The 57,671-nt window shown below is 42.1% G+C and carries 50 protein-coding genes, 2 pseudogenes and 1 riboswitch (1 of these 53 running past the window's edge); of the genes and pseudogenes, 12 read left to right on the top strand and 40 right to left on the bottom strand.

Annotated features, from left to right (window positions below; translation table 11 throughout):
* Both tnpC and BMW43_RS17450 read left to right on the top strand, forming a co-directional pair.
* Nucleotides 1–144 (top strand): annotated as a pseudogene (tnpC, locus tag BMW43_RS17455) (IS66 family transposase) (it extends 722 nt beyond the left edge of the window).
* Between the two features lies 1 nt (nucleotide 145).
* Complete coding sequence (locus BMW43_RS17450; RefSeq protein ID WP_091750681.1) at nucleotides 146–427, top strand: hypothetical protein; 282 nt, start codon at nucleotides 146–148, stop codon at nucleotides 425–427.
* A gap of 143 nt (nucleotides 428–570) precedes the next feature.
* Here the strand turns inward: BMW43_RS17450 and BMW43_RS17445 are convergent, their stop codons facing one another.
* The 4 genes from BMW43_RS17445 to BMW43_RS17430 form a co-directional block, all read right to left on the bottom strand.
* Entirely contained in the window at nucleotides 571–1,236 is a 666-nt protein-coding gene (locus BMW43_RS17445; protein ID WP_091750678.1) for a type III toxin-antitoxin system ToxN/AbiQ family toxin, read from the bottom strand.
* Between the two features lie 673 nt (nucleotides 1,237–1,909).
* Nucleotides 1,910–5,635 (bottom strand): nSTAND3 domain-containing NTPase, encoded by a 3,726-nt coding sequence (locus BMW43_RS17440; protein ID WP_091750675.1) that lies wholly within the window; start codon nucleotides 5,633–5,635, stop codon nucleotides 1,910–1,912.
* Nucleotides 5,636–5,770: 135 nt separating this feature from the next.
* Nucleotides 5,771–5,878 (bottom strand): DUF255 domain-containing protein, encoded by a 108-nt coding sequence (locus tag BMW43_RS17435; RefSeq protein ID WP_091750733.1) that lies wholly within the window; start codon nucleotides 5,876–5,878, stop codon nucleotides 5,771–5,773.
* Nucleotides 5,875–6,912, bottom strand: coding sequence for a hypothetical protein (locus BMW43_RS17430; protein WP_091750672.1), 1,038 nt, complete (start codon nucleotides 6,910–6,912; stop codon nucleotides 5,875–5,877). The genes BMW43_RS17435 and BMW43_RS17430 overlap by 4 nt, the downstream gene beginning before the upstream one ends.
* A gap of 145 nt (nucleotides 6,913–7,057) precedes the next feature.
* On the opposite strand from BMW43_RS17430, the pseudogene BMW43_RS21590 reads away from it, so the two are divergent.
* Nucleotides 7,058–7,210: pseudogene (locus BMW43_RS21590) on the top strand (transposase); the annotation flags it as partial.
* 221 nt (nucleotides 7,211–7,431) lie between these two features.
* Here the strand turns inward: BMW43_RS21590 and BMW43_RS17420 are convergent.
* Nucleotides 7,432–8,460: a hypothetical protein gene (locus BMW43_RS17420; RefSeq protein ID WP_091750670.1), complete on the bottom strand. Its 1,029-nt coding sequence runs from the start codon at nucleotides 8,458–8,460 to the stop codon at nucleotides 7,432–7,434.
* Nucleotides 8,461–8,858: 398 nt separating this feature from the next.
* Here BMW43_RS17420 and BMW43_RS20945 point away from each other — a divergent pair, with 398 nt between their 5' ends.
* Entirely contained in the window at nucleotides 8,859–9,155 is a 297-nt protein-coding gene (locus BMW43_RS20945) for a hypothetical protein (protein ID WP_143050655.1), read from the top strand.
* Here BMW43_RS20945 and BMW43_RS17415 read toward each other — a convergent pair.
* The 9 genes from BMW43_RS17415 to BMW43_RS17375 form a co-directional block, all read right to left on the bottom strand.
* Nucleotides 9,108–9,905, bottom strand: a complete 798-nt coding sequence (locus BMW43_RS17415; RefSeq protein ID WP_091750667.1) for a TIGR02678 family protein — start codon at nucleotides 9,903–9,905, stop codon at nucleotides 9,108–9,110. The two genes, BMW43_RS20945 and BMW43_RS17415, sit on opposite strands and share 48 nt — an antisense overlap.
* Nucleotides 9,902–11,401, bottom strand: a complete 1,500-nt coding sequence (locus tag BMW43_RS17410; RefSeq protein WP_091750664.1) for a TIGR02677 family protein — start codon at nucleotides 11,399–11,401, stop codon at nucleotides 9,902–9,904. Before BMW43_RS17410 ends, BMW43_RS17415 begins: the two co-directional genes overlap by 4 nt.
* Before the next feature lie 320 nt (nucleotides 11,402–11,721).
* Nucleotides 11,722–12,714 (bottom strand): sugar phosphate isomerase/epimerase family protein, encoded by a 993-nt coding sequence (locus BMW43_RS17405; RefSeq protein WP_091750661.1) that lies wholly within the window; start codon nucleotides 12,712–12,714, stop codon nucleotides 11,722–11,724.
* Between the two features lie 17 nt (nucleotides 12,715–12,731).
* Nucleotides 12,732–13,763 carry a Gfo/Idh/MocA family protein gene (locus tag BMW43_RS17400; protein WP_091750658.1) on the bottom strand — a complete coding sequence of 344 codons (1,032 nt, stop codon included), beginning with the start codon at nucleotides 13,761–13,763 and terminating at the stop codon, nucleotides 12,732–12,734.
* Between the two features lie 111 nt (nucleotides 13,764–13,874).
* Complete coding sequence (locus tag BMW43_RS17395) at nucleotides 13,875–14,711, bottom strand: sugar phosphate isomerase/epimerase family protein (RefSeq protein ID WP_091750655.1); 837 nt, start codon at nucleotides 14,709–14,711, stop codon at nucleotides 13,875–13,877.
* A gap of 30 nt (nucleotides 14,712–14,741) precedes the next feature.
* Nucleotides 14,742–15,785, bottom strand: a complete 1,044-nt coding sequence (locus BMW43_RS17390; RefSeq protein ID WP_091750652.1) for an ABC transporter permease — start codon at nucleotides 15,783–15,785, stop codon at nucleotides 14,742–14,744.
* Nucleotides 15,766–17,265 (bottom strand): sugar ABC transporter ATP-binding protein, encoded by a 1,500-nt coding sequence (locus tag BMW43_RS17385; RefSeq protein ID WP_091750649.1) that lies wholly within the window; start codon nucleotides 17,263–17,265, stop codon nucleotides 15,766–15,768. Before BMW43_RS17385 ends, BMW43_RS17390 begins: the two co-directional genes overlap by 20 nt.
* A gap of 78 nt (nucleotides 17,266–17,343) precedes the next feature.
* A complete protein-coding gene (locus tag BMW43_RS17380; protein ID WP_091750646.1) occupies nucleotides 17,344–18,507 on the bottom strand; it encodes a substrate-binding domain-containing protein in 1,164 nt (387 codons plus the stop codon).
* A gap of 33 nt (nucleotides 18,508–18,540) precedes the next feature.
* Entirely contained in the window at nucleotides 18,541–19,563 is a 1,023-nt protein-coding gene (locus BMW43_RS17375) for an alcohol dehydrogenase catalytic domain-containing protein (protein ID WP_091750643.1), read from the bottom strand.
* Between the two features lie 335 nt (nucleotides 19,564–19,898).
* Between BMW43_RS17375 and BMW43_RS17370 the strand changes: the two genes are divergently transcribed.
* Nucleotides 19,899–21,899 (top strand): LacI family DNA-binding transcriptional regulator, encoded by a 2,001-nt coding sequence (locus BMW43_RS17370; protein ID WP_091750640.1) that lies wholly within the window; start codon nucleotides 19,899–19,901, stop codon nucleotides 21,897–21,899.
* Nucleotides 21,900–22,147: 248 nt separating this feature from the next.
* On the opposite strand, the gene BMW43_RS17365 is transcribed toward BMW43_RS17370, so the two are convergent.
* From BMW43_RS17365 to BMW43_RS17315, 12 genes are all read right to left on the bottom strand, one after another.
* A complete protein-coding gene (locus tag BMW43_RS17365) occupies nucleotides 22,148–22,828 on the bottom strand; it encodes a metallophosphoesterase family protein (RefSeq protein WP_091750637.1) in 681 nt (226 codons plus the stop codon).
* A gap of 5 nt (nucleotides 22,829–22,833) precedes the next feature.
* Nucleotides 22,834–22,977 (bottom strand): hypothetical protein, encoded by a 144-nt coding sequence (locus BMW43_RS21240; protein WP_177173658.1) that lies wholly within the window; start codon nucleotides 22,975–22,977, stop codon nucleotides 22,834–22,836.
* A gap of 53 nt (nucleotides 22,978–23,030) precedes the next feature.
* On the bottom strand, nucleotides 23,031–23,216 hold the full coding sequence (locus BMW43_RS17360; RefSeq protein ID WP_218140721.1) for an AAA family ATPase: 186 nt from the start codon (nucleotides 23,214–23,216) through the stop codon (nucleotides 23,031–23,033).
* Nucleotides 23,217–23,758: 542 nt separating this feature from the next.
* A complete protein-coding gene (locus tag BMW43_RS17355; protein ID WP_091750635.1) occupies nucleotides 23,759–24,361 on the bottom strand; it encodes a uracil-DNA glycosylase in 603 nt (200 codons plus the stop codon).
* A gap of 33 nt (nucleotides 24,362–24,394) precedes the next feature.
* Entirely contained in the window at nucleotides 24,395–24,871 is a 477-nt protein-coding gene (locus BMW43_RS17350; protein ID WP_245732572.1) for a uracil-DNA glycosylase family protein, read from the bottom strand.
* A gap of 116 nt (nucleotides 24,872–24,987) precedes the next feature.
* Nucleotides 24,988–26,067: a type I restriction endonuclease gene (locus BMW43_RS17345; RefSeq protein ID WP_091750629.1), complete on the bottom strand. Its 1,080-nt coding sequence runs from the start codon at nucleotides 26,065–26,067 to the stop codon at nucleotides 24,988–24,990.
* Between the two features lie 397 nt (nucleotides 26,068–26,464).
* Entirely contained in the window at nucleotides 26,465–26,929 is a 465-nt protein-coding gene (locus tag BMW43_RS17340) for a hypothetical protein (protein WP_091750626.1), read from the bottom strand.
* 395 nt (nucleotides 26,930–27,324) lie between these two features.
* Nucleotides 27,325–28,068, bottom strand: a complete 744-nt coding sequence (locus tag BMW43_RS17335; RefSeq protein ID WP_218140720.1) for a class I SAM-dependent methyltransferase — start codon at nucleotides 28,066–28,068, stop codon at nucleotides 27,325–27,327.
* A 411-nt stretch (nucleotides 28,069–28,479) separates the two neighbouring features.
* The gene (locus BMW43_RS17330) at nucleotides 28,480–28,911 is read right to left on the bottom strand and encodes a hypothetical protein (protein WP_091750623.1); all 432 of its coding nucleotides are present in this window, start codon (nucleotides 28,909–28,911) and stop codon (nucleotides 28,480–28,482) included.
* Between the two features lie 326 nt (nucleotides 28,912–29,237).
* Complete coding sequence (locus BMW43_RS17325) at nucleotides 29,238–29,708, bottom strand: DUF4879 domain-containing protein (RefSeq protein ID WP_091750620.1); 471 nt, start codon at nucleotides 29,706–29,708, stop codon at nucleotides 29,238–29,240.
* 294 nt (nucleotides 29,709–30,002) lie between these two features.
* Complete coding sequence (locus BMW43_RS17320; protein WP_091750616.1) at nucleotides 30,003–31,124, bottom strand: NADH:flavin oxidoreductase; 1,122 nt, start codon at nucleotides 31,122–31,124, stop codon at nucleotides 30,003–30,005.
* Between the two features lie 297 nt (nucleotides 31,125–31,421).
* Entirely contained in the window at nucleotides 31,422–32,306 is an 885-nt protein-coding gene (locus tag BMW43_RS17315; protein WP_091750613.1) for a LysR family transcriptional regulator, read from the bottom strand.
* Nucleotides 32,307–32,516: 210 nt separating this feature from the next.
* On the opposite strand from BMW43_RS17315, the gene BMW43_RS17310 reads away from it, so the two are divergent.
* The 5 genes from BMW43_RS17310 to BMW43_RS17290 all read left to right on the top strand — a co-directional run bounded on the left by BMW43_RS17310 (nucleotide 32,517) and on the right by BMW43_RS17290 (nucleotide 37,595).
* Nucleotides 32,517–33,464 (top strand): NAD(P)-dependent oxidoreductase, encoded by a 948-nt coding sequence (locus tag BMW43_RS17310; RefSeq protein ID WP_091750610.1) that lies wholly within the window; start codon nucleotides 32,517–32,519, stop codon nucleotides 33,462–33,464.
* A 47-nt stretch (nucleotides 33,465–33,511) separates the two neighbouring features.
* A complete protein-coding gene (locus BMW43_RS17305) occupies nucleotides 33,512–34,372 on the top strand; it encodes an EamA family transporter (protein WP_091750607.1) in 861 nt (286 codons plus the stop codon).
* Nucleotides 34,373–34,648: 276 nt separating this feature from the next.
* Nucleotides 34,649–35,140: a pyridoxamine 5'-phosphate oxidase family protein gene (locus BMW43_RS17300; protein ID WP_091750727.1), complete on the top strand. Its 492-nt coding sequence runs from the start codon at nucleotides 34,649–34,651 to the stop codon at nucleotides 35,138–35,140.
* 207 nt (nucleotides 35,141–35,347) lie between these two features.
* A complete protein-coding gene (locus BMW43_RS17295; protein ID WP_177173656.1) occupies nucleotides 35,348–37,165 on the top strand; it encodes a YcaO-like family protein in 1,818 nt (605 codons plus the stop codon).
* Between the two features lie 133 nt (nucleotides 37,166–37,298).
* The gene (locus BMW43_RS17290) at nucleotides 37,299–37,595 is read left to right on the top strand and encodes a hypothetical protein (protein WP_143050654.1); all 297 of its coding nucleotides are present in this window, start codon (nucleotides 37,299–37,301) and stop codon (nucleotides 37,593–37,595) included.
* 206 nt (nucleotides 37,596–37,801) lie between these two features.
* On the opposite strand, the gene BMW43_RS17285 is transcribed toward BMW43_RS17290, so the two are convergent.
* Together BMW43_RS17285 and BMW43_RS17280 are read right to left on the bottom strand one after the other, a co-directional pair.
* On the bottom strand, nucleotides 37,802–39,523 hold the full coding sequence (locus BMW43_RS17285; RefSeq protein ID WP_091750598.1) for a methyl-accepting chemotaxis protein: 1,722 nt from the start codon (nucleotides 39,521–39,523) through the stop codon (nucleotides 37,802–37,804).
* A 585-nt stretch (nucleotides 39,524–40,108) separates the two neighbouring features.
* Nucleotides 40,109–41,062, bottom strand: a complete 954-nt coding sequence (locus BMW43_RS17280) for an amidohydrolase family protein (protein WP_218140719.1) — start codon at nucleotides 41,060–41,062, stop codon at nucleotides 40,109–40,111.
* Nucleotides 41,063–41,302: 240 nt separating this feature from the next.
* Here BMW43_RS17280 and BMW43_RS17275 point away from each other — a divergent pair, with 240 nt between their 5' ends.
* Nucleotides 41,303–41,686, top strand: a complete 384-nt coding sequence (locus BMW43_RS17275) for a MerR family transcriptional regulator (protein ID WP_091750595.1) — start codon at nucleotides 41,303–41,305, stop codon at nucleotides 41,684–41,686.
* Nucleotides 41,687–41,740: 54 nt separating this feature from the next.
* On the opposite strand, the gene BMW43_RS17270 is transcribed toward BMW43_RS17275, so the two are convergent.
* Entirely contained in the window at nucleotides 41,741–42,502 is a 762-nt protein-coding gene (locus BMW43_RS17270; protein ID WP_091750592.1) for an SDR family oxidoreductase, read from the bottom strand.
* 222 nt (nucleotides 42,503–42,724) lie between these two features.
* Between BMW43_RS17270 and BMW43_RS17265 the strand changes: the two genes are divergently transcribed.
* Nucleotides 42,725–43,288 carry a TetR/AcrR family transcriptional regulator gene (locus tag BMW43_RS17265; protein WP_091750588.1) on the top strand — a complete coding sequence of 188 codons (564 nt, stop codon included), beginning with the start codon at nucleotides 42,725–42,727 and terminating at the stop codon, nucleotides 43,286–43,288.
* A gap of 172 nt (nucleotides 43,289–43,460) precedes the next feature.
* Here the strand turns inward: BMW43_RS17265 and BMW43_RS17260 are convergent, their stop codons facing one another.
* The 11 genes from BMW43_RS17260 to BMW43_RS17210 form a co-directional block, all read right to left on the bottom strand.
* Nucleotides 43,461–44,684, bottom strand: a complete 1,224-nt coding sequence (locus tag BMW43_RS17260) for an acyltransferase family protein (protein ID WP_245732570.1) — start codon at nucleotides 44,682–44,684, stop codon at nucleotides 43,461–43,463.
* 217 nt (nucleotides 44,685–44,901) lie between these two features.
* A complete protein-coding gene (locus BMW43_RS17255; protein WP_091750582.1) occupies nucleotides 44,902–45,216 on the bottom strand; it encodes a hypothetical protein in 315 nt (104 codons plus the stop codon).
* Nucleotides 45,217–45,307: 91 nt separating this feature from the next.
* Nucleotides 45,308–45,404: riboswitch (guanidine-I (ykkC/yxkD leader) on the bottom strand.
* 181 nt (nucleotides 45,405–45,585) lie between these two features.
* The gene (locus tag BMW43_RS17250; RefSeq protein ID WP_091750579.1) at nucleotides 45,586–45,897 is read right to left on the bottom strand and encodes a hypothetical protein; all 312 of its coding nucleotides are present in this window, start codon (nucleotides 45,895–45,897) and stop codon (nucleotides 45,586–45,588) included.
* A gap of 226 nt (nucleotides 45,898–46,123) precedes the next feature.
* The gene (locus BMW43_RS17245; protein WP_091750576.1) at nucleotides 46,124–46,759 is read right to left on the bottom strand and encodes a VOC family protein; all 636 of its coding nucleotides are present in this window, start codon (nucleotides 46,757–46,759) and stop codon (nucleotides 46,124–46,126) included.
* Between the two features lie 301 nt (nucleotides 46,760–47,060).
* On the bottom strand, nucleotides 47,061–47,579 hold the full coding sequence (locus tag BMW43_RS17240; RefSeq protein ID WP_091750575.1) for a ferritin-like domain-containing protein: 519 nt from the start codon (nucleotides 47,577–47,579) through the stop codon (nucleotides 47,061–47,063).
* 242 nt (nucleotides 47,580–47,821) lie between these two features.
* Complete coding sequence (locus BMW43_RS17235; RefSeq protein ID WP_091750572.1) at nucleotides 47,822–48,502, bottom strand: metallophosphoesterase family protein; 681 nt, start codon at nucleotides 48,500–48,502, stop codon at nucleotides 47,822–47,824.
* A 32-nt stretch (nucleotides 48,503–48,534) separates the two neighbouring features.
* A complete protein-coding gene (locus BMW43_RS17230) occupies nucleotides 48,535–49,221 on the bottom strand; it encodes a copper homeostasis protein CutC (RefSeq protein ID WP_091750570.1) in 687 nt (228 codons plus the stop codon).
* A 128-nt stretch (nucleotides 49,222–49,349) separates the two neighbouring features.
* Nucleotides 49,350–50,696 (bottom strand): NADP-specific glutamate dehydrogenase, encoded by a 1,347-nt coding sequence (gene gdhA / locus BMW43_RS17225; RefSeq protein ID WP_091750720.1) that lies wholly within the window; start codon nucleotides 50,694–50,696, stop codon nucleotides 49,350–49,352.
* A gap of 497 nt (nucleotides 50,697–51,193) precedes the next feature.
* A complete protein-coding gene (locus tag BMW43_RS17220) occupies nucleotides 51,194–53,308 on the bottom strand; it encodes a catalase (RefSeq protein WP_245732569.1) in 2,115 nt (704 codons plus the stop codon).
* 390 nt (nucleotides 53,309–53,698) lie between these two features.
* Entirely contained in the window at nucleotides 53,699–55,687 is a 1,989-nt protein-coding gene (locus BMW43_RS17215; protein ID WP_091750568.1) for a methyl-accepting chemotaxis protein, read from the bottom strand.
* Nucleotides 55,688–56,019: 332 nt separating this feature from the next.
* Nucleotides 56,020–57,372, bottom strand: coding sequence for an S-layer homology domain-containing protein (locus BMW43_RS17210; protein ID WP_143050653.1), 1,353 nt, complete (start codon nucleotides 57,370–57,372; stop codon nucleotides 56,020–56,022).
* Between the last annotated feature and the right edge of the window lie 299 nt (nucleotides 57,373–57,671).

Genomic DNA, 57,671 nt, shown 5'->3' with positions numbered 1-57,671 from the left:
AATGATCTTCTGCCCTTTGAGTATTTGAAGTTTCTTCTTGAAACCGTTCCATCCACATCAGCTAGGAAATTAGATGCTCTATTACCGTGGGGTGATGCTGTCCCAGAAAAATGCCGTATGTCAATGAAAAAGGAGCATGTTTGATATGCCAAAGAATGCATCCACTCAATTTATGCTAGACTATGTCCAGTCGTATCTAGACGGTGAACGTAGCCGCATGGATTTCGATCTTGATTTCAGTTATTGTCTGATAAAACATTATTCCAAGATGGAAAAAGCAAATCGCGCTCTGGCGGAATGCTTTAACTTTTACATCGCCGAAGAAGGATTCGATCAGGCGGAAGGTTTATCAGATGCCCAGCACAAGAAGTTGATTCAAAAGCAGTTTAACGAATTCAATGCCGTTTTGCGAGATGGTTTTTTTTGAGATCCAGGGACTAACCTGATCTCTGTAATCCATTCTCGCTTTTTTATTATATTAGCATGTCTGTAATATCGAATGATATGTGATGAAGGGTTTGACGCTTACTTTTTTATTATGCTTAATTATAAGAAAAGAGCCTCTCGGCTCTACTCTTTTTTAGCAATTGTCACTTCAGATTTACTCTCGGCGGCGGCTGCCTCGATTTTACTTGCGGTAATGGTAGCAGCCGCTTGGGTCTTACCTATTTGTACTGTTTTATATTGTGAAAACGCAGTTTCTAATAATTTAAAGTTACAATAACAAGGTTTAATATTATTAGTGTTAATTTGTTTATGATATAATACCTCTGCCTTGTTTAAAATATCGCTTTTAAATAATTTCAAAAAATTGTATTCTTTTTCAAGTAAATCCTTATATTTAGTATCTGCTATCTTTGAGAAATCAATAAAATCATAAAGTGTGTCGTCTACTGGAATCATTTTTCTTATTTCTAAAACCGACAATAGCTTTTTAAACTTATCTGAACCTACTTTTTTATAAACATCATTGCCATGAATTTCAGAAGATGCAATATATTCATGTATTACATAATTATGTTCTGTAATATTTGCCCACCCAATCTGTCTTGGTTTTGCAGAAGTAAGCGGCATACAATATGTAAATCCACCCAGTTGAGTAATCAATCCCAAATAGGGTTTTCTACTATAATCTGGGGTATTATCATAAAAAACTTGAGAATCCTTTGAATGCAAATATTTAACATAATCAATGTTTATTTTGTAAAATCCAAAGTTATCGTATTTGATATCCATTTTACCTTCCAAAGTACAGTAGGGAACTCAAATGAGTTCCCTACCAGATTTAACGCCTCACACTTATACGGCTGTGAAACACCAGATTTAACGTCTCGCATTTATACGGCTGTGAAACACCAGATTTAACGTCTCACACTTATACGGCTGTGAAACACCAGATTTAATACCGCCTATATACCGAATATCAGCTAGCGGTAATATTTAACTTTCTTTGATATTATTATATTCAATATATCTATATATGTCAATAGAACCATAGTATCACAGAACCTATAATAAAGCAAAATCCTTATAATATTATATTCAAATTATGAAAATTATTGAATGGTAATTTTTATTACCTTTCAAACCATTCAAAAAAACCTATGTACAGAATGGCTACGGCTAATGCTCCTGACCAAAATCCCACCAATGATGGGTAAAGGATGGGGTTTGGGAGCAATAGGCCAAGAACCACATAGCGATACTCGTGAAACATTCCGAGCGTCTCAGTTGCAGTCATTAGGTATCCTCTCCCCTCAAAAGTAAGTGATTAATAATAATACTTTCTCCGTGATTTTTAGATTTCCTTTATAAAATTGCAAAAAATTCCATAATAGCCATGCATCGCAGGACACCCGAAAGCTACCCGATTATCATATGAGAATCAAAGAAACATTTTCCGATTCATTTACCATACACAGTCATCGATGAAGTTCCTAATTCGTTCTTCCTCTATGCGTCGACCATAGTAACTTATATGCTCGCTAACAAACTCTTTATGGTAAATGAATTCCCTTGTGTTTAATATAGGGAGAATGGATTTCCAAAATGCCCTTCTAGCTTCATAGGCTGGAATAAACGAGCCGTTCCCTGAAAAGCCCCTCTCTTCAAAGTAAATATTCTTAAAGACCTCAATATTCTTATTATGTTTTAGAAAGATGCTACAAAAGTGCGGAAATTTATCAGTCATATGGTAAACAACAGGTATAAAAATCAAATGCATCTTTCTACTGTCTAAGTATTGCTCTGCTATAAAATCCTCGATATATTTCTTGGCTTTTTCATTTGTTGCAGTATTTTCAAAGAATACTTCAATAAATTCATCTTCCCATAAATTTCCCCTAACGGAAAAATAATCGAAAACACTGTCTACAATCTCTTTGTAGTTCTCCATATCCCAAATGAAACCATATCTTCTTTCCTCGCTAACATTTGAAACATACTTTTCACTACTAAATCTCCAATCTAAATACTTCAGAATAAATGTGGCATCAAGTTCAAGAATTTGTCGGAGAACAGAACCATTATAGTCTTCATTTCTATCGATTGAAAGCTGATATAGATATAACTCTTCAAACAACTCTATATCGTCTTTAAATAGAACTCGTAAACGCTGACCCGCATCGGTCAAGTAATTAAAAAGTAAATCAAAGTTAAATGGGAACTTCTTTGTCTGCCCAAGTAACAAACGTACAACCGTTATATATACGCTCGGGTCAAATGAAGTAAACTTATTTAAAAAGTCGAAATTCAAAATAGTAATATAGCTTCTATTTTCAAGCAACGAGATTAACTCATAATAATAATACCTATTTGTCATTTCTTGCGGTAATGCTTCAAAGAAGGATAATAACCACTCTTCCTTGCACGCATAATCGTGCTCTTTTAGCATAACAAATAAATCTCTATGTTTTTCGGGGTAACAAGCTAAATATTTTGTTATTAAGAATCCACCTCTTAGCTTAATCTTATTCCCAGTCCCCTGAACATACTTCAGGACACATTCAAACATAGCCTGATTATCCTTAACAAGACCTATTAAAATCGTTTCAAATGACCGAGTAATGCTCCACTCGTTATGGTCTATATTACACGTTAGGATGTCTTCAAGTGCATCAACAAGTTGTTCAAACTGTATAGTATCAAAACGAGCAAATCGTTTTAATATCATGCTCTCCTTTATTTTTTCAACCTCTTCCCAGTTGGAGCATTCATCTCGAAGCAGTTTTGTTTCCGCTCTATCAATATTAAGCAAACAATACATTTTGTAGTGTGGGTGATTAAATTTTTGCTTTAATTCGGAGATGATTACACCATATGTAGTATCCAACTTTAGAAGTTTAAAGTAATTATGAGCTAAATGGCATTGACGATAGTTTGCACTATCAAAGTTATTTCTTATGTATGTTACAAGAAACTGGGCATCAAATTGAATTATACGAGATTTATCTTTGCTTTTCATTCCTAGAGTATCGTATCTCATGTCACTAATGTATTGGGCAAGAAACATGCTTATCTCTTTGCTATTTGCGCTAGTTGAGAGAAAAGATAAAATTATTGAACGCAACTTTTCTTGCTCTGTTGTTAACACTAATGAGAACCTAGTAAAATGAACAACCCTTCCCTCCATTAGATTATCGCTCTGTTCGCACTTTAAAAAATGATTGGCTATACTTAATATAATTTCTCTACAGAAACTAAACATATCCGTTTTTGCTAGTAAAGACTCAAATAAGGTTAATTGAACACTATACCCATACGCATGACTATCATGCGTATAACCCATTCTATTCATAAAACAATATATGAGTTGCCCCATTAGTTGTGGTTGTTTTGAAACATAGTATAGCATTGTGTCTATAGCCAATGATACGTTTGCAGTATATTTGTATTGCACTAGGATGTCTAAAACTCTGTCTGAGCAAGATGCCGCCATATTGTAAATTATAGGTTCCTCGCAAATATCTGGATTGATTGAATCAATCAATCTATTAAGTGTCGAAATAACTTCTATCTGTTTGAATATCCAAAATGTCTCAGCAAAGTTTAGGCAAGTATTACTGTCTGAATGCTTTATATTATTCCACGCCACATCAATATCGGAACTAAGTCTTTCCGAGGTTTTATCATACCCAAAAATATCAATAACTGGGTAAAGAGCATCACGCATCAGTTTTGGTTTTGTGTAGAAGAAACAACTTAGTAAATCACTAAATGATATAAGTTTTCTATCCACTACAACTTTGTAAAAGAAAAAAGTAGATTGAATTTGGTCAGAAATTTTAACCACTTGGTTATCATATAGGTCAACAAGCTCTAGTTTGTCCAACACTACTAGGCTTTCCCAGAAATCATGCTTATCAATTTCAAACACCTTGTAGATGTCCTCACAGATTGGAAAATCAATTCCCAGAACCCTAAAGTAAGAAAGTAATCCTAACGTTTTGAGAACCTTCAGGTCATTAAGTGCATCAACTTCATTCAGAAGATTTTTGAAAAATAATTCATAGATAATTCCCACGTTCCACAGGTCACTAAAACTATTATTCTCAATCGCAACTTTTGCCGCCATAAGAGCTAATCGAGGATTTCCTTTAGCGATATTGCAGATTCTTTCAACCCAAAGGCTATTATTTATCCCATAACTGCTATCCAAAATCCCTGCAATCTGAGTTCTATCAAAGCCTCCTACCGTAATTGGGCTATATTTTAAATGGGATACGAATTTTTCAAGATGATTAAGTGCATAATCTCTAACTGTTAAAATAATCTTTGTTCTCCCATTGGTTCTTGGTAGTAAGAGTTCAAGGCAGATATTAAGCTGGTTACATCTATTTGCATCGTCAATAAGCACCACTGAATTTTGCTGTTGTAGATAGGTATGCAGGTCACTATGAAGAGGTTGGTTCTTATCTACTATTATAAAATCTTTATAATCAGGATTACTCTTACAAAACTCCCTTATTGCCTGCAAAGCTAATTTAGTTTTACCCGAACCCGCTCTACCTGAGATAACTACCAAATCCGATATACTTAGCTGTTCGATGACCTGTGCTAACTCAGTTTCACGGAACAGAAACGGGTTAGTTAGCGGGACAGCATGACTGTTTTGCTTACTTAAAAAATCCTGAACAGTTAATATCTGCCCAGTATCCATGTCTACCCCTAAATAGTCCTTTGCAATAAGTGGATACTTATCATAAATATCAAAAGCTAAATTATCTATAGAAATATGAATTAATTTGCTTCCATGGCTTAAACAAAATTCGTCTAGCTGAGTTCTTTTTTCCGCAGACAACTTCGAATTGTAACAGAGAATAACTGTATCTATTTTATTCTTCGGTATACCAGTTTTTTTCTCGTCAAAGCATTTTTCTAAGTCATTCTTGAACTTGTCGAAAATTTTCTTCTCACTGCCCTGTTCGGTGGTATATTCTATAAACACAAAATTACCGTTTTCTAGTTTTATATAGGCATCAGGAGTCCCTTTTTTTGTCTTTTCGCTTCCCGATACTCCCCCCCAAGATGTCGGGGTTCCGTATCCCTCTTTGTATAGATAAATATTACATAAGTTTTGAAACTTACCACCCTCGGTAATTTGAATTTCACGTTCGATTTGTTTGAATTTAGACATAGCTAAAATCACTCCGCCCTTGCAAGATATTAACTATTCTATTACCCCTAACTGTTTATTTACATTTGCCAAATAGTAAAATTATCCTGCAAGTAAAAACCAGCATCGTCAAAATGCTGGTTTTTGCCCATATAGCTATGAATAAATCAGTTCCATCAACTTAGACGTACTATAGTCACAACTAAAAAATATCGGCTTGTCTTCTTCTCTCGCTTTCGCAAACGCTTCTTCACACCAGGTTATGGGGTGTTGTAATAGGTAGGGACTATTGTTTCATCCTTATTTTCTGGATATAAACTACCGAGTACTTTCTTCAGTTGTTCTTCAATAGCAATAATTTTTCCAAGCATAATTTTATTAATATCTGTTTCTCCATTAGTATCTTCTAAAGAATATTTACCTGGCTCAACTTTACAATTTTTTATTCTGCAATGACCCCATTCTATTTTTACATCGTTAACAATTTTTGCTATGTCAAATTTGTTTTTGTTAGAAGTATCTTGATTATACATTTCGACTATTTTAATGAATAACTCGTTATGTTTTTTCCATGCACTCATCAATTTTTTGTTTTCATCCATATCAAATCCATTGGGGGCAATTGTCCCTTTTACTGCCAGCGGTGATAACATCTTAAAAAAAGCTTGACTATGCCATTTCGTCAATTGTGGCAATTGATGAGAATATATAACAAAAGGCGAAAATCTAAATTCTTGAATTACTTCACAAAGTTCTGCTTCTAAGAATTGACCATACACTATCAAAACTTCATTCAAAAGATATTGCGCAAGTCGTTTGTTGTAATCCAATATTATTTGATAGTTGCGTGGAATAAAGCTATAGTCTTCAACTATATCTTGTTTTTCATTGTTCTTATCCAAGTATGGAGACCTATTTAAATCAAGATATTCAACTTCGTTGAAATATTCATCTGAAACCAAGTAATCTAAAGATGTAATTTGCCTTTCGGTTAAAGACGCAGAACGAAACATTCCATAGATAATGTGCCGATAATGGTCATCCAATATTTTATACAGACTATCCAAAGCAATTCTTTTTTTTAGCGTCTTATCTTGCTCATTCTGTTTTAACAAAACTAAATCATAAAAATATATTAATGCTATGCTTGTTAATAATCCCGCTCCTGTATTTAACAATACATTCTGCCACCATTGCTGTGTAGCATTTGTAAGAAAGTCATATGGATTATTACAATATTGCATATACCAAGCAATTATGAGTATTATCCAACCGATAACGAATGCTTTGATTAACACAGCATGTAACTTTTTATTAATATCTATCAGTCCTTTACTATATATTTTAAGATAACAAAATAAAACATTTCCTTACCTCAACTGAGTTTCAAAATTATTGGCAATTTTTTTATAAGGGACATGGGGACTGGTTAATTGTCCCAAATTGTCCGGTCGATTACATTTTTTGATGTTCCTTAACGGCATTCGGACGTCACGAAAACTTGAAAATGAATGCAAAAGAAATATGGAGCTCATGTGGCTGCTTAAAGAGTTAAAACCGGATTATCGCACCATTGCTGATTTTCGCAAAGACAATAAAATGCCTGTCCCCATGTTTTCTCTAGCCGAAAACCGGCTCCACCATGAAAAAATGTGGGCCGGCTTTATAGCTTATTTTTTATGGTTTTCAGAAACAACTAACGGCTGGGGTGGTTAACACACGCACATATTACTCTGGAAAACTAGCTGCTTAATAGCTGATTATCAAATATTAAGCTATTCTAAGGGAAACTGAGTAATCCGTTGTTTAATATCTACTTAATGGGGACGCCGCAAAGAATCTGGAACGAAGATTGTCATATTTGATTCGTGTTTTATAGATGTGTCAAAAAAATCAATAGTTTCAATTTTTGATACTTTTGGTTCAATAAGGGTGGGATGTGCAAGTTGCCTTAAATCATTATCAACCAATTCAAGAACAGGGCTCTCTCTCATCGATTCAAGATATTTCGCAACTTTCCTCTCCACAGGATGATGAAGCTCCCTTTCTTTAGGTAAGTGTGCATCGCTCTGTAGAAACTTAATAACTATTTGCCATGATGAATAGAAATATTCCATAAAACTTTTGTTATACAGTAATGGGCAAACAACCATACCGTCTTTGGAAGAGCATGTAGGTTCATTATTCCAACTTGCCGGAATAATTCCAAGACACAATCCTCTCGAATGTTTTAACAACATACGATTTATTTTAACTGATGCCGCCACCCACATATCCGAATCTGTATTTCCAATGAATAAGTCAGCTTGCCATATACCACGGATTACCGTAGGCAGTGAGCCCCTCAAAGATTGCTTTCGGAACGAGTTTATCATGGCATCTATGTGTTCTTTTATTTTGATAGATTCTCCATGTAGATTAATAATCAACTTGGAGTCTGGTGTCAAATTATTAATTAATTTATTAGAAATTTGCAAGATGCCATCTTTTTCAAAACCTAAAAGGATAGAGGTGGTTCTGTTTCCTTTAATACCACATAATGAAAGCGCATCTTGAATGCGTTCCAAAACCAATGGATTATTATTACGAATGGCAGAATGGACAGCATATTCAAAACAGATTCCACAATCACCAAAACCATATCTGTGAGCTCTTGCCAACTGGCGCAGTAAAATATCATTGATCGTTCCATAGTCTTTTACAACTTCATGTTTCAAATGAACAAGCAAACCAAATAAGATTGGGCGAATCATAGCCAGAAGTATTTTCTCCTGATGTGAATCTAAGTCATTATAATCCTGCTGTGTAAAAAGGTTATCTTTTTGGATCAATTCAAATAGTGCCATTTCTTATCCCCTCGCTTAACACTCTACGCATGTATACCATACATCCCAAGTAAATTTAAGGTAGTGCCTTTTTCATACAGGAAGCAAAGGGACGCTTTTTTGCTTCTTTACTCATATCCTAAAAGGAATATAATATTATTTTTGCTCCTAAATCAGGAGAACCCTGCTAAATTTTGTATTTATTTTACAAAGTTACTTATTTGGCAATAATTTTCTACAGACTTATTGCCATTACTTGACACTCCAGCTAGATACACTTGGCATTGCCTTACTTTCTTCTATTTCTCATAACTTTTCTACCAGATACTTGCAAAGCCATGCACTACCGGCATCATTTGACTCGTTAGTACCGTCCCCATTTTCTTTATACCGGGAATTCTGGTATAACGGATAAAGAATTGGCGTTAGATATTTTTTCAAATGATAGAACAAAGGGTATAGAATTATTTAAGAATTATAACAATGGGGATAATCGCGATCAATGTTTAGACTATACGGAAAAAGTGATAGTATCAGATAAAGCTGTAATGGACTATTTAAATCAAATGGGAATTACAAGCATTAGCCAATTGCAACAGTTAAATAAAGAGATGCGAGATGAAGCCATACGAAAACTGAAAAAAATAGAAGGCATTACGATAAGGCAATTAGCTAGGATGACGGGAATAGCTAAGAGTGTAATAGATAGAGTATAATGAGAGGGACGTGAAACCTGTCCCTTCGTCCCTCTTTCTTAAGTAAATGAAGTCTTCCGGCCTGGCATCGGCGGCATTACAGGCGGCAGCCAGCAGTAACTGACGGTAAATGCGCACCCGCCGCCCCATGCCGGTAGCCGCCTCCTCATCAAAAAACTCGGCTGCCTGCAAAGCCTGCCGGCTGTCATACTGCTGCAAATCTTTCGGATAGGACCGCAGGAAATACCGTGCCAGCAGGGTCACCTCGTACAGCGCCTCTCCCTCCTGACGCATGGCAAACTGTTCGCCGTCTCCGTCCACCAGATAAATAAGGCTGGCCGCTTCGGCAAAGGCCAGCACCCGTACCAGCGCCCGCCGGTGTTCATAGTTTTCCCAGTTTAACCGGCTGACAAGCTCTGCTTCATGCGGATACAAGGCTAACAGGCTTTCGCATAAATCGCTGAGCAAAAATTGCTCTTCCACATCCTTTTCCTCCAGAAAGGCCATGAAACAGCAAAACAGCGCATAGTCACGGGGCTGTTGAAACGCATTAATTCCCATCCAGCTTTGCGGCTGAGCCGGAATTTTTTCCAATTTATAAAACTGGGGGTTTTGGAGCAACCGCCAACCGCATTTTTCAAAGAAATAATTTCTCAGCTTCGGTTCACAGCGACGGATCAGATTGTACTGGTCCGGCTGTTCCTGGCGAAGCACCCAGTAGTTTTCCAGCAGCAGCGCCAGCGCTTCCCTGACATCTTCCTGATCCGTCATAGCGCACCGCCTTTTCTTCGCTCCTCAAATTGCAAGGTAAAATTGGGCATTTCCAGTATTCCGTCCGTACTTTTCAGCTGAATCCGCCGGTCGGCAGCGTCGGCCAGCAGGCGAATCTTCCGTCCTGTTTCCGTTTGGATATACCGCTCCTGACTCTGCATACAGCGGGCAATCCAATTTAGCAAAGTCTTACGAACAAAAGGTTCAATCGGCGGTAAATCGGCCAGCACAATTTTATGATCATCAATGAGCTGATCAATCAGTTGTTCCTGCCGCCGTTGCTCGGCAATATAGGCCCGGAGTGCGGCCTGTTTCTCGGCCGTCCGGTCCTGAAGCGCCCCAGGCCGGCTTTTTTCCCGGTACCCTACGACACGCGGCGGTGTCAAAACCTCGGTCGGCAGTTCCTCCATAACGCCTTGCTCCATATCTTCGCTCAAACGCGGCTCCGCATACAGATGGCGGCTGTGCGCCACGCCAAAGAGCAGTGCCGACAGTTTATGCGCTTCCCCGATATCCGTCAGACCGGCAAACCAGCCTGCCAAGTGCAGATAATCATGACGGCGGCTGCGAAAGGCCTGATGCCGTTCACCCAGCCGCTGAGCAAACCGGGCAATGCGGCGAATGGTGTCGGTCGTCTCGTTTTGCAGTGTCACCAGTTCACTGGGCAATCCGTTGCGGCCAAGGAACCATTCGGCCAGGCTGCGGTATCGATCCTGATAACTGTCCATCCATTCTTCCCGGCTGGGCTGAACATCCATCCGGGGAATCGTTAGCTGATAGTCAGCCAGCTTACCGGCCAGGGCCATCAGTTTGTCCGGGTTTGTCCGCTTCAACAGCGCCTCTATTTTAAACGAAGCCCGCTGCATACTTAAAATAAAATTCTGCAGATATTGCGTAAAAGCATTTTTATAAGCGACAAAGGCCTCCGTCATCATCTGCTCCTCCACCTTGTCGCTTTTCAAATGAGCCAGATAATCGGAAGCATTCTGCACCATGTCCCGGAAATAACCGTACAAATCTTCCCAGGTACGGTTCAACTCCCCGGCCTCCAGCGTTGGTCCCTGCTCCAGAAAGCGCAGCAATGCTGCCTGCAGACGTTCAAACAGCGTCACTTCCAGCGAACCACCGGCAAAACCACTGCCTAGTTGCTGCAGCCGCTGTACCATCCGTTCGATTTCTATCGTATAAGGCGTACACTGATAACGGAACTTTTTCCGCTTAAAATCTTCTATAGTATGTACCCGTCCTGTTTCCTGCCGTGGAATGAGATTTTTCCAATCCACCAATTGTTTTAAATCCTGCTGCAGTTGTTCTTCACTATAAGTGGTAAAAAACGGACTTTCTTTAAGAGCTCCGTAGATCTCCTCCGGGTATATATAATGGTGCAGCCTTTCATGCTGCACAAAGCAGTACCGCAAAATAGCCCGGTAGCGCCAGGTGTTATCGGTATGCAGATAGCTTGTCTCTATAATAGCTCGCAAATCCAATTCGTCCATATATCCCTATCCTTAATTAACAATTAATTACAACTTGCATGCATTGTATCACTATTTAGACTGGTTCATACAAAATTCCTGCAAAAGTTATCTGTTAAATTTTTCCTCTCCACTTATTTTCGTCAATTCTCCCCTTGTCTTTGAATCAGAACCATCTCCGGCAATCTACCATGACACAGTGAATCCGCTGAATTCAAAAAACGCGCTGCCAGGCAACGTCCCCGCTCCGCTAAAAATAGCCGGCACTCATTATAAGTGCTGGCTATATCAGTCTGATTTATTAAGGTTTATCTTCCACCGTTTCTTAAAAAACATGAAGGTCAATTATCCGCTTTAAGTGCTGCATCAAACGCAATATGCGACGGAGAAAAATTAATTTTCCTTACATAAGCGCATGCCTCTGCCGCACCAAATTCACGCTTCATGCCCGAATCTTCCCACTCTACGGATAACGGTCCTTCATAACCTATTTGGTTGAGTTCCCTGATAATACCATCAAAATCAACATTCCCATGCCCGACTGAAACAAAATTCCAGGCCCGGCGAGTATCACCAAACTCCAGATGCGATCCCAGTATCCCGGCCTTTTCATTACGCTGCAGCTTGACATCCTTCATATGCACATGATAGATGCGGTTGGCAAAATCCCGCAGAAATGTCAGTTCATTTACGCCTTGCCAAACCAGATGACTGGGATCATAATTCAAACCTAGTGTAGGACGATAGTGAAACTTTTCCAACAAACGTTCCGTTGAATAGTAATCAAACGCAATTTCGGTAGGATGGACCTCTAAGGCAAAACGAATCTCCTGTTCATCAAAGACATCAAAAATTGGTGTCCATAGATCATAAATTTTATGAAACCCAGCTTCTACCATTTCCGGCGTAGTCTGTGGGTAAGAATACCACCATGCCCAAATTGGGGAACCTAAAAAACCGTTAATTACCAAAACATCCATTTTTCTTGCAGCCAGAGCGGTACGCTTCATTTCTTCGATAGCCCATATACGAATCTTTTCCGGCTGCCCGGAAATATGTTTTGGAGCAAAATTATCCAGACGCCGATCCCAGTTATCGCCTACACACTGCCCTGCAAGATGAGCAGAAATCGCCCAGCATTTTAGGTTATATTTTTTCAATGTATCTTGTACGTAGGCTATATATGTTTCGTCATTCAAAGCCCGGTTTACATCAAAATGAGCATGGGTCGCCAGTTCCAGTCCCTCATAACCTGATTTTTGTGCTAAAGCGCATAGCTTTTCCAGGGAAAGGTCACCAAATTGCCCCGATGCCAAAGTTACTGGCCGTGTCATCTTCTCACTCCCAACTTTTAATCAATTTTCACTCTTTTCCCGGTGTTTGATGATTCTATTGCAGCAAATACTGCTTTCATGGCGCTCAGCGCTTCAGCTCCGGATATTTCCGGCGCCGTATTATTTACCAGGCAATCCACCCATAAATCAATAATACCGGATTTTGTCTGTTTATCATTCGTTTGTATCTGATCTACCTCATAATGAATCTTCTCACCGGTTTTGAGTTCGATAATTATAGAATAGTGCGGGTCATCATAAAGACGCATAATTCCCTTGGTACCATAAAGAATCGTCGAATTATCCTCCGCCCCGTAGTAGTTCCAGCTTGCCGTCATGGTTCCTATGGCTCCGCCAGACATTTGATAAATGCAAATCGCATTATCATCTACGCCAATAAACTGTCCATCCGCTGTTTTTTTGTCCAATGTACCCAAATAGGCAGTCACTTCCGAGATTTTCTCCCCAGTTAAAAATTGAATTAAATCTGTCTTATGAATTCCAAGATCTGCCATAGCACCAAACACTGCTGTTTTTTTATCAAAAAACCAGACATTTTTGCTGTCGATTGCCCAGGTTTCCGGTCCGCCATGTCCAAAAACGGTCCTAAACGTAATAATATGGCCAATCATACCCTCCTGAATTAAACGTCGGGCCATAGCATGTGTCTTGGTAAGACGTTGATTATGGCCAATCATCAAAAACTTTCCCGTCTTTTCCGCGGCAGCAACCATTCTTTTACATTCATCCAGTGTAGTCGCCATTGGCTTCTCACAAAGAACATGTTTGCCGTTTTCCAATGCGGCTACTGTAATTTCGCAATGAACGGCATTAGCGGCACAAACACTGACAGCCTCAATCGTCGGATCAGCTAATAATTGCTGATATGATTCATAAACTTTCCCCCCATATTTTTCGGCCATTTCCGTGGCCCGTGAATAGCACAAATCATACAATCCGGCAATATTTACGTTTTTATTATCCATATATTCGGGCAAATGACGCACCTGCGCAATTTTACCACAGCCAATAATACCTACTTTAATCATAATCAGTTCTCTCCCTTTACATCGTTGCATTCAATAAGAAGTATTGGTTATAAACCTTTTGGCTCTGCCTGCATGGTTGGCTTTACTTTCTTTCGTATTGTGAAAAAGCCTTTATTTAAGCGTACCTTCAATGGCCTTTAGATTTTCTAATGAAATTCTGGCACAGGAATCCGGGTGAATCCCCCTCGTAGGAAAACCTGTTTCCATGGTTACGTACCCAGCATAATCGACATCCTTTAATGCCTGCATAATTGCCACAAAATCACATCCGCCGGTGCCAGGAGCTTTTCTGTCATAATCGGTCAGATGAACATGTTTCAGATCATTTCCCATGCGGTAAATGTAGTCTGTCGGCGGTTCATTGCGGTATAAAGCATGCGCCGTATCAAACATAACGAAAACATTGTCCATACCAACCTGGTCTTTCATAATCAGTGCATCATCCGCTGTTTCAACCAGATTGCTGTCCGTTGGCGTTGGTTCAAGGCACAGCCGGGTACCTTTTCGCCGCGCGTATTCCGCAATATTACGAATACTTTCCCGCGAATATTTCCACGCCTCTTCCTGTTTGGTCCCATAAATATACCAACCACATACAATGAGCACAGTATGACAGTTAAAATCATCCGCCATATCAATTACGTCCTTTACATACTGCACGGACCATTCCCGCTCTTCTTTCATGGCAGAAGCAATATTGGCGCCCGGTCCGCCGCCCGGAGCGGGGAGCAAGGAAGAAAACACAATATTACTGTCTTTTAACCATTTATTAATTTCTTTACGTTTAGCAGCATCCAGAAAATAAGGCCAGGCATGCGGCGATGCGCAGCCTAGTTCAATAGCGTCATAGCCAATCCGGGCTAATCGTTCAATTGTGTCTTTCAGCGGATAAGCGGGAACCCAGCAGGGAAAACTGCTATACGCCCATGTGTTAAATGAATATTTCATATGTCTTTCCCCCTAAAAATGAATTTTACGTTACTGAAAACGACTAATCTGATTTTTTTTTAGTTCTTTAATATTCCTTTTGATGTATTCAATATTTTGTTTCAGATACTCAACATTGTTCAAAGCAACTGCGATTATTATAATCGCACCGCGCACCATCATCTGCTGGCTGACATTTAGGCCCCCGATTATAAGTCCATTATTTATAATTCCCAGCAGCAACGACCCAATAACGGCTCCAATAATATTCCCGGTTCCTCCGGACATGGAAGTTCCACCTAAAACCACTGCTGCAATCACCGACAGTTCATCACCTATTCCGTATGTATAACGGGCGGTTTGAGTCCTGCCGGAATAAAGAAGGCCGGCAAAGGCTGCTGCCATTCCACTGAAAGTCATAACAAGAATGGTAATCTTATGGATGTTAATTCCCGAATAGGCTGCTGAAATGGAATTTCCCCCAATAGCCAGAACCTTCTTCCCATAGGGCAAATATTTTAGTGCGAAATGTCCGATCAGCAAAGCAATCATTGCCCAAAACAACAAAATCGGAACACCAAAAATCATTCCCATACCAAAAATGAAATTAAAAGTTTTATTCATAATTGGAACAGCTTTAGTATCTGTTAGCCACATTGCAACACCTTGTACAGAACACAACATTCCTAGTGTAGTTAAAAAAGACGGAATTCTTACTATAGTGGTTAAAAAGCCATTAACCGCTCCAATGAATGCCCCAAGGATTAAACTGCTTGTTACTGCCAAAATGACATTGTTCGTTGCCTGCAAAATCAAAGCAGCAAGCAGCGAAGATAGAGCTACTATAGCTCCTACCGATAAATCAATTTGACCCGCAGCGATTACAAAAGTCATGGCTACAGCCATAACTGAAATCATAGCTGTTTGCCGCGTGATGTTCATGATATTCGGAACCGAGAAAAAGTTGCTACCCAGCCAAACGGCAAAAAAGATGAGGACAATAACGAAAATAACATACACCATATACTTATCCAAATTTTTCAAACCTTGATAAATTATCTTTTCAGCGCCTGTTTCACTGGTTTTGGATTGCATGCTGCAGCACCTCCTCGGACTTAATTTCGCAATGTTCCAACACGCCTGTCACCGTACCGTTGTTAAGTACAATAATCCGATCACAAATAGCCATCATTTCAGAGAGTTCGGAAGAAACAAATATTACGCCCCGGTTTTGACTAACAAATTGCCTTACCAAGTCAATAATTTCTCCTTTAGCAACTATATCTACACCAGCCGTCGGCTCATCCAGTAACAGTAATTTCGGTTTGGTGTTCAGCCATTTTGCTATGACCAATTTTTGCTGATTGCCGCCAGAGAGGTTTAACATTTTGACATTAATACCGTCTGTTTTTATTCCCAGTTCCCGAATCCATCGCTCACTAAGCTTTTTCACCTGCTCACTGCTAATGATCCCCCTTCGCTTAACGGTTTTCATGTTCGTTATAATCAGATTATCCTTTAACAAGTGCTGAATTACTAACCCTTGCCGCCGTCTGTCTTCGGGAACTAACGCCACACCATACTCAATTGCCTGACGGATATTCCTGAAACGGACTGTTTTGCCTTCCAGTTTGACTTCTCCGCCACTTAATTTTCTTATGCCAAAAAGACACTCCAGCAGCTCTGTTCTGCCGCTTCCCATCAATCCGGCCACCCCTACTACTTCCCTCTGTCTGACAGTAAAAGAGACATCCTTTAGTATATCTTCTACTTTCAAATGACTTACTTCTAGCAAAGAGCTCTCCCCAACCGGTGTTATACGCTCTTTCCATTCCATTGTTTTCCCCGCACTGTTTCCCATCATATATTGAATCAGTGATTTAAGTGTGTACGCGGCAGTTGGCTGGCTAGCTACAATTTTCCCATTACATAATACCGATATTTCATCCGCTATTTTAAAAATCTCATTCATCCGATGAGAAATATATACAATGGAAACTTGTCTTTCTCTTAGATTATTAATTATCTTAAACAAAATTTCCGTCTCTTTATCACTCAACGAAGCTGTCGGCTCGTCCATAACCAGCACGGAAGCGTTTTTTCTTAATGCTTTAGCGATTTCAATTAGTTGACAATATCCAACATTCAGATTTCCGATTCGTTCCTCGACATCAATATCTATCCCAAGCTCTTTCATCAGCGACTGCGCTTTCCTATGCATCTCTTTCTTATCCAAAAAAATACCTTTTTTCAGTTCTTTATTTAAAAAGATGTTTTCTGTAACACTTAGTGTTGGAATCAAACTTAGCTCTTGAAAAATTATACTAATACCATTCTTTTGCGCATCGTTAAATTTATTGATTTTTGTTTCTTTGCCATTTATTCTGATTGTTCCGGCATCACTGGAATATATGCCTGTAAGTATCTTCATCAGCGTCGATTTGCCCGCACCATTCCCGCCAACCAGCGCATGGACACTTCCTCTTTTAAGTCTGAAGTCGACATCTTTTAATACAGGAACTCCCCCAAATGATTTTTGGATTCCCTCAAGCGACAATACATAGTCAGACATCATTCACCTCACACCTCCGCTTAAATAGTATGAAGCCGTTTAACCATCGGCTTCATACTATTTAATTGCGTTTAATTATGTTTAATTGTTTTTATGTTGCTTCACAATATCCACTAATGCTTGCGGGGCTTCTACTCCATATGACATCTTATATGCTTCCAATACATTTGCTTTTACTACCGGTAATGCCGGCGGTGTCACAAAAGTGGAAGGCAGTTTCTTACCCAACAACCCATAGGCTGCAATTAACGCTTCCGCTTTTCCCTGTTCAGCCGAACGCGGCGCACCGGTTCCTCTGATCATACCGTCTTCCGCAATTAAGCGGGCAGCGTTATCGCCTAAATCGCAAGTAGTAATGATCACATCATTACGTCCCAGTGATCGTGCTGAAGCAATAGCTCCTTCTGCCGGAACATCCCAGGTTGCATAAATTCCATTGATATCAGGATATTTGGCAAAAATGGCATCGGCAACGGCACCAGTATTGTTCACATTGGTAAAGCCCGCTTCCATCACGATTTCTATATTGGGATAATTGTTTTTTATAGTTTCACGAAAACCGCGATCACGTTCGTTGGTCACAAAGTAATCCATATCATAGAACATCATCGCTACCTTGCCCTTATACCCTAACTGCTGGGCCATAATATCGGCAGCCGCTTTTCCATTTCCATAGCTATCCGAACTAGCACTTCCTAAATAATCAACACCCGCTTTATACCCGGCAGCTACATTTTCCATAAAAACAATTTTGGTCTTCGTTCCTTTTACTTTTTCCAATGCACCGGCAACCGAATGGGGATCAACAGGCATGACAAATAATACATCCGGTTTAAGGGCCAGAGCGCTTTCAATATCCGAGACCTGAGCTTCCGCTTTGAACTCGGCAGCAGTCACTGAAACTACATCAATCCCCCAGCTGGCAAGAGCTTCTTTTGCCGCTGCCAACTTACGCTGATTACATTGATCGCTTAAGGTATGATAACTAAAAGCAACTTTATATTTACCTTTCTTTAATTGCTCAATTTCTTCATTAGTCAGGGAAAGCGCCGATGGAGCAACAGCCTTAATACCTTCAGGGCTTACACTTAATGCTTCCCGGGGATTTAAATCAATGGGAGGATAAGATTTTGTTGACTCAGTCTGAACCTGTTTGTTGTTCTCAGAAGGTGTGTTACCGCAACCGGTCATTACAGTTGCTGCTAAAAGCACGGACAAAACAATCAAAAGAACTTTTTTCAACATGAACTACTCTCCTCTTCTTTTTTATTTTTTGCATCAATCCCAAACAAATACTACTTTTTGTGTCTGACCTGAATCAAATAAAGGAAATGCTTTTGTAGCTTCAGATATATTAAATGTATGACTGGATATTTTTTTTAATGGAATTTCCTTCCGGATAATAAAATCAGCAATTTCTTTCCAATCGCTGCGATTAAAGTACCAACATCCTTTTAGTTCTACTAGCGTCCGGATAAACTGATTGCTCGGATCAATTGCGGCATTTTGCGACTCAGCAATAAGCCCCACACAACCTTTCGCCTTTACACCATTAAGGCCTGTCGCAAGTGGAATCGTACCCCCAGCGCAAACAATTGCAGCATCCGCCCCTCCCTCTGTTAGTTCTTTAATCTTCTTCACCGGATCTTCCTTACTGGAATTAATTATGTAGTCGGCTCCCAGGCTTCGGGCCATAGCCAATCGTTTTTCATCAACATCTACGGCAATGACGTTAGCGCCAAATCCCTTTGCCATTAAAATTCCACCACTGCCCATTGGTCCACAGCCGACAATAACAACCGTCTTTGTACCGTCAACGTGCAGCCGTTTACAGGCTGTATACAGAGTACCGCCAACATCGGTTGCCAACGCACCGGTTATGTAATCCATTTTCTCCGGCAGTAATAAGCAATTTTCTTCGGGAATCGTCATGTAGTCCGCATGAGCGCCATTTACCGCAAAACCAATACACCGAAAAGAGCGACACAGCATGATATCACCCTTTAAACAATGAGAGCATTGCCTGCAGCCAAGCCCAAGATAAAGTGCGACCCTGTCGCCAATTTTAACTTGCGTCACTCCTTCCCCTAGCGCTTCCACAATCCCACAAGGTTCGTGCCCCGGCGTAATATTGGAATTATCGTCATCTTCAAACAAGTTGTCGCCATGATAACGATGTAAGTCACTCCGGCACAGCGCAGAAGCTTTCATCCGAATTAGTACTTCTCCCTTCCGCGGGTTGGGGATTGCCTCTTCAACCACTTGGATACACTCTTTGCCAAGAATTTTTGCCGCTAACATTAATAAAATCCCCCTTTAAATGCAGCATATATTTTTTACGTAATTTTTTTTAGTATTATTATAAAATTACGCTTAATCCTTTAAATGATTTTATTTACCGTTTTATTTACGTAAATCATAACACGTTATTTTGCGAATTGTCAATCATTTTTTAATATTTCAAATTTATATGCATTATGCTATAATAAATTAGGTTTATACATTTAGCCTTTATCCAGCTAGAGCAAGAACATTCATGCACAAATCAGGAAAAGAACCTTTACATATAGTTTTCAAATTCGTTATTCAATGTTATAATTTACGTAAAAATTTAAGAAAAGGGGCTATTATAAGCCATGAGTTTAACTATAAAAGAAGTGGCAATGAAAGCAAATGTTTCTATTGCCACTGTTTCACATGTAATTAACAAAACCAGGTATGTCAGTCCTGAGTTAACTCAAAAAGTAGAACGTGTGATCGAAGAAACAGGGTATTCTGCAAAACTGAACATAAAAAAAATAAAGCAATATCGTGTAGGAAAGCAGTCCGAAATTGCTTTTTTAATCCCCAATACTTACAGCATTGTTTATTTTCAGCTAGTATCATTTCTCTCACGTTATCTAGCAGATGCAGGGTTTATTTTATCAACCTATTTTTCGGAAGATGATCTCAAACAAGAGAAACACATTATAACAGAACTTATGTCAAATCGCCGGATTGCGGGATTAATTATTACACCGGTTAGTGAAAACGCTTCAACATACAAAAAACTGATTGCTTCCCACCTTCCTTTTGTCTGCCTGGAAAGAACCATGTATGGTATATCTGTCGATAATATTCTTTCTGACAATGTCCAAGCAGCCTATAAAGGAACAGAGCATTTAATAAAGTGCGGACATGAAAATATCGTACTGCTATTAGAAAAGAAAAAACTAACTACTATAGAGGATCGACTTACCGGCTATAAAAAGGCATTGCTGGATTATAATATTGTCTATTCAGATGATCTAGTCTTACGGGTTGATCTTAACCAAGAAATTGAGACTGAAATTTCAAAACGAATGAAGGAAGATCCTGTTCCTACTGCTTGGTTTGCTGGCGGTAATACTTTAACGCTTCGGCTTTTGAAAACTATCGCCGACATGGGTATGGAATGCCCCAAGGATATGTCGATTATTGGCTTTGGCGATGATAGTTGGTGTGACTTAGTCACACCAACGCTTACAACATTTCGGCAAAATACCGATGAAATGGCACAACTGGCCGTTACTGTTCTTATTGACAAAATACAAAATACAAAAAAACAAACGTCGTCATATATTGTTCCCATGGAATTGACTATACGTAAATCAACCCAGAATATTGCTCGTGGTCCGTTCGGCGAGAAAGCAGTATATCCGGAAGAAGTTGTTCTTTCAGAAGAAGAAGTAGACCAACTGCGGGCAGGTAATTATAAGGTCGCTTTATCCTTCCATTATAGCGGTGACGAGTGGACAAAACTCCATGAAAAAGCTATTAAAGAAGTGTTTAGCCGCTATGGTATCTGGCTGTTATCCGTAGCGGATGCCCATTTTGATCCAGAACTGCAAATAACCCAGTTAGAAGGCATAATGATGCAACATCCGGATGCTATCATTGCAGTTCCGACCGATGAAGAAAAAACTGCGGAAAAATTCAAGGAAATTTCCAAAAAAACAAAACTGATTTTCATTAACAATATGCCGAAGGGCTTTAAACAAGATGATTACGCTTGTTGGATATCCGTCAATGAGCGTGAAAATGGCCAAAATGCGGCTATGATTTTAAAAAATTACTTCCAGAGTCAGCAGAATGTTAAAATTGGTTTACTTACCCACGGAACTCCATTTTTTGCTACAAAGCAACGTGACTTTTTTGCGGAACAAACATTCAGAGAATGCTCCCCTAATATTAAGATTGTTGCAAAACGTGATTTTTTCGCAATCGACAATGCTTATGAGGTATGTAAACAAATGATCCAGGAAAATCCTGAAATTCAGGGGCTTTATATTACCTGGGAGCGGCCAGCACTTAAAGCCATTAAAGCGTTGGAAGATATGAGTAGAACCGATATTGTAATAGCCACCACTGACCTTGATTATGAAATCGCATCTTATATGGCGAATAAAAAGATGGTAATAGGATTAAGCTCACAACAACCTTATGATCAAGGAATAGCGGTAGCGATAGCTACTGCCAAGTCTCTACTGGGAAAGAATGAGTATAAGTGTATTGGCGTACCACCGTATACTGTTGTACCTAAAAACCTTACAAGAGCATGGCAAGATTTAATCAAGACTAAGGCTCCTGATTTTAAGCTAAAAAAAACTGATTATTAGCAAATCCCTAATTCACTAAAAAGGTATTCACCATGAAAGTGGAGTGTCATGCAAACTGATGTTCCGCCTCATCCATGGTCGGCACGCCATACACTCGTTTTAAATCAGCCATCCTTTCTATTTCATCCTCCTCACGCTGAACACCCTTGCCCGCTGCTAACAGTTCCTACTGCCTGTAGTGGACTTTCACCACCAAGTTATCGCCCGTTCAGGGCAGCAAAATAGCCGGCACTCATTATAAGTGCCGGCTATATCAGTCTGATTATGTCGTTATAAAGACAGGTGTATTGATCATGGATCTGCCGGTTCGTATGGAAGTGGCCAAAGTACCAATGCTTGAACTGCAGAATAGGAACAAATTTATCCAGCATTCCGCTGGTAGGATCGCGCAGCCTGTCGAATCTGTTTAAATATTCCACGATGGCTGTGGGAGCCGTATGGGTAACGATGTAATCTACTGCGAAATTATGCTTGGCAAGATTAAGAATGGCTTCTTCCTCCTCCTCACGGTTTGGTATCTCCTGCGGCCACCAGCTAATATGCTCGCGGCGAAAGATCTTATCGGTAGACATTGCGCCGCCGAAGGTAAAAAACTTTACCCCATCAAGACTGAATACTTGTCCACGCAGCAGATGGAGAACCGACCCGTTAATTTTATGTACTTTGCCGCCATTCCACTCTTCGACAGGAAAATCATACAGCATATCAAAGTTTTCGTGATTGCCATCGACGAACAGAGTAGTCCAAGGTTTATCTTCGTACCATTTGAGCAGCCACGCCTCTTCCCGGCTGCCGTTCCAGATGCAGCCAAAGTCTCCGCAAATGATCACATAATCATCTTTCGTAAGGTTTTTCCCTGCGGCAAAGTTGCTTGATGCAAGTTTTTTCATGTCGATACCGCCGTGGGTATCACCGGTAATGAATATCATAAAAATCACCTTAGCCTTAAAATCTTAACAAGCGAGGCTAGTTTCTTTTCATTGATTTCCCCCAAAACGGAACGGTTCTCACGAATCGCCGTTCCAAAATGAAATTCCGACGCCCCGGTTTCAGCCATAACCCGTTCGATGTTTTCCAAGGTTAGCCCGCCGCCTACCAAGATACGCAGGACAAGGGGACGGTGGTTATGTCCTATAAGATACTTCCTCCGTCCCCCTGTCTTTCACGAACATCTTTATCAAAAATATATCGTAATGCATATAAAAAATTTGTTTTTCCAACATCATTCAATCCAAAAAAAATATTCTTATTGGCTAATTCGACTTTGATTTCATCAAAATTTCTAAAGTTTTTAATTGAAATAGATTCAAATTTCATACTCTCACCTTTAGCCTTTAAAATTTTTCTAATGATGGCTGTACTCAATCTAGGGACAAGGGGATAGGGACAAGGGGACAGGTTCATAGTCCCTAATATGTCTAATCGATTAACAACTGGTGTAATGCCCCCCTGGTTTGCATAGTTATCAAACTAAATTATCACAGTAAAGCTCACGCAAGCTCAATTTCTGAAAAAAATTCAGTACCCCAGTCAATAAAGATGGAGATGATGCCATTGGCAACTATCGTCATAGGATTGGTCAAATGCCAGGAAAGTAGCTCACCATCAGGAGTATACCGGCGCATCTCCATGACCTCGGCAGAATGAGTTCCTGCCGTTTTGCCCTGTTCAACAAATCTGCAAGCCGTCTGCCCTTATCTGCTCAAGTGACCAGCCGTAACGCTGACGAATTTCAATTGAAAGGACCGGGGCTACTCCGCTTAGAACTTCCGGATCAGGGCCGATAATTTCCAGGCAGCTGTCCGGTCCCAAAGAAAGAAGGACATGGTAGAGATGATCCATTGCTCTGCAAAATCCACCTAAAACCTCGCCAGCAAATCTCGGAGTCGCCAAAAATCTTCTTGTTGCAGTTTCAAGTTACGATGGATATTGCAAACTTGCTGGCTGGGATGGTACAAAGGCATCAGATGAATTCCATTCCAGGCAAAGTCCTGTCCTACGTTTTCCCTTAGCTTGAGATGGTGTTGCTCAATGACCGCGAGAGCGTTGAGAGCTTGCTTCCCTAATGACACAACGATACGTGGCTCAACAATTTCAATGGTTCTTTCCAGAAATCGCACACAGTTACAGATTTCAGCTTTCTGGGGTTTGTCATTATTGCCAGACTCGTCTCGGGGATTGCAAAGAATCGCATTCGTAATAAACACGTCTTCACGCTTCCAATTTACTGACGCAAGGAGCATTTCAAAATTGCGGCCGGTCTGATCTCCACAAAGAGGGATGCCGGTCTGATCGGCACCGAGCCGTCCAGGTGCCTCCGCGACAAAAAGAACTCTCGCATCAAGTGATCCATTTCGATGCGAAAAAACTCTTGTGCGTCCTTTCAACCTTTGACACCGCTCGCACGATTGGATTTGTGCCATAAGTTGATCAAATGCAACCTTCTTGCTATGGGTTTTCATATCCTCATCACCTCGTACGCATTTATCCAGTTCCTAATTTCCCGCGCCAGTCAAGCAATCTCTAACAATCTGAGCGAAGCTTTCGGCATAGGGGATGATCTGCCAAGGTACTCGCCCGTACATCCTGTTGGCATTGCTCGGATGGATCACCGGATGCACGGGAATTCGGTGATCAGCCACGAAGTACCCTTTGCCGTCGTTCTGCCTGCTGACATAGCCACCGGTGATCCCCGTTAGGAACTCGAACGCGATGCGGCCAACTGCAACGATGGCCGTTGGCTGCAAAAGGGCGATTTCTCTTGAAAGGAACCTAGTGCAGCAACGTTCAGCCACCCTATTTAAGGTCTTTCCCTTCACTGAACAAAACTGTTTGTCACACTTGATTGCGTCCGATAGGTGGCAATCCCGTTCGAGATCTACGACCTCTGCCAGTAGGGAACGGACAGACCCATTCGCGTAGTACCTCCCGGCGTCTATGCTCGGCTTGTGCGACGACTCACCCACGATCATCAAACCTCGCTCGCCTCTCCCGTGGCAACTAGGACTAAATTTATGGTACTCGGAAAATTCACGGCACTGCCTGCAAGCCGTGAATTCCATATAGATATCCTTTACTTTATCCAACTTCAACATAAATACCGGCACACTGCCTCTTCAAGAACCGCCTGATGCTCGTATATATTGTCTATTGATTCAATTGGATATTTAACAGGTTTTTTGTCTTTATCAGGAATGATTAGATACTTCTTATGTCCATCAAGCTGGAGGCGACAAATCCATTTTAATTTATTATCATCCAGCAATATACCAAAGTAGGATTCTGTATCCCTATGAGCTAGCCGGGCTGGAGCTACAACAGACCGCAAAATGGCTTTTATGATATAGAAAGCCTCCAATTCATCATCTGTCGTAACAATCTTGCTTTTTTCTTCTTCAATTGATTGCGCGGAAGCTGCCACTTGTTCAGTAGTTTCTTTTATTGACTCTTTGGCTTGCGTCTGATCCAGTGCGGCCTTAATACGGTCATTCATAATTTCACTTACAAATTGGTTGAGTGAGTTTTTTACTGTTCCCCGGAATTTCTCAATAATAGCTTGTGTTTTTCTGCCAGAATAAATTTCTCCCAATAAGAAATTTACAAAGTTATCGTCCGGTTCAGATAACTGCTGCGCTAAATACTGCCTTATCTGCCCTGCATATTTTAGTTCCGATGCGGTATTAAAGACCGTATCAATATCAAAAGATTGTTTATGAAACTTTTTCAATTCTGCGACCGTGGATTCCTTAATATCCAACAGGTTAAATTCAAAAAAAGGCTTATCATCCATTACATTAGGGTTTTCAAGATCGGTATAAAATTTATATATAAATCCGTTGGTTAATATAGCAAACTTTGCTGAAGTAGTGCCAAAATACCGAAAAAGCTGTGAATCGTGTTTGCTTAAGTTTTCGCCACACCATTTAGCTTCAATAAGAATGACAGGATTGTTATTAGAAAGAATGGCATAGTCAACTTTTTCTCCCTTTTTAATGCCCACGTCTGCAGTAAATTCAGGCACAAATTCGGAAGGATTAAATACATCATAACCAAGAATTTGAAAGAAAGGCATAATCATAGATGTTTTAGTGGCCTCTTCTGTCATAATCTGATCCTTGAGTTGAGATACTCGATTAGAAAACTGTTTTAGCTGATCAATAAAATCCATGTTCTCCATCTCCCTCATTATTCTTTGGTTTATGTGCATCTAAACTTTGAAATTCATTTGGAATATAATACTAATTTAGATTCTAAATAAGGAAACCCCTGCTAATTTTTGTATAAAATTGACATAATTTGATTGTTTTACGGTAACTGTTAGTCATGATAATCTATCAAATTATTCATATGGAGCAAGTAGCCTTGCTTTACTTACTGACTTAAGTAGGTATACTAACTATATATTTGCCGTCGGATAAACGTCTTTTATTCATTCCGTTAGGCCCCTTGAGGGAGATGAATATGAGGTGTTTTATTATTTTATTGAGGAAAGAGGTTGTTATAGTGTTTAGAAACGTATCGCAAGATACTTACAAAACCATGCACTGCCGGCGTCATCTGACTCGTTAGTACCGTCCCCATTTTTTATACTGTTCATTATCCATTACACTTATCAGCGATATAAACGTGGTAAGCATCGTATAAATAAATATTGCCGTAGTAAAAAATATTGGCCAACTATTATATACTTCAAAATTTTCATCATATCCCCAAATAACAGTAATTAAAACGTATGTTATAGATGCACTTACTAGCGTAAAGAATCCTGCGTATATTGCTTTTAATCTATAAGCGCTGTGTCGTCTAAACTCCTCTCTCTTACAAGAAAAATTACCTGAAGCTAATGCGATTATTATCGCTAATACCCCAATTGTTCCATTCACTTCGAACCCTACAATTTCTTTGATCGCCTTTATAGTTATACTACCTTTAAAGATTTTATAAAAAATAACATAGCTTAATACAATCGTTATTATAAGGCACCACGGACAAAACCTTTTTTTAAGGATATTCATTATTTGATTATACATAGTTCCCCCCTCAAGGTCTTAGTAACAATTCTTAGAGTCGTATAATTTGTAAGAAGCAAAGGGACGCTCTTTTTGCTCTTTACTTATACTCTAAAAGGAATATAATATAATATTATTTTAACTCCTAAATCAGGAAACCCCTACTAAATTTTGTATTTATTTTACAAAGTTACTTATTTTATGGCAATAGATTTCTACAGACTTTTTGCCATTGCTTAACACTCCATCTAAGAAACACTTGGCCATTACCTTACTTTCTTCTATTTCTTATAACTTTGCTACCAGATACTTGCAAAGCCATGCACTACCGGCATCATTTGACTCGTTAGTACCGTCCCCATTTTCTTTATTGCCCAACACTAACGGCACATGAACCGCTGGCAAGCTGTTAGGCATTAATTTTTCCTTGCTCTTATAAAAAGAAATTGCGGTCTTTTAGTTAGTTTTTCATATACTTCAGGTTGTAACTCTTTAAACTTTTCTGTTGGCATCGGCTCTAATAGCTTTTCAATAATAAATCCTGCTTCAAGTACTGGGGAAACGATTTTATATAGCGGTCTTCTGTAAAATTGCACCTTAACTTTGTCTTTGTCAGTTTCCCATTCGTCACTAAGTATTTCGGTTAAAAAATAATTGTCTCTATGAAAAAATGTAAAATCCATGAATGGATGATGAACTGAGAAAATAAAATAACCGGATGGTTTTAGTATTCTCCTGAATTCGGCCATTGGTACTTCCCAATGCTTTAAATAATGCAGTGTTAATGATGATAATACAACGTCTACCGATCCATCCTCGATAAAACTTAGTGGCTCATTTAGATCAGCTCTGATAATATTTGCTTTGTCGCCAATCCTTTTCTTGGTCATTTCGATCATATTAGGACTAAAATCTACTGCTATTACCTTGGCGCCCTGTTTCAACAGCCAGTTACTATACCAGCCCGCCGCACAACCGGCATCTAGAACTATCTTTCCTTTAACGTCGGGAAGTAATGATAATGTGGCGGGTCTTTCATAATATGCGTTAAAGGGTTTCGTATCAACGTATTTAAGATAATATTCCGCCATTGCTTCATAAGATTCAAAAGAAATAGAGTTCTCGTTCAGCACCGGCCTGTGCTTTAATTCATTGTCCAAAATACTCCCTCCAATTGATCCTGCTTTTTCGAAACTAACTTTTATTTATAAAATACCGTCAAAAAGGACATGGGGACAAATTCATTGTCCCCATGTAATAGGTAAAACAGAAGGCCACATTTAGGTAGTAAATTCTCAAACAGAAAATTTGTTACAATTGAATGATTGCGTAAGTTTTTACTTATTTGATATCTGACAGCCATCCCATCTGAACTTTGTGCATTTAGCCTTTGAAATTAATTCGGAATAAATATTATTTTTGCTCCTAAATCAGAAACCCCTGCTAAAGGATCTAAGGGACGGTGATTCCGTCCTATAAGACACTTCCTCCGTCCCCTGTCTTGTTGCGTCCCCTGTCTTGTTGTGTTCGATTTCTTTTACTCGCCCATTCGTTTGCGAGATGTTTTGGGCTTAATCTCTTTTCCTGCTTTCAGGATGAAAAGCAGTATAGCAGGATGTTTGAACTAACTTTGGACCAAAAAATTGAAGGTTGGCTTTATTCGTTTGGAAACTGGCAGCTACCGTATCTTTTCGGATCAAATTTCTCTCTTCTAACTGTTTTTTTTCTTCTTGTTCCTGCTCTTTTTTATTGTCTTTCGAGGTATCGATCGCATTGTCCACTTTTTTCATTAGATTGCGCCATTGCTTTTCCGACATCAGAATACTGCCATTGCTGTCGTTTTCCTGTTCTTTATCAATAGCTTCCTTTATTCGTTTTTGCCAATTCACAATCTCTTTTTGGAATGAATCAAATGTGCCTTCACTACTACTGCTCTTTGTTCTGGAGGTGCCAGATGCTGCATAATTTTGATATTGTGTTTCTATTTCAGTTATGTTCATCATGTGTCCCCTCTTAAATAAATAATTTGTCAGAAGAAAAGATCCCCAAAAGTGGTTTCCATAAATTACATATTTTTATTATATCACTCCTATCCCATATTACAATAACACTACCTGCATGACCGGGGACAGGTTGAACCTGTTACCGGTTTGGAGGGACATGGTTCATTATCCCCATCTAACCGGCGTCATCTGACTCGCCAGTACCGTCTCCATTTCTTTATGAAACCAAACGCCTAATAATTTAACAGACATAAATAAAAGCCCTAAAAAGCTGCCTGAAACTCAAGTTTCAAGGCAGCTTCGTGCTTTTCTATAACGGTAAAAATTCAACCTTTGGGGTTTGTAAACTTTATGTTGGTTGAAACGTCGCTATCCGATCCGCCATTGGTTCCTTGGGAAGATACGCTAATCGTATTGGAAGAGCTCAGATCAGCGGCTGGTATACTGTACACTATTTTGTAGCCGTTGACTATTCCGCCATTCGTGAAAGGATCTTGAGAGTAACACAGTTGGTTGTGCGTATATTGAGTGCCGTTGACTTTAATAAACGTAAGGTTCCAGTTTGGATAGCCTTTATAGATCACCGACATATATAATTCTGATCCTGAGAATGAATAGGCCGACATGCTTTTCGGATAGCTCGCAGGAGTATATTGCCATTGACTGTTGTAATTCTCAGCCCTGAAAGCTACAATATTCACATCAGTCAGTGCCGGAGCCGGAGCCGCCAAGGCTACTGAAGAGATAAACACCATAGCCATGCACAACACCAGTACGAACACCATTGATCTTTTCATTGCCTTTGACCTCCTAATGATAAAATGGGTTGAAATGAAGAAGCGGAGTCTTTTAACAATTCCATTATAACGGAGATATGTAAAATTAGGCAATAAAGAGCAGCATTGGCTCAACGTTCACTATACAACAGTGCACCTTACGCTTCTGTGTAAGGTGCACTGTTATTTCAGCTTGAATTGTTTATGCTCATAGAACAATCTGATTCTAAGGGTGATTTTTTAAACTAACGTCACGTTTTTTCTACTTCTATATATATCGATTGGGATAACTACAAGAATAGGTAGTCTTATTCCCTATGACAACGTTTCTTCTGCCCCTTTTGCAAATAAAATCAGCTCATTCACTCTGTTCTGATGGATTTTAGTCGCCCAGGCCGGATCAGCGAGGAGCGCCCGTCCTACCGCCACCAAATCAAATTCACCTTGCTCCAACCGATCAAGGAGCGGTGCCAAACTGCTATGGTTAGCTCCCTTGCCCTCAGTAAAAAATTCGATAAAGTTGGTATCGACTCCCACCGAACCTACTGTAATCGTAGGTTTTCCTGTCAACTTTTTCGTCCAGCCTGCTAAGTTTAACGGTGAATCAACAAATTCCGGCTCCCAGTACCTGCGGGTGGAAGCATGAAAAATATCTACGCCCGCTTCGCTAAGGGGCGTCAGAAAAGCAGACAGTTCGGCCGGATCTTGGGCTAATTTCTCCTGATAATGTCCCAGTTTCCACTGAGAAAACCGGAAAACAATCGGAAAATCATCACCGACAGCCGCACGGCAGGCCTTGATAATCTCTGTCGCAAACCGGGTGCGGGAAATCAGATCGCCGCCGTATTCATCATCACGCTGATTGGTATTGGCCCAGAAAAACTGATCAATCAGATAACCATGAGCACCATGTAGTTCAATTCCGTCAAATCCTAGCTGCTTAGCCTGCCGGGCAGCTTCACCAAAGGCATTAACAATATAATCAATCTCATCATGCGTCATGGGCTTTGTCACCTTCGCCCCTGACATAACGTCAATGCCGGAAGGTCCTATAGGCGGTGCTTCAGGGTTAGGGTTTTGCCCTCCTATTTGCCGCGCCATACCAACATGCCATAACTGCGGTATAATCTTGCCGCCGGCCTGATGGACTCCTTCAGCAACTTTGGCCCACGCATCAAGCGACTGCTGGCCGTGAAAATTCGGCCGTCCTAATCCTTCGGCCGCAGCCGGATGGTTAATAAGCGTTCCTTCCGTAATGATTAGCCCGACTTCATTCTCGGCGCGTCGCCGATAATATCCCGCCACATCAGCACCAGGTATACCATTAGGCGAAAATCCTCTGGTCATTGGCGCCATCACAATGCGATTAGACAACGTCAGTTTGCCTAAATCAACTGGTTGAAATAAACGTTCTATATCCAAATTTTTATCCGCCATACTATCACTCCCTATTACTTTGCTAATTAATATCTTATTATACGACTGGTCATTTTATTAGTAAAGAATAATTTTCCTTAAAAAATCTTTTCATTTAAGCACTATAAAACTTCAGCAAAAACAACTATCTTTTAAACGGCCTACAGACAAAAGAACAGCGTGCGGCCTTCTAGTCCACACGCTGTCTCTCTTTTGCTACTTAGTGTTCCGCCCGTCCTCACAATAAAACAGGAAGATCTCAGGACAGTTCTTTAGATTCTCATAGTTCTTCTATCCGCTATTATCCGACTGGTCAGATCATTGTATTCCAAATATATCTTGCAGATAGTTATCAAGAATACGAAGGGTATCGTGTAAAGCCTGGTTGGGAAACTTGTGAGTTACCTTATAGCATATCCTTGGCGGCACCGGTGCCGATAATTTCTGAAGAACAAAATCACCAATCCGCATCATATGCTCACCAATAGAGGCGGGAACTATCGTCCATTGTCTGGCATCCTTCAAAAAAGTTGTGATGAGTCCCGCCGTGTCCAGATGAACACGGGAAGGACAAAGAGGATCCCACCACTGGTCATGCCTGAATTGAAACTCTCTGTTCCAATTTATGAAGACTTCGTGCTCTGCCGCCAACTCTCCCATTTCAACGGTAGCTCCCGCTTGCCGCTCCGGCACAGCCAGACGCAGCAGCACCATTTCTTCCGTAAAGAACGGTTTAACCGTGACACTGGGCGACACTATTTCCCGCACCACAAACGCCACATCCATCTCACGCCGCTCAATGCTGTCAAATGCTTCCTGCGTATGTTGAGTACGAATTTGCAGCCGGATCGGCGGGGTATGCTGATTGAGTAGGCTATATACCGGAGGCAAAACAAAGTGACTGATACTTTCGGCCGCGCTAATTGCCAGACTTAACTGAGAACCGCTGGCCTGTAAGATTTGGGTTTCCCGCCAGAGAGCCTCCCATCTTTCCGCAATACTAAAAAAGTTCTCCCCTTTTGGTGTCAGATGGATTTTGGCTGCCCCTTTTCTTCGTTCAACCAAAAGGCCGCCCATTTCCTGCTCCAGGGTCTTTAACCGGTAGCTTACAGTAGCTTGTGACAAGTGCAGCCATTCGGCCGCCTTGCTTATACTCTCGGTCCGTACGATAGCTAAAAACGCCTCAATCCCAGGAAAATACATAGAACACCTCTCAATATATAGAAATATTTAATATAGTTCACAAAATATTTGAGTTTTACAACATTATTCTTTATGTTTAAAATTATCATTAATAGAGACGCCGGTCAAACGTTTTTTACACGGGAGGAATCCTGTGACAGGATTGGCTTTGGTCAACACCAAACAGGTTTTCTTCGAAGCATGGTATAGAACATGAAAGGTGGTTTAGCAATGAAGATTCTCATAGTCGGCGATTTTACCGAGACCTCAAAATCAAATATTAGAAGTCGTTTTCCGGAAGGCTGGGACATTGTAATTGTCCCACCCGGCAAAGAAATGCTGCAGCATATGGAAGATTGCCAGGTAATCATACCTGAACGTATTAAAGTGGACCGCAGCCTGCTTTCTATAGCAAAAAAGTTAAAATTGGTACAGACGGGTGCAGGATTTGATAATGTAGATATCGATGCCTGCACGCAGCTCGGCATTTGGGTGGCCAATGCTGCCGGAGTGAATGCCCAGGCGGTGGCCGAGCACGTAATGGCCCTGCTATTGTCTTATTATAAAAACATACCGTTTCTTGATACTTTCATGAAAAACAGGCTGGATGAAAATCAACTGGACTATACCGGGAGTGAATTAAAGGGCAAAACGATCGGGATTATCGGCCTGGGCGCCATCGGTAAAAAAGTAGCTGAGTTTTGCAGGGTTTTTGATATGAAGGTGCTGGCTTATGCCAGAAATGCCGCTCAACAGTCTGACGGTTTTGTGAAAATGACTGATTTCGATAATCTGATAAGCACATCGGACATAGTCAGTGTACATGTATCATTGAATCAGCAAACCAAACAGCTGATCAACCAAGCGGTATTCAAGAAAATGAAAAAAACCGCCCTTTTTATCAATACGGCCCGCGGCGGGATTGTCAATGAAAGAGACTTGATCGCTGCATTAAAAAACAGGGACATTGCAGGCGCCTGCCTGGATGTGTTTGAAGCTGAACCGCTTCCGACTGACAGTGAGCTCCGGAATCTGGGTAATGTGATACTTACGCCCCATACGGCAGGCATGCCGGACGGTCTCAAATTCCATAAAAAAAGATATGATTTCTTTGTGAATAATATAAAACGTGTAGAGAATGGTGAAGCGCCTGAAAGCAAGCTCAATCAGTTATTATAGTTTTACGAGATTAAATAGCAAATGACTATTTTTATTGGAGGGATTATGTGACAGGATCGGCTATTGTTCTTATCCTGATTGCCGCCTTCGGTCATGCTACCTGGAATTATTTATCCAAAAAGGCCGGCGGCGGTACAGCCTTTATTTGGCTCTTCGCCGCTCTTTCCACTTTGCTCTATTTCCCGTTAGCTTTATGGATAATCATCGTACAAAAGCCAATTATCGGCTGGCATCAATTCGGGTTTATGTTAGGCAGCGCCATATTGCATTCTTTATATTTTATCCTGTTGAACAAAGGCTATCGGCTTGGTGATCTTTCGGTCATCTATCCGCTCGCTCGCGGTACGGGTCCTATGCTTTCAACGATTGCAGCCATTGTAGTGTTAGGCGAACATCCTTCCGCAGTAGCGCTTGTGGGAACAGTATTGATTGGCTTGGGGATTGTTGTAATCACGGGAAATCCCTTTACGCTGGCGGAACCTGCCGCCCGCAAATCAATGATATTCGCTATTCTCTGCGGCACTATGATTGCCGGCTATACGCTCTCGGACAAATTGGCGGTCAGCACCTTTCTGCTACCACCTTTACTGCTTGATTGGTCGGCAAACTTAGGTCGGGTATTTCTCTTAACCCCCTATGCGTTTAAAAATTGGGACAAAGTAAAAAACCAATGGGCCAGTCACAAGATCGAGGCTATCAGTGTGGCTATTTTATGCCCCCTGGCGTATATCCTGGTTTTAACGGTTATGGTATTCAGTCCTGTAAGTTATATCGCGCCAGCGAGAGAAATCAGCATTCTAATCGGCACTGCACTGGGAGCCAGACTGCTATCAGAAGGAAATATAAAGATTCGTGTCATCGGCGCAAGCGCGATGGTCATTGGCTTGGGAGCGTTGTCGATAGGATAGCTATTTTTTTTAACAGGCGAGCAAGGTTCTTACACTTGGCATGCCAAAGAGGCATGGACAGGTGTTTATTGTCCTATTTAAAATAATCCCAGAGATAGTTCCAAAGAGTCGAAATATGCTCTAGATGGTCTTACCTTTACTTATTAATTCAACTAGGTTATACTAACCATGTATTAAATTTGCCGCCGGGTAAACGTCTTTTATTCATTCCGTTAGGCCTTTGAAGGAATGAATGTGAGGCGTTTTATTATTTTACTGAGAAATGAGGTTGTTTTGGTGTTTAGAGAAATGCGTCGCAAAAAACAGGTTTTATCCGTAGAGGAAACTATACAAGTGCTGCAGCGTGGCACGTCAGGTGTGTTGGCTGTAGCCGGGGACGATGATTATCCCTATGCGGTGCCGCTTAGTTATGTATATCATGACAATAAGATTTACTTTCATTGCGCCAGATCAGGTCATAAGCTGGACGCCATTGCCAGGCACGAAAAGGTTTCCTTTTGCGTGATTGATCAGGATCAGGTAGTGCCGGAGGAATATACCAGTTACTTTCGCAGTGTTATTGTGTTTGGCAAAGCCCGTATTCTGGAGGATGAGGCCGAAAAAAGAAGCGCCCTGGAAATATTAGCAGCCAGATATTCCCCTGACCATGAACAGGGCCGCTTGCAGGAAATTGAGAAAGAGTTTAACGCGGTTCGCATGATCGAGCTTGCTATTGATCACATGAGCGGCAAAGAAGCCATGGAGCTGGTTAAAGCCAAACGCCCATAGGCTAAACTTGCATATGCAACAGAACGTCCAAGACATCCATGTCTTGGACGTTCTGTTTAAAGGAACTCTTTATATTCTTTATACTTCTAAGAGTCACAAAGCCATGGTTCCTTGCAATCACAAACTATGATGCATGGTCATATATTAAAAGGAACTGGAAAAATTATTTTCCTTCAGCGTAAAATGTTATGGTGCGAGGTGCAATGCATGGATTCAACAGATATGAAGTACAAGGATGAAATGCCCATCAAAACCATTAACAGAATAAGAGATATTCTTGGTGAGGTGGGCCTTCTAACAGTAGAAAGCTCATGGAAAAATTCGGTGAATGGTTTTTATTCGGTGAGCGTGGTGATCGACAATACCGATCTACTGACCAATGGAAAAGGAACTTCGGTCGAATTCGCCCTGGCCAGCGCCTACGGCGAGATGATGGAACGCTTGCAAAATCTCTGCTACTACAGACTAAGTTTGGATGTAAAGCCCCAGATCATGGAATACCTGGACTTTTATTACGCCCCTGACGAGAAACCGATGAGTATTGATGAGTTCCTTGCCAGTGACGAAGATTGGATCAAAACCCAATTGTCCAGAGCCAACTCTTCGCTGGACAAACGGGAACTTCTGAAAAATTGGCAGACCATGTCTTATGAGCAGATACCCGCCGATTTTATCGCTCTACCCTATTGCAATCTTAACAGCAAACGTATTTCCCATATCCCGGTAAAAATGGCCTCGATGATGTATATGTCGAACGGCATGTGCGCCGGCAACTCGCCTGAAGAGGCTTTGGTGCAGGGTATATCGGAAATCATGGAACGCTACGCCAACAAGAGAATTCTTAGGGAGAGAATAGTACCGCCCACTATCCCGTGGGATTATATCGTGAAATTCCCCAAGATTGAGGCGATGATTACCGCACTTGAAAAAAGCGGCAATTTTGAAGTTATCCTTAAAGACTGCTCGCTGGGACAAAAGCTGCCGGTTGTCGGGGTTGTCCTGGTAAATAAGAATGATCAGAGTTATTTTGTGAAGTTTGGCGCTCATCCCAAATTTGAAATTGCCGCAGAAAGGACATTGACCGAACTTCTTCAGGGACAGGATATAAAATGGATGATGGGGGTCAAGGAGTTCTCCTTCCGCAGCCCGGCGGACGACCCGGAAAACTACATGGGCATACTCGTAACCGGCTCAGGGATTTATCCTACGGAATTTTTCAGCCATAACTTCAGTTATCCATTCAACGGGTTCGAAGAAATCACGATAACCACAAACAAAGAAATGCTGGCTTATATGGTCGACCGCTTGGCTCAATTGGGCTGCGAGACATATGTACGGGATGTTTCGTTCCTGGGCTTTCCGAGTTATCATATAATCGTTCCCGGCTTGAGTGAAATCGAGGAATTTGATGACCTAAGGCCCATTACCAATTATGCTGCTTTCAACACCTTCAAGAGACTTGTCCGAAACATCGACTGTCTCGACGACACCGGTGCCGCCACAATTATCGACTTTTTGCAAAACATGAACTATTCGCCTGGGGCTTCGGTCATGGATCTAATCAATCTGCCGGTACGGAGTAAAGCGTTTCCGTGGTATTACAGCAATGCCGACTTGTTTGTCACTGCCCTGAACTGCTGGAAAGGCGATACCAATAAAGCCTATGAGAGTTTCACAAAATTTTGGGATTATACCCAACACGCTAATCCGCAACGCCAAGTGATAACTTATTATAAGTGCGTACGGGATTTTCTGGCGACCAAGATTAAAGGACTGACGGAAAAGGACGCCGTGAGCACACTAAGCGTGTTCTATCCAATGGAGGTAATTCAGGGGGTTGTGGCTGAATTCAACTCACCAGCGGAAATCCTTAGTTACCAAGGACAATTAAATTGCTGGAATTGCGAGAACTGCCAATTTTCCAGTCAGTGTCTCTATCCACCGATGGAGCAGGTCTTCAAAATACTCAAAGAGCGGTACGCTGCCAGCACAATAGATCAAAACGATCTCAAGAAGCTGATTTAAATACACAAAAAGCCAAAGCTGAATGCTTTGGCTTTTGTTTTTTAGTAAGGAGCAACATTATACCTTGTCAACGTAAAAGCTTATCGGATTGGCATCACTTCCCCGGATTCATAGAACGGCAGCAGTGGCAAGAATGGCAGGAATGACAAGAGTGACAAGAATGACAGGACTGGCAAGAATGGCAAGACTGACAGGAATGACAGGACTGACAAGAATGGCAGGATTGACAGGAATGACAGGACTGGCAAGAATGGCAGGACTGACAAGAGTGACAGGACTGGCAAGAATGGCAGGACTGACAAGAATGACAAGAGTGGCAGGAATGACAAGAATGACAGGAATGGCAGCTCCCCATCGAGAAACAGGACTGGCAACTGCTCATCGAGAAGCAACTAAGCATATCGTCATCATCGCTATCATGATACATTAACCAATCACCTCCATATAAAATTCTGGGTAACCTATTAACATAATATGATAACACTATGTCAGGTGTTACATTGTTTAAAGAAGCACTGGAGGTGGTTGAAGTTAATTGAATCATCCTCTATCCCATATATTAAAAAATAACGGCTACTATAAAACAGCAGGGCTATGGAATTTGCATCTTCCGTAGCCCTGCTTACTCTTACTTAATTATACGTGAAACTTGCTAACTTGCTCCTGAAGCTCTTGCGCCAGCTTGGCCAATGTCTGACTAGCAGAAGAGATTTCCTCCACAGACGCTAACTGCTCCTCGGCTGCCGCTGAAACAGACTGCGTTTCCTCCGATGACTTTTTGCTGAGCACATCAATTTTTTTGACTGACCCTACAATTTGCTGGCTGCCGCCCGCCATTTCCTGTACAGCGGCTGAAATTTCTCCGACCTGACTAGAAGTCTGCGACACGAGTTCAACAATTTCTCTGAATGCCATGCCGGCGGCACTAACTACCTCGGCCCCGGTCCTTACCTCGTTAGTTCCTTCATTCATGGCCACTACGGCTTTATCCGTTTCACTCTGAATTTCATAAATGAGGCTGGCGATTTTTTTGGCAGCTTCCTGGGACTGTTCAGCCAGTTTGCGTACTTCTTCCGCCACCACCGCAAAGCCTCGTCCCTGCTCCCCTGCCCTTGCCGCCTCAATGGCCGCATTCAGTGCCAAAAGATTTGTCTGGCTGGCGATACCTGCAATAGTATCCACAATCTGACCGATTTCCTTCGATCGTTCTCCCAGCTCACCTACTACTCTCGCAGATGTATTGACGGTTTCCTCTATCTGGGCCATTTGATTGACTGCTTTGTCAACGGTTTTTCCGCCTTGCTGGGCTCTGTCAGCAGCTAGAGCTGATTGCTCGGCAACTTGATTGGTGTTGGATGCGACCTGTTGAATACCGGCCGACATCTGCTCCACAACTGCCGAAGCTTCATTCGCCGCTGACAATTGCTCATCGGCCCCGTTGGCTACCATTGTAATGGAGGAAGCTATTTGATCGGCTGCCTGAGCCGATTGTTCGGAGCTGACAGTTAGTTCTTCCGAGGAAGCCGCAACATGTTCTGCGGCTTTCGATACCTGACTAACTACCGTCCGGAGATTTATCGTCATCGCGTCAAAAGCTACTGCTAATTGGCCTATCTCGTCACTCGATTTCATACTAAGCGCCGGGACTCTCAGATCACCGTCCGCAACCTTTTGCACACTTTCCAACATTCTGCTAAGCGGCTTAGTAATCATCCTGGATATCGTATAGCCCACAGCAATTGCCAGCAGCACGGCCACCAGGCTTATACCGATGATTCCCTGGGCGGCATTTTTCGCGTCTTCCTCGCCGTTCTTATTTAGCTTCTCCGCTTTCTCTTCATTATAATCGGCAAGCTTTTTCAATGTATCGTTCAGGGTATCCATCAGGGTAGCGGCATTTTTTGTATAATAATCGAAGGCTTCCGCCTTTTTCCCGGCCTGGACAAGTTCAACGATTTTAGCTCTTTCCTGCCGCCACTTTTGCAAGGTCTCCATTACCACGGCAAATTCTTGTTTCTCGACGTCTGTCGTTATCGTTTTTTCATAATCTCCTAACAACCGGTTTGTTTCTTCGATAAGTGCATCCATTTCTTTCAGTTGCGCTGCCTCTTCCGCCTTATTCAGGCCAGGATGAGTGAGTGTAATAATAATTCCTTCTACAGCACGTGCTTGGCCCCGCGCTGCATTCAGCCATTTAACGGGCTGCAGACCTTCTTTATACATTTTTCCTAAATCATTGCTAAGTTTGACATTATAATAATACCCGACATAACCTACGCCCGCCATAAATACTGCGGCAATTGAAATAAGTACTGTGATTTTGACTGCTGTCTTAAAATTACTAAACCATAATAACATACTTAGCCTCCCTTAACATTTGTAAAATTTTACTACCAGTGCTTAGCCCATTTTTCTCAATTGGTTAACTACTATAATTATGTCTTCTGAGACTAAGCAAAAAAATTACAATGTAACACAAGATGCTTTTGTTACCTGTTTTTACCTTTGTTATTTTACATATTACGATGAAATATAATGAAATCCTCTATAATTAGAAATTAATTTTAAAAACAAAGAAAAAACAACTGGGAACAAAGAGCATTCGTTTAATGTTCTGAAAAGCCTCCAACTACTTGTATTCTCTAGGGTTTATGGTTTTTGTAATGTAACAAAAGCATCTTGTGTTACCATCTATAATTCGACATATAGATATTCACCAGATAGCCCTGTTTTCAAACTCACCACAAACTCACCGGGACGGTTCTAAAGAGTCTGATAGTTGCAGTACTGTCAATCATGATAATTCACCAGACTATTCAACGCCGTCATACGTTGAAGCCTTAGTACGTCTCCAGCTTTCATTTCCAATTTGATTTTATCCACAAAAAAAGAGCAATCATGAAAGATTGCTCCCTTGAAAACAGGTTATTGAATGCGTCTCCTTCACAAATGCAAGAGCCGTTCGGCATTGCCATGGGCGATCTTTTCCCTGTCTGCACTGCTGACAGGCAACTGGGCAAGGAAGGCTCGCCCCCTTTCCATTGAGCCGTAGGGATAGTCTGCCGAGAACATAATGCGGTCGACCCCGACCTCCAACAACAGATTAAGGAATGCAGCGGTAAAGTTGAAACCGCTGAACGTGTAATGGATATTCTCTCTCAGGTAGGCCGCCACCGGGCGCTGCAGCTTAGTCAGCTCCGGCTGCATAACCAGATCGATCCTTGGCAGCATGAAGGGCAGAGCCTCGCCCATATGACCAATTATGAACTGCAGCTTGGGATAACGGTCGAATACTCCGCTGAGAATAAGGCGCAGGATATGGACAGCAGTTTCGATGTGCCATCCCCAGCCCGCCGTCGAAAGCCTGCGGGTCACCTCCGCTGAGAAGTTGCCGGTATAGTAAGCGTCGATTACCGGCTGCGGCGGTGGTGCCGGATGCAGGTAGAGGGGAACCTGGAGCGCTTCTGCCCGTTCCATAATGGGCCAGAAAAATTCGTCGTCCAGGTAGCGCCCCTGAATGTGGCCGTTGATCACCGCCCCCCTGAAACCATGTTGGCAAACCATCCGTTCCAGTTCAGCCACGGCAAGCTCAGGAGCCGCTGTCGGCAGGGTCGCAAAACCCGCGAAGCGGCTGGGATGACGTTCTATCGCCGCTGCCAGGAAGTCATTGGCACTGGTGGCGATTTTCACCGCTTCGTCTGCGGCTAATGCCTCCGTACCGGGAGAGGTTAGCGAAAGCACCTGCAGATCGATCCCGGCGGCGTCCATCTCAGCGATCCGACGTTCGTTGAGGTCGCACAGTTGCTCATCTTTGTTATGAAAGGACTGCCGGCCAAATCTGTCGATAATATCCGGTGAGGCAAAATGCTCTTCCAGTGTGATGATGCGCATCGTCATTAATTTACCTCCTTACTGTTTCTTGTCAATAAGCTCCCTTTGCCAATACGCCAGGGGCAAGCTTCTTCCTGACGCTGAACGCGCTTTTACCTATTATTACTAGGATTTCTTCACAGCGTTGCTTTATTCTTTTATGCAAATTTTTATGAAGGCTTTATCTCGCCTCCTTTTCGTGCTATGTTTACTGTAGAGCATTCGAGCAACACGAAGTCAAACGTTTTTTGAAGAGGGGCTAAAACTATGTACACCGTCAAAGAAGTAGCTCAAAAAATAAAGCTCACAGAGCATACCATCAGATTTTATACCGACAAAGGTTTGGTACCGAACGTACAACGCGACAAATATAACAATCGCCTTTTTGACGAAGAGTCGCTTAATTGGCTGATAAGGGTGAAGTATCTTAAGGATTGCGGTATGTCGATAAAAGATATCAAATACTTTGTTGATCTATACCTGGAAGGGGATTCTTCCATCCCTCGCCGTTATGAAATTATTTTAAAATACAAGGAGCTTGCCCGGGAGCAGTTGACAGAGGCAACGAAAAGGCTTGCATTTATGGAAGAGAAGGTCAAGCGCTATCATACCATCATCAATCAGGTCATTGCGGACGATACAAATACATGATTTCCAAACAAAAAGACCGCTTTAGCAGCGGTCTTTTTGACAAATAATAGAGATTTATTCAATGGAAGCTTTCATTGCGTTGTACATTTTTTCGGCGTACTCATCAATTTTATCACGGGACATGCGCAAGCGTTCTTCGGAAGTGCCATAGCCAATTTCCGCTTTACCTGCTTCCAAGCCCTCGAAAATACCGTCCGCAAAGGCATTTACCGGTTCCCCATGGATATGCAGCCCTGCTCCGGCTAAATCCGTATTTACTGCCGGTGGAGCTACTTCAATCACTTCTATGGCTGTGGCGGAAAGCTGGTGTCTTAGGCTCATCGTATAAGAATGAAGGGCCGACTTGGTAGCCGAGTAAACCGGGGCAATCGCAAGCGGTGTAAACGCCAGCCCGGATGTCACATTAACAATAGCCGCCGCTTCCTTCTTGGCAAAATAGGGCGCAAACAGCATGGAAAGATGAACAGGCGCCTCCAGATTGACTGTAATTTCGTTACTGAAATAGCTCCAGTCGTACTTTTCATCTGGTTTTAGCACATTGAACCGTTGTTGAATTCCTGCGTTGTTGACTAATACATTGATCTCTGGATAATTCCCGGTTACCCAACTAAATAAGGCGATACGCTCTGCTTCTATCGCTATATCGCATTTTCGGGTAATGATGCCGGGGAATTTTTCTTTGGCTTTTTGCAGTACTTGTTCACGGCGTCCGCAAACGATTACTTTGTTGCCTCTCTGTATAAATCGTTCAGCAAAAGCCAGTCCGATTCCGGAACCGCCGCCCGTAATGAGTATTGTATTGCCCGATAGTTTCATATCAGTTCCACCTTTCATTTTATAATCACATAAATACTAACCAGTTAGTTAGAATATATAATAAACTAACCGGTTTGTCAATTATATAATCATATGATATATTGTGGATAATATACTATTGCTCCACCAACCTGGAAAGCAGAAATTGCTGACGGTCCAAATTCCGTCGTCATCTTCCAGTTTGAAATTTGGCAGAGCACTAGCACAAGGAGGGGTTCCCGGTTGGGAAACGCTGAAGCAACCAAAGAACGAATATTAGAGGCAGCTATGGAAGAATTCTCGTCCTATGGCATCGCCGGAGCCCGCGTTGACCGTATTGCCAAGAAGGCTAACTGCAATAAGAATATGATTTATATTTATTTTGAAAATAAAGAGACGCTCTTTACCACTGTTCTGCAAAACAACTTGCAACGGGTCTACGAAGAAATCACCTTCACACCCGATGATCTTCCCGGTTATGCGGTGAAGGTATTTGATTTTGCGATAGCCCATCCCGAATTATATCGCTTACTGGCTTGGTACAGCTTGGAACAGCATACCGTTAACTTAGCTGAACGTACGCTAGTCCAACAGAAAAAAATAACAGAGGTCGTGCAGGCGCAAGCTTCCGGGCTGGTTGGAACAACGTTCACTCCCGGCTTTCTGCTCACAGCCATCATGGTTTTAGCTACCGCCTGGACGCCGATCAATCCATTTGGTCCATCCTATGAACCTAATGCTTTAAAAATGCCAGCGGAGACCAGGGAGGCAGTTTTCCAAGCTGTTAGCCTGCTTGCTAAAGCTTGAAACGCAGGCCTGTGACAATCAAACCACGTGCCTCCTAACACAAAAAAATGACCAGCATAAGATATGCTGGCCATTTCTGTGCCACTCGCCGGACACACTCTCTTTCCAGTCCCTAACAAACCCACTCTTTTTCAATATATCCGCGTTCTTTGATCGACTAATGATTCCTGTTTTAAGAGCTGTGCTCCGGAATTTGAGCCGGCTTTTTTCTGCTCATCTCGATAACTCTTCCGATGATATATTCTGATACCAGATAACAGAAGACCACAGCCAGAGTAGACACCGAAATAAATTTGATCCACACCGGGGCTTCTATTTTCTGTACCAGGTAGGCCATCGGCAAAAGGATAAAGTGATGTATATAGTAGATAGTATACGAGTTAGCCGAAAACCTGCGCCATAGATAGGCGCCGCTATTAAAGAAATCCCGGAATAGTACGATAAATCCAAACGTAGCCGCTAGATTGAAACACGAATGTACCAGCGCGTGACCAGCTTTAAATAATGGCGTAGTATCACTAAATGTAATTCTGTAGGCAATAAAAATGGTGAGCATAACTACCGACGCAAAAAACCAACGGCCAAACTCAGGATTATACCCGTCTTTAGTAAGCCATAAGTTGCGCCAGGCATGTACTCCTAACCCAAAGTAACATAAATAGAACCCAATACGTGTCGGCTGAATATGGGCTACATAGGCTACGCTGGCCCAATCGTCTGATTGAAAATAAAGATTGGCAATAAAGTAAGCGATGGCCGGCACTAGGCTAATAAATAAAAAAGTTCCTATAGATGGCGAAGAAGGCGACGTCTTCCTCTGGCAGGATGATGGCGAAAAATGATATACAGCCGTAAGCAGGACAAAGAACCAGGCTAAAACGCCCAAAAACCAATACTGGGCATGATTAAAAATAGCAGGTTGAAAGAAAACTGCCCAAAAAGACATATAGCTTGGCGGTGTAGCCATACGGCTAAACGGAATCGAGTAGGTAATCAGCGGTGCAAAAAATAATACTCCCACTACCCACGGAACAACAATCCGGGAAAATTTACTGTGCCAAAATCCTGCTGTCCCCTTTTTTATTAGTACAGGCAGCGCAAAATATCCGGCAACGAAAAACATAATTGGCATAATAAATACATCGACAACCATTACCAAAAGATCGAATAGTACATTATTTTTTATATCGATTACATACCACCATTCCGGCGGTTTAGCCATATACCCGATGGAAGTGTGCATAATAACAACCATCACAATAACGAATGCCCGAAGATTATCTAAGTAATACATTCTGTCAGTATTCTCTGCCCTTGGCTGGGGAAGCTGCCCTTGAAAATCATTGCTCATAAAAGCACCTCTCTCTGTATTGTCGTATAAAACTATTATTTGCAATATTTATGCCAAGTTACAACGGATTGCCCCGTACTGCCGCCGTGCCCTTAATGCTAAGCATCGGCGGATCGTTTTTTAAGATTCGGCTTCTGCGGAGGCGCTTAGCGCTGATCAAAAAGCGGGTAATAAATAACCTCTGACGGGAATTTTTACCCACTTTACCATAGCAGGCGACATGTTTTGAACGGCCTCCATTCTCACTATGATTTGCAGCCAACTACCTTGAAAATTTCTTCCGGGCCCAATAATCCAGCTTTTTAACGTGCTTTTTTCCTATGGTTAATCCATAAATAATCAATAACACAATAACGAACGTAAATAAGTCAACTTCTTTTGTTGTAACAAAATTTACTACACCCAAGAGTACTTGCGGAATAATACCGGTAAGTACTAATATGGCCGATGCTACCTTAAACCAAAACTGCGATTGCATTTTGTATCTCACGTATAGCATGAAAAAGGTCGCCGACCAGGCAAAAACTTCAAGCGTGAGTAAAATAGCCCATTTGTTTTCCATGATTAAGTCGTACATACCATTCATTCCTCCATTTCTGTCAATGCATTCATAAACTTTAAAAACATCATTCGCTGCTATCAAACAAAAAAAGCCTTGAGAGTGCAAATACTCCCAGGCTTTTATCCTTCCGTGTACACAGCTTGCTGTGCGCTTTCTCTCGGACCAGACTGACTTTGCGCCACGGAACCCTAGAAAGCTTTCGATTATTCATTTCTCCAGTGATGCTGTTCTCATATTCAGGTCAAGCGGTATAGGACAGGAATAATGAGCTATTCTCATTCCCTTGAAAAAACATAGTAATATAACAACCTGAGGACAGCTTACCTGTTTCCTAACACCACACACATACTGGCAAAAACAATTTCGACGGATGCTTAGACGCTATTAGTTCAGTTTTATCTGCATTTCAGAATACCCTTCGAACTGCATCAGAAGCCCCTCCAGTGCATTCTCAACATTTGCCAGGGTTACATCCGCCGGGTTTTGCCGGTTCGTTAAATGAAGTTCAAACCCAAAGATTTGTTTATCATTTTCTACATAAGCGCGATTATTACCAACGTTAATAAGTGATATAATCTTGTTTTGAAACAATCGATGGGCAATCTCTTTATACAAATCCATATTATTGCTAACAGGTTCCTGGGTTACGATTTCAATAGAAAAAATTTGGGACGTTTCATCGCACGACATACACATTGCTAACACTTCCTCATCTCAAATGCTGAAAACACGGGTACTCAACGTTTTTCGCCATGTATATTGTAGCATTATCGAGAATCGTTTTCAATAAGCATTATGCTATAATGATTTTAAGAATGTTGTTAGCCCGGTCGGGTTACCAGCCTAGTTTAGCTAAACTCCTTAGGGTACTGAACAGTACCCGGTGCTCCAACAGGCTCGCCTTTTAAATGGTTTACGTTGTTTAGCGCAGCTCCACCCGCCCCTTCGGACAGTCGATGGTCGCAATGAGTCCAGGCTGTGTGCCAGCTACAAGCGGAAGCCCCAGGCCAAGAGCGTTCAGACTATCAGTCACCTTCGCCGCGTCCGGATGCTCGGCACGCAAGTTTACCAGACAGGCGCCTTGGGCGGCGACAAGCGCAGGATGCCTTGTAGTTCCCCAGTCAATAAAGGTGGGAATAATGCCATCGGCAACTATCGTCATGGGATTGGTCAAATGCCAGGAAAGCAGCTCTCCCTCAGGAGTGTGCCGGCTCATCGCCATGACCTCGCCCAGCATGATCCCCTGCTGTTTTGCCCGGTTCACCAAATCTGTAAGCCCACTGCCTTTAGCTACCCAGGTGACCAGCCGCGGTGCTGATAAACTGTCGATTTGAAAAGGCCGGGGCTGCTCCGGTTTAGGACTTTCCGGATCAGGGCCGATAATTTCCAGATAGCTGTCCGGTCCCAAAGAAATAAGGGCATTATGAGTTCCCCAGCCGGGATGCCGCCCCCCGGGAGTGGCTGTAATACCCAGTAATTTTCCCAGTTGTTCCATACCGCTATTCAAGTCCGGAGTGGCATAAACAATATGGTCCACTTGACCTCTCAGTACTTCCATCCATCCAGTCCTCCCTTTTTAGACCTCATATTGGAAAATATCGTAACGATTAAACTCTATTCTTATGATTGGTATATTCTGCTTTTCCGGTAAGTATCCTGCCAAAATTCGCTCACGGAAGCGGTTGCATCAGGTTAAGAAATTACCAGGCCCTATTCGCACCGAGGCTCATGCGGTAAAGAAAACCGCCGGCAAAAAGCAAAAACCACCCTGTCTGTCATGAAAGCAGACACAAGCGGTTTGCAACTCTCCCTATATTTTATAAAAATCTCAGGCCCCAATTGAAACTGAGATTCGTTTGTTAGAAACATTGAAACTGCGCATACATCTCTCTAAAAATCTGGAGATGGCGTTTCTCGTCAAGTATGATGCGGTTTAAGATCGCCACAATGTTCCCATCGCAGATAGTATCCGCCTGCCGGGAATACTTGCGGATGGCCGCTTTTTCCGCTTCGATTGATTCGGTTATCAAGGCGCATATTTCACGCGGGTAACCGATAAACGAGGGCGACCACCAACGCTTGTGGTTCCTCCCGCACCAGAGCCGCGGGTCCGCCCCAAGCTGCAGCGCAAGCTCAGCGAATATATTGAGGTGATGCATTTCAACGATGCTGATTTGATGGAAGCATATCGAAATAGAGCGAAACTGCGGCCCTGTTACCACGGAAATGTAGAAATATCGAGTCACATCACTCATCTCGGAAATAACGGCGCCCATGTTACTAAGCATCTCGTCGGCATAGGCAATATTGGGCGCATCAACTCGCACCGGCGGATACGGTAAGTTTACCTTGCAGTGGTATTCATCGATGTCGTACATCAATATTTCTCCTTCCGCCTATCGGTACAGTACAGTTTATTAGTGCGGCTAGAAGATTATGCCATTGCTATCAGCTTTGTCAAACTGCGTGTTATCTCAGCAAACCACTTCTTTGATCAAATACACGATATCATACAAAATGGTGATTTTTAGCTAGAAAGTCCTCCTGGTTCTAAAGTAGCCGAGGGCCAGTTGCCATCCCGGTTTATTAAAAATAGCCGGCGCCTCTGTAAGGGTGCCGGCTATACCAACCTGATTATTTCGTTATAAAGACAGGTGAATTGATCATTGATTCGTTGACTCGTATGGAAATGACCGAAATACCAATGTTTAAACTGTAGTTTAGGGACGAACTTATCAAGCATTCCGCTTGTGGGATCACGCAGCCGGTCAAATCTGTTTAAAAATTCGACTATGGCTGTGGGGGCCGTATGCGTAACTATGTAATCTATGGCGAAATTATGCTTGGTAAGGTTAAAAATTGCTGCTGCCTCTTCTTCGCGGCTTGGTATCTCCTGCGACCACCAGCTAACATGCTCCTGGCGGAATATCTTATCGGTAGACATGGCTCCGCCAAAAGTAAAGAACTTTAACCCAGCCAGGCTGAATATCTGTCCGCGCATCAGATGGAGCACTGACCCGTTGATTCTATGTGTTTTGCCGCCATTCCATTCTTCCACGGGAAAATCATACAGCATATCGAAGTTCTCGTGGTTGCCATCTACGAACAGGGTAGTCCACGGTTTATCTTTGTACCAGTTGAGCAGCCACGCCTGTTCCCGGCTGCCATCCCATATGCAGCCAAAATCACCGCAGACGATCACATAATCATCTTTCGTAAGGGATCTTCCTTCCGGGAAGTTGCTGGACGAAAATTTTTTAATGTCGATACCGCCGTGAGTATCACCGGTAATGAATATCATAGAATCACCTTAGCCTTACGATTAATCCTACTTCATCTTTTCATCCGACTCATGAGCTTAACGAGAGCTGTTAGTTTCTTTTCATTAATTTCCCCAAAAGTGGAACTGTTATCACGAATCGCCGTTCCAAAATGAAATTCGGGCGCTCCAGTTTCAGCCATAACCCGTTCGATGTTTTCAAAGGTCAGCCCGCCGCCTACCAAAACGCGAATCTTCGCTGCATTCTCCAGCATGTCTTTTATTGTTGTCAGATTGTCCAGGATATTTCCCTTGCCGCCTGAAGTTAGTACTGTTGTGATCTGCGGGTATTTAGCCAGCACTTTTATCCCTTTTACCGGATCAGCGAGTTCATCAATAGCCCGGTGGAACGTTACGGCCAACCCAGCACAAGCTTCCAGCAGCTTAACCAAAGATTTTTCACAAATCTCATTATTTTCATCCAAAACCCCAAAAACCACACCGTTTGCCTTTAGTTGTCCGGCCGTTAAAATATCTTCTTTCATTGCCTTCAACTCAGCACTGGTATAGACGAATGAATTAGCGTGGGGTCGAATCATTACATTGACCGGGATTTTGACGTTCTCCACTACTTCCTTTATCAAGCCATGCTCCGGGGTAAGCCCCCCTTGGGACAAATCCCGAATGAGCTCGATCCGGCCGGCACCGCAAGCCGCTATCCGTTTGGCGTCCTCAACTGTTGTCGCTATGATTTCAAGCATTGTTCTCTATCTCCATGAAATAAATTCTTTGTCTTATAGCACTTCTTTGTTATACCGTAAAATCCTGTCACTATAAATTGACTATTTAAAAAACCCGGGCAGCTGCCCGGGTCTTCACCGTCTCAACCTTATACTACACCATGAGCCTTCATGGTTTCCGCTACTTTTTTGAACCCGGCGATGTTTGCACCGGCAACCAGGTTGTCTTTTAGGCCATAGGCTTCTGCTGCCTGGCTGGTGTTTTTATAAATGTTCACCATGATATCCTTCAACCTGGCATCCACTTCCTCGAAAGTCCAGGCAAGGCGCATGCTGTTTTGCGACATTTCCAAGGCTGAGGTAGCAACCCCGCCGGCATTGGCGGCCTTGGCCGGTCCAAAAAGCACGCCGTTATCCAGAAAGACCTTGGTACCTGCCAGGTCGGTAGGCATATTGGCTCCTTCGCCTACCACCTTGCAGCCATTGGCCACCAGCATGTTAGCCGATTTTTCGTCAATTTCATTTTGGGTTGCACAGGGCAAAGCGATGTCGCAGGGAATGGTCCAAATACCGGAGCAGCCTTCATGATAGGTGGCGGTAGGATGGTATTTTACGTATTCAAAGATTCTTTGGCGGTTTACCTCCTTGATTTGCTTCAGGGTGGAAACCTGAATACCGCAGGGGTCATGGATATAACCGCCGGAGTCGCTTACGGCCACAACCCTGCCGCCGTACTGCCGGACTTTTTCCAAGGCATAAATGGCCACATTGCCGGAACCGGAAATAAGCACGTTTTTTCCTTCAATGGACAGACCCCTTGCCTTCATCATTTCGTTAACAAAATAAATCAGGCCGTAGCCGGTGGCCTCTTTTCTGGTCAGGCTTCCGCCGTAGGACAGTCCCTTGCCTGTTAGAACACCGGCTTCATAGGCATTTTTGATTTTTTTGTATTGGCCGAACAAATAGCCGATTTCCCGGGCGCCTACCCCGATGTCGCCGGCCGGTACATCCATATCATGGCCGATATGACGGTACAGCTCAGTCATAAAGCTTTGGCAGAATCGCATGATTTCCATATCGGATTTGCCCTTGGGATCAAAATCAGCACCGCCTTTAGCACCGCCAATGGGCAGACCGGTTAAGGAGTTCTTAAAAACCTGTTCAAAACCTAAAAATTTGATAATACCTATATATACGGAAGGATGAAAGCGCAGGCCGCCCTTATAGGGGCCGATGGCACTGTTGAACTGGACCCGGAAGCCGCGGTTCACGTGTACGCTTCCGGCATCATCCACCCAGGGAACTCTGAAAATAATCTGACGTTCCGGTTCCACGATGCTTTCCATAATACCCAGCTCAATATAGTCCGGGTGTTTTTCCAGCACCGGAATCAAAGACTCCAGAACCTCCTTAACAGCCTGATGAAACTCAGGTTCGTTGGCATTTCGCTTTATAACCCGCTGATAAAGGTCTGCACAGTATGGTTTTGCATTAATACTCAATGTATTAAAACCTCCTCATATTGTTATATTGCTGTCCGCTAAAGCGTCTACATACTCGGGTATACTGCTTGACTACTTTTCCTGTGTAAAAGGGCAAAATACAATCAATGTATACTATACACACACATTGAAGCTTTGTCCAGTAGACGAAAGAAACTTTAGATACACGTTATCCCAGGTCTAAGAAAAAGGACAGTATGCTTAATTCTGCTCATAGCGTATATACTATATCTACTTTCATCTTATGCAAACTCTTGAAGTTACTCTATCGCAAAAATAAAAAATAGAGATTTGCTTGGTAGAGGTGAGGACCATTACATAAAAACAAAGAACCCACAAAATAGCAGGTTCTTAATCATTCGGTGATTTAATTGCCAGAGGCGATCCGTGACCTTGCAAATCTGCCTACTTATTTAATATATAACCAGCATATAAGAAGATAATACTCTCGACAATTAGTTTGACTTAAGATCAGTATTACGACTTTCTATTTATGCCAATGTCCGAATGGATTTTTCCCGGTTCCATTGGCGGGTCTTTGCCACAGCAATAAATGCTGCTTGGTCATTAGCATCCACAACGCCTGCATCTTGTCCCACATTGGCTATTTTCAAAAGTGCCTGTCCACCTTTATCGACGGCAATTGCTTTAAGATGACCGAAAGCATCGCGCACAAAATCGATTGCAGCGCTTTCCACCGACAGTGCCTTTGCGCCTTCATCAGAGAGAAGTACAGCGACTGCATCAAATAATACAGAAGGGCACCCGGCCAGTTGTCCGTCAGCACTCAACATCAGACCAGAAGCAAGCTTCACGTCTCCCACTTTGGGAGAGACAATCTTCACAGTGGCACCCGCACTCGTTGCCGCCCTTTTAAGCTGATCGATTACAGCGCCGTCTGAACCATTTGTAATCAAAATACCAAGCGTGCGGCCCATGAGTGTGTCTTTCATCTTGCCGATGATCTGCAATGCGGGTGAGGGCTGCATCTCCTGCACGGGCCTTGCGGGCACCGGCGCATTAGGAATTTTGCCGAACCCAAGGCCTGCTGCGACCCTTTGGGCAAGGGCTTCATCAATATGTCGCAAATGACCGACTATCGCTTCACGCACGTGAACATGTTCAACCTTGGAAAGCTCAAACACTAAAGCTGAAGCGATATGCGCTTGCTCATACGCTGTTTGGCTGATATAGAATAACCGCGCTTGACTGTAGTGATCAGCAAAGCTTGCAGCACGGACGCGGCCTTTCACGCCTGTTTCCGTTACCGCAGCACTATGGAAACCGTTGGTCGGTGTTTCGCGTGGCGATTCACCAGACAGGGAATTGGGCTCATAGGCAACACGGCCCGCCTGTTGCGCCATCTGCATGTGTCCATCACGTTGTTGATTGGAGAACGGACACTTGGGAGCGTTTATCGGAATCTGGTGAAAATTAGGCGTGCCTAAACGCGAAAGCTGTGTATCATGATAGGAAAATAAACGGCCCTGCAATAGTGGATCATTGGAGAAATCAATACCTGGTACGAGATGAGAGGGACAGAAAGCAATCTGTTCTGTCTCCGCGAAAAAATTGTTCGGCCAACGATCCAGCACCATGCGTCCAATCACTTTCAAAGGCACCAATTCTTCGGGAATCAGCTTAGTCGGATCCAGATGATCGAACGGGAATGTATCTGCTTCCTCCTGCGTGAAAAGCTGAACCGCAAATTCCCACTCAGGAAAATTCCCTGACGTGATGGCATCGAACATATCGCGCCGGTGGAAGTCTTGATCCGCACCGGAAATCTTGACTGTCTCATCCCAAATGGTAGACTGCAAACCTAGTTTGGGACGCCAGTGGAATTTGACGAAAGTCGATTCGCCTGAATCATTAACCAGCCGGAAGCTATGCACACCAAACCCTTCGATCATTCGTAGAGAACGCGGTATTGTGCGATCAGACATGATCCACATTACCATATGCATAGATTCAGGCGTGAGTGAAATAAAATCCCAGAATGTGTCGTGGGCGGTTGCCGATTGCGGAAAGCCGCGATCTGGTTCCATTTTTACAGCATGAATGAGATCGGGGAATTTAATGGCATCCTGAATGAAGAAAACCGGAATGTTGTTGCCGACCAGGTCCCAGTTGCCTTCCTTAGTATAAAACTTGACAGCAAAACCTCGTACGTCACGAGGAGTATCTACCGAACCTGCACCGCCTGCGACGGTAGAGAAACGAGTAAACACGGGTGTCTTCTCACCTACCTCGGTGAGAATCCTGGCGGTGGTGTATTGCTTCAGGGAAGTAGTCAACTCAAAGAAACCATGCGCGCCCGTACCCCGCGCGTGAACGACACGTTCCGGAATACGCTCGTGATCGAAATGGGTAATTTTTTCTCTAAGGATAAAATCCTCCCCAAGCGTAGGACCGCTTGGGTTGGCTCTGAGCGAGTTTTGATTATCGGAAAGCGCAACGCCCTGGTTAGTAGTAAGCGCCTGATGTTCTCCACCGGCGATTTGGTGTATCTCACCACCAACAGCCACTTGTAAGCTTCCCTGGAGAGTTGAGTCCTGTTCTTTTGTAAGTTTTCCCGAATTACTCATTGTATTTTCTTTGTTCACGATTTATCTCCTTACTATGTAATACTATCAGCATCTAATTAAACATAAGCTCTATTCACCTTTACTAAAGTTTAATATACCTACTGGAGGAATAAATTATTCCCTTTTATCTCCTAACAATGAAATAATTCACATTTGCTGTATCACTTTTTTCTCACTAAAATTCGTGTTCAATAAATCAAAGAGCATCTTGCCCACTCCAAATCTCCTCTCCACAAGTCGAGTCGACTCTCTTGTGAATGATTACGGTTACCCATTTACCCAAATATAATAAAAGTCAGTTTGTCAGAGTTACTTGTCCCTGTATAAAGCAAAAGACCTGCGAAAATTCGCGGGTCTTAATAATTTCCAAGTTTCGGTGAGGTGAACTTTATCCAGAAGAAAAAGTCCTTATATCTTAAACTTTGTTACTGCTGCCTGAAGGCTCTGTGCTAATTGAGACAGCGCCTCACTGGACGAACGAATCTCTTCCGTAGATGCCAACTGTTCTTCTGCTACCGCCGAAACCTGCTCAGACTCACCAGCTGATTTGTTACTGAGTAGATCAATTTTTTCTGTTGAACTTACTATCTTCTGACTGCCAACAGCCATTTGTTCTATGGTTGTTGAAATGGTATCCACTTGAGTTGCAACATCAGTTACTAAATTCATAATTTCTCTAAATATCTGTCCCGCATTATTAACTAACCGAGTACCATTTTGTACTTCCTGTATACTGATACCTATTGCTGAAACCGCTTTATTCGTATCAACCTTTATTTCACCAATAATCTCAGCGATTTGTTTAGCGGCATCTTGTGATTCTTCTGCTAGCTTTCTTACTTCCTCAGCCACTACAGCAAATCCTTTCCCCTGTTGGCCGGCACGGGCAGCTTCAATAGCTGCATTCAAAGCGAGTAGATTTGTTTGACCAGCTATACCAGAAATAGCACCGACGATCTGCCCTATTTTTAAGGATTGTTCATTTAGTTTAGAAATAGCGCCAGCTACTAGTTGGGATGATGTCGAAATAGAATGCATCTGTTCGGCAACTTTTTCAATAGCTTCTCCACCGGCTTTAGCTTTATTAGATGCCTGAAACGACCGGTCCGCTACTTCACTAGCCTGGACTGATACTTGCTGAACTGTTGCAGACATCTGTTCAACCACCAAAGCAGCTTCACCAGCAGCCGTTGTCTGCTCAGCGGCATCAGCGGCAACATTTATTATCGATTCGGCAATCTGTCTTGCTGCTTGAGAAGAGTGTTCGGCACTTGCAGCAAGTTCCTCGGATGAAGCAGCCAATAGCTCGCTAACTTTAACAGTTTCTTTTACCAAAACACGTAAATTTCCACTCATTTCTTCAAAACTTCGTCCTAATCGCCCAAGTTCATCATCTGAATTTATAGCCAACTGGACCTTTGAAATATCACCGCTGGCAATCCTTCTAGCAGCAGATTCCAATGTATTTATGGGGTTCGCAATACGACCACTAAACTGATAAATAATAGCACCGACAATAAATAGAACCATAACCATAACGGCAACCGCAATAATCGTCAAAATTGAGATAGTGCTAGATACTTCTTCCACAGGCACGGTAAGCCCTAACGACCAACTTGTGCCTGGTACAGAGGCAAAAGCAAAATATCTGTCAATTCCACTTATCTTCAACTGCATAGTCCCTGTTTCTCCTGTTACCATGCGTGCCGCATTTTCTTTACGCTCAGGATTAGCATTCGTATCTGTCAACGAGTTTTCTTTCATTGCAACGTTTTTATCAGGATGAATCATGGTTAGACCATCCTTTTGAATAAGAAAAGAATACCCTGTTTTTCCAACCTTTATGCCCAGAATTTTCTTTTCAAGATCGTCCATATTAATAGCACCAAACACTGCCCCCACAACTTGTTCGCCTTGCTTCACCGGAACTGAAATGACTATGATTAAACGACCGGTTACTTTTGAAATTACTGGATCCGATATAAAAACTTGACCTCCCATTATTGCTTTTAAAAAAGAAGCATCCGCCTTTACTTTTACACCGCTATCACTGATGGAATTTCCTTGGCTATCGACAAATACTACTGACTCATACTCTTTGTTTGTGTTTTTTGCTGCAGCAAGATATGGAATTTTATTTTCTGCTTGTATAAGCGATGGGTTGGAAGCAACCATCTCCATTTCCATTTTATGAGCATCAACCCAATCTCCGGTTGATACTGCTGAATTAATCGCCAATTGCAACATATCCGCAGTAACATATTCCGTTATAATTTCTCTTGCCTTCCAGTAATTCAGCCCGCCCATCGCGCTTAGAGCCACTAAAAAAACTAAGAGAAGAGTGCTAATAAGTTTTGCTCGAATGGTTCCTGTTAAAAATTCTAAAATCTTTTTCACAATAGGCCTCCTTATATTTTTATGTTCTAAAAAGCATGGATTTCGTCACTTCTAAATCTTCTGAGGCAAATAAAATCAACTGCTTTGAATAGCTCGTTATAAAGTTACATCTATAACAGATTTTGCTTTTTTCTATCTGTCCTGTTATTGGGCGCTTACTTATTATCTTTCTCTCTATAGTAGTAAAACAGGGGAAAAGCCGCTAAATCAACAAATTTAGCGGCTTTTCAACACTTCTGTGCAACGCAATTTTTGCTCAAATCCTGGACCTTAAATCAAATTCCATAGTTCTTACGCTGTCGATGAAGGCTGTGTTAAGACTGCTAATTGACTTAATACAGGATAAATAACATAGTACGGAAAACAGTTGTCTTTAAATCACTATTACTTATTGACGTGTTTTTAGGCATTACATAACTTGTCAAAGAAACATTTTTTAATGGTACATATTCGCAGCCAAGCCTAAAGCCTTTTAAACCAGAACCAGAAGAGCCTGACACCGCATCTGTATAAAGTGCTGATGCACTACTTTCATCAGGTCCCAATATCGAATTGATACCAATGGAATGATAATCAACATAAAATCCTAAAGAACCTTTCTTGCCTGCAACATAGGGATTAACATTGCCATAGCTCAGTTTTGCAACATAAAACTTCTCTTCACTGGCTGCATTAGATTTTCCAGCGTTCACATCCAATAAGACGTTATTGGAAAGAGGTTGCTTAATTTGCCATTCGGTTATTTTCCAATCAATTTGATTAGTTTGATCATTAACCTTCCAGTAAGCAGCTCCGAGGCTGGTATTACCAATATTTCCGTTGACAGCATATACCTGCCCTAAGTTTTTATCACTTGTGGTGTAACGGCTATCGCCACTACCTAAAAGAACATCAAATTGTCCAACTGCACCAGTTACATTAACGGCACCAATTTTAGAATCTACCCTTACCCCTTTCATTCCAATGCTATATACCCAGTTATCATTTATCGGTCCAACCCATTGATAACCCAAGACAACTTTTGAATCATTACCGAACAGGTGATTTCCAGTTATATTACAACCGTTGGAAGATATACCTGCCGGAGTGCCAGAATTAGAATTAGAGCGGAAGTCCAAAAAAGGGCCAGGTAAACTTCGATTAGGAGTATATACTATATCTTCTTCCCATGACCAATTATCATCAATTTTCCCAGAAAAATACATGCGGGCATCTTGCTTTAAATTAGTTTGGGTCGGGCCGCTATTTCCGCGTACATCATCATAATAATTCTTAATCACTCCATGAATCTGTACGGCATTACTCACTTGATTTTCAACCGCGCTCAGACGTACTCCTAAATCCTTCAACTCGCCAGCGAATTCAATCTCCAGTCTGTTAATTTCGGCCTTTGCTTCACTATCAGCTTTATCATATTTAGTCATTGCTTTAGCCACAATTTGAGCCATTTCATAGCGAGTTATCGTTTTATCTCCATTAAATTTGCCATTCTCGCCATCAACAATCCCATCTTTCATTAGCTTATTAATTGAATCATATGCCCAATGATTTTTCGGAACATCATTAAAAGGATTACTGAATTCATCAACTGATGCGAAGCAAAAACTAGCTATATTAATCATAAAAATTACGAATACAATACACTTTGCATATTCCGGTGTGATTCGACCAACGATTCCGGCCACATTCGGCCAGTGAATCCGGAGCTATTCGGCCAACCAATCCGAGCACATTCGGCCAAATAACTGGTGCCACCTCGTGAAGAAACCCTCTACAATGGTCTAAAAGACCATTGCTAGGGGAGAAATTTATGAGGTGTGAGGAACCAGTGAGAATACTAGAAATCCTTCGACTAACTGAAAAAGGTCACCGTCAGCGCGAAATAGCAGCAAGCGTTGGCTGCGCAAGATCCACCGTCGGAGAAGTACAACGACGCTGTCGGGAAGCCGCCCTTTGCTATGAGGCAGCCTCGTCAATGACCGAT

It is taken from the genome of Propionispora vibrioides, assembly GCF_900110485.1.
GTDB classification, from domain to species: domain Bacteria; phylum Bacillota; class Negativicutes; order Propionisporales; family Propionisporaceae; genus Propionispora; species Propionispora vibrioides.
The sequence above is the reverse complement of the archived record's forward strand: the minus strand, read 5'-3'. Positions and strand labels throughout refer to the sequence as shown.

What these genes read in the sequence shown, in the direction of transcription:
- BMW43_RS17250 (WP_091750579.1), bottom strand. Translation starts at nt 45,897, where the DNA reads ATGTGTATGTCGTGCGATGAAACGTCCCAAATTTTTTCTATTGAAATC.
- BMW43_RS17240 (WP_091750575.1), bottom strand. Translation starts at nt 47,579, where the DNA reads ATGTACGACATCGATGAATACCACTGCAAGGTAAACTTACCGTATCCG.
- BMW43_RS17390 (WP_091750652.1), bottom strand. Translation starts at nt 15,785, where the DNA reads ATGCAATCCAAAACCAGTGAAACAGGCGCTGAAAAGATAATTTATCAA.
- BMW43_RS17245 (WP_091750576.1), bottom strand. Translation starts at nt 46,759, where the DNA reads ATGGAAGTACTGAGAGGTCAAGTGGACCATATTGTTTATGCCACTCCG.
- BMW43_RS17320 (WP_091750616.1), bottom strand. Translation starts at nt 31,124, where the DNA reads ATGGCGGATAAAAATTTGGATATAGAACGTTTATTTCAACCAGTTGAT.
- BMW43_RS17395 (WP_091750655.1), bottom strand. Translation starts at nt 14,711, where the DNA reads ATGAAATATTCATTTAACACATGGGCGTATAGCAGTTTTCCCTGCTGG.
- BMW43_RS17345 (WP_091750629.1), bottom strand. Translation starts at nt 26,067, where the DNA reads ATGGATTTTATTGATCAGCTAAAACAGTTTTCTAATCGAGTATCTCAA.
- BMW43_RS17325 (WP_091750620.1), bottom strand. Translation starts at nt 29,708, where the DNA reads ATGAAAAGATCAATGGTGTTCGTACTGGTGTTGTGCATGGCTATGGTG.
- BMW43_RS17330 (WP_091750623.1), bottom strand. Translation starts at nt 28,911, where the DNA reads ATGATGAACATAACTGAAATAGAAACACAATATCAAAATTATGCAGCA.
- BMW43_RS17385 (WP_091750649.1), bottom strand. Translation starts at nt 17,265, where the DNA reads ATGATGTCTGACTATGTATTGTCGCTTGAGGGAATCCAAAAATCATTT.
- BMW43_RS17315 (WP_091750613.1), bottom strand. Translation starts at nt 32,306, where the DNA reads ATGTATTTTCCTGGGATTGAGGCGTTTTTAGCTATCGTACGGACCGAG.
- BMW43_RS17235 (WP_091750572.1), bottom strand. Translation starts at nt 48,502, where the DNA reads ATGATATTCATTACCGGTGATACTCACGGCGGTATCGACATTAAAAAA.
- BMW43_RS17370 (WP_091750640.1), top strand. Translation starts at nt 19,899, where the DNA reads ATGAGTTTAACTATAAAAGAAGTGGCAATGAAAGCAAATGTTTCTATT.
- BMW43_RS17340 (WP_091750626.1), bottom strand. Translation starts at nt 26,929, where the DNA reads ATGTATAATCAAATAATGAATATCCTTAAAAAAAGGTTTTGTCCGTGG.
- BMW43_RS17410 (WP_091750664.1), bottom strand. Translation starts at nt 11,401, where the DNA reads ATGGACGAATTGGATTTGCGAGCTATTATAGAGACAAGCTATCTGCAT.
- BMW43_RS17440 (WP_091750675.1), bottom strand. Translation starts at nt 5,635, where the DNA reads ATGTCTAAATTCAAACAAATCGAACGTGAAATTCAAATTACCGAGGGT.
- BMW43_RS17365 (WP_091750637.1), bottom strand. Translation starts at nt 22,828, where the DNA reads ATGATATTCATTACCGGTGATACCCACGGCGGTATCGACATGAAAAAA.
- BMW43_RS17360 (WP_218140721.1), bottom strand. Translation starts at nt 23,216, where the DNA reads ATGAAATTTGAATCTATTTCAATTAAAAACTTTAGAAATTTTGATGAA.
- BMW43_RS17310 (WP_091750610.1), top strand. Translation starts at nt 32,517, where the DNA reads ATGAAGATTCTCATAGTCGGCGATTTTACCGAGACCTCAAAATCAAAT.
- BMW43_RS17420 (WP_091750670.1), bottom strand. Translation starts at nt 8,460, where the DNA reads ATGGCACTATTTGAATTGATCCAAAAAGATAACCTTTTTACACAGCAG.
- BMW43_RS17230 (WP_091750570.1), bottom strand. Translation starts at nt 49,221, where the DNA reads ATGCTTGAAATCATAGCGACAACAGTTGAGGACGCCAAACGGATAGCG.
- BMW43_RS17350 (WP_245732572.1), bottom strand. Translation starts at nt 24,871, where the DNA reads ATGATCGTGGGTGAGTCGTCGCACAAGCCGAGCATAGACGCCGGGAGG.
- BMW43_RS17255 (WP_091750582.1), bottom strand. Translation starts at nt 45,216, where the DNA reads ATGTACGACTTAATCATGGAAAACAAATGGGCTATTTTACTCACGCTT.
- BMW43_RS17355 (WP_091750635.1), bottom strand. Translation starts at nt 24,361, where the DNA reads ATGAAAACCCATAGCAAGAAGGTTGCATTTGATCAACTTATGGCACAA.
- BMW43_RS17445 (WP_091750678.1), bottom strand. Translation starts at nt 1,236, where the DNA reads ATGGATATCAAATACGATAACTTTGGATTTTACAAAATAAACATTGAT.
- BMW43_RS17380 (WP_091750646.1), bottom strand. Translation starts at nt 18,507, where the DNA reads ATGTTGAAAAAAGTTCTTTTGATTGTTTTGTCCGTGCTTTTAGCAGCA.
- BMW43_RS17290 (WP_143050654.1), top strand. Translation starts at nt 37,299, where the DNA reads ATGGCAGGAATGACAAGAGTGACAAGAATGACAGGACTGGCAAGAATG.
- BMW43_RS17405 (WP_091750661.1), bottom strand. Translation starts at nt 12,714, where the DNA reads ATGACACGGCCAGTAACTTTGGCATCGGGGCAATTTGGTGACCTTTCC.
- BMW43_RS17270 (WP_091750592.1), bottom strand. Translation starts at nt 42,502, where the DNA reads ATGAAACTATCGGGCAATACAATACTCATTACGGGCGGCGGTTCCGGA.
- BMW43_RS17285 (WP_091750598.1), bottom strand. Translation starts at nt 39,523, where the DNA reads ATGTTATTATGGTTTAGTAATTTTAAGACAGCAGTCAAAATCACAGTA.
- BMW43_RS17415 (WP_091750667.1), bottom strand. Translation starts at nt 9,905, where the DNA reads ATGACGGATCAGGAAGATGTCAGGGAAGCGCTGGCGCTGCTGCTGGAA.
- BMW43_RS17450 (WP_091750681.1), top strand. Translation starts at nt 146, where the DNA reads ATGCCAAAGAATGCATCCACTCAATTTATGCTAGACTATGTCCAGTCG.
- BMW43_RS17275 (WP_091750595.1), top strand. Translation starts at nt 41,303, where the DNA reads ATGTACACCGTCAAAGAAGTAGCTCAAAAAATAAAGCTCACAGAGCAT.
- BMW43_RS17400 (WP_091750658.1), bottom strand. Translation starts at nt 13,763, where the DNA reads ATGATTAAAGTAGGTATTATTGGCTGTGGTAAAATTGCGCAGGTGCGT.
- BMW43_RS17375 (WP_091750643.1), bottom strand. Translation starts at nt 19,563, where the DNA reads ATGTTAGCGGCAAAAATTCTTGGCAAAGAGTGTATCCAAGTGGTTGAA.
- BMW43_RS17295 (WP_177173656.1), top strand. Translation starts at nt 35,348, where the DNA reads ATGGATTCAACAGATATGAAGTACAAGGATGAAATGCCCATCAAAACC.
- BMW43_RS17280 (WP_218140719.1), bottom strand. Translation starts at nt 41,062, where the DNA reads ATGACGATGCGCATCATCACACTGGAAGAGCATTTTGCCTCACCGGAT.